Source organism: Hoyosella sp. YIM 151337, from assembly GCF_026041215.1.
Taxonomy (GTDB): domain Bacteria; phylum Actinomycetota; class Actinomycetes; order Mycobacteriales; family Mycobacteriaceae; genus Hoyosella.
Window position 1 is genome coordinate 113,016 of the sequence record NZ_JAPEIQ010000011.1, and the last position, 56,281, is coordinate 169,296.

The window sequence follows — 56,281 nt, forward strand, 5'->3', positions numbered from 1 at the left end:
GCGCCCAGGGCCCCGCACCGACAAGACCGATTCGCATCTCTTCAACCTACCGGCCGCGGAGACGCGGCCGTAGAGTGACACATGATGAGACTTGAGCACCCGGCTTACGGCGTCATTCGTGAAGTGACTCCCTTCGCGTCAGTAGTGCTGGCCGACAACCCCAGTCACATGACGCTCGATGGAACAAACACATGGGTTCTTCGCGACCCACGCTCGTCGCGGAGTGTCGTGGTCGACCCAGGGCCGGACGATGCCGAGCATGTGCGGCGAGTCGCTGCGGCAGGCTCGATCGAACTCATTCTCATCACGCACCGTCATATCGACCACACGGAAGCTATCGATTCGCTGGTGGGTCTAGTGCAGGCGCCCGTGCGCGCCCTGCGGCCCGACGATTGCCGCGATGCGGACCCATTGGCGCCGGGCGAACGCATCAATGTAGCAGGTCTCACCATCGAAGTTGTGAGTGCGCCAGGACACACTGCGGATTCGCTGATGTTCAGGGCGGGCGCAGCAGGGGAGGCGGCGCTGCTGACTGGCGACACAATTCTTGGCCGCGGAACGACGGTGCTCGATGCCCACGACGGCGACCTCGGCGACTACCTCAATACCCTGCGCACGATTATCGAGGCTGCCGACGGTATACCCGGACTCCCTGGTCACGGGCCGGAAATCGACAACGTCGCGCCTGTTGCCCGCGAATATCTTGCCCATCGCGAAGAACGCTTAGACCAGATCCGGGATGCGCTGCGTGTGCTCGGCGCCGGTGCGAGCGCACGGGAGATCGTGGAGCACGTCTATGCGGACGTCGACCGCCACTTGTGGCCAGCTGCTGAGGCATCGGTGCATGTGCAGTTAACGTACTTGCGCCAGCGCGCGTGAATCGGACAAGCGTATTAAGCTACCGGACAAAGGTAGTTCTGGGTGGGGAAATTGCCCAGATCGATGACCCTGGGGCAGAAATCCGCAGGCATCGCCCTCGCTGACAACGGAGTACAGCGCGCCACTGACTGTGGCGGACGTCGTGCCAGTCACGTCGCTGGTCGCTGCGCCGTTCGCGGGCGAGGCGGTGGCGGATCAGCCACCCAGGCCGTGCGACTACAGAGCGGGGGAATGATGAGTGAGCAGAGTGCGATTAGGGGGCGGGAGCCTGCCGAACTCAAGCCAGTGCGCGACGATCTCGACCTGGGAGATCGTGGACTTTTCGCCGAGCGGCTTGAAGAGCTGTTCCGCAGCGTGCCAGACCCGACCGGGCGGCGCTATACCGGGTCCGCGATAGCCCGGAAGTCCAGTGAACTCGGCTACAAGCTCGGTGAGTCCTATCTGAGTCAATTGCGGTCAGGCAAGGCTCGGACTCCGTCCTTCCGCACCGTAGAAGGCATCGCCGCCGCCTTCGGCGTGGACGTCCGCTACTTCCTTGAGGATGCTGGACAGCGCCGCAGCCGCGACGAAATCGATATGATGCGCCTGCAGGCTGACCGGACGATACGCGAGGCCGCCCATCGGCTCGCCGGTCTGCCTGAGTCGTCCATCGTGATTGTCAACGAGTTGATCAAAGTCCTGCGCGTGCAGCAGGGGCTGCCAGCCGACCCTGTCGTCCCTGCTCCCAATGGCCATAGCGCGGCAGGCATCGAAGAAGAGACAACACTTGGGTGAACCGCACGAAAAAGGGGGCCTGTGCCGCGTCATCGCGGCACAGGCCCCCTTTTTTCGATGTGTGACGCTTATTAGCGTGCGCGGCGTGCGAGGCGTTCCGAGTCAGAAATGAGCACGCTCTTACCTTCAAGCCGCAGCCAGCCGCGGTGTGCGAAGTCGGCGAGTGCCTTGTTCACCGTTTCCCTGGAGGCGCCGACGAGTTGGGCGATCTCTTCCTGCGTGAGGTCGTGCGTCACGCGCAATGCGCCATTTTCCTGCGTGCCGAAGCGCTGCGCCAGCTGAAGCAGAGCCTTAGCGACACGGCCGGGCACATCCGTGAAGATGAGGTCGGCAAGGTTGTTGTTGGTGCGGCGGAGGCGTCGCGCGAGCACGCGCAGCAGCTGCTCAGCAATTTCCGGGCGCTGGGCGATCCACTCCTTGAGAGCGTCGCGGTCCATGCTGACAGCGCGCACCTCGGTAACCGTTGTTGCGCTCGACGTGCGGGGCCCGGGATCGAAGATCGAAAGCTCGCCGAACATGTCGGACGGCCCCATGATTGCCAACAAATTTTCGCGGCCATCGGGGGAGCGGCGGCCGATCTTCACCTTCCCACTCACAATGATGTAAAGACGGTCGCCTGGCTCACCTTCATTGAAGATGACGTGCTGGCGTGGGAAGTCCACGGGCTGCAGCTGCTGTGCGAGTGCAGCAACGGCCGAGGGGTCTACTCCCTGAAAGATTCCGGCTCTGGCCAGGACCTCGTCCACATGGGCTCCTTCGGGAACTCGTTTCGGCGTCGACACAGGTGTTCGACGGCATCAAGCAGTTTGTGGACACGGCGCAGCGCCGGATCCACACCACACTGTAGTGGTATGCGTCACACCTTGTCTCTGTCTTCGGGCGGAATGTTGCTTATCCACCCGTTACAACACGGCGCAACGTGTGGCAATGACCACTCGTTACCTAATGATTCTGCACAATGTCACGGGCTAATTCCAAGTTTTCCGCCAGGATCAGGCTGCCGAGGACCGTAAACCGTCTGATCCCGGGGATGCGGCGCGGTTTTCTTGCGCACGAAGCGATCCCGCGACTGTGCGCTTATCTGCTGCGCCCTCATCGCCGGCCGGCGATTTCGCGGTTGGGCCAAAACACAGAACGCGTTCGATCCGGTCGAGCCCCATCGCGAGGAACATCAGCAGTACAGGGATAAAAAGTACCGCGAGTCCTTGCATGCGCTTAGTTAACCCTGAAAATGTCTCAGAACGGCAACGAACACGCTGCCGTTTGAATGACCCTTTGGACACCACTCCGTACTCTGGAGTGGTGTCCAAGCCCCTTGCGACCTCCTCAGCCAGTGCTTCTGCACCCTCCGAACCGGTAATCACCGAGGGAAAGCAGCGCCGTAAGCAGTCACGGCGTGGCACGGAAACCCGGCTAGGCCTTGTGCGCAGGGCCCGGCGGATGAACCGCACCCTCGCGCAAGCATTTCCCGAGGTCCGCTGCGAACTGGACTTCACGAATCCGCTTGAACTCGCTGTCGCGACGATCCTTTCTGCCCAATGCACAGATAAGCGCGTCAACGAAGTCACACCCGCGTTATTCGAGCGTTATCGCACCGCGCGCGACTACGCGGAAGCGAATCGCACAGAACTCGAGGAGTTCATCCGTCCCACCGGCTTCTACCGGAACAAAGCGACGTCTCTCATTGGGCTTGGGCAGGGGCTAGTCGAGCAATTCGACGGTGAGGTTCCCCACACCCTTGAGCAGCTGGTGAAACTGCCTGGGGTGGGCCGAAAGACAGCGAACGTCATCCTGGGTAATGCCTTCGATGTCCCGGGGCTCACCGTGGATACGCATTTCAGCCGACTCGTCCGGCGCTGGCGCTGGACTGCAGAAACAGATCCCGTCAAGATCGAGTTCGCCGTCGCGGAACTTGTCGAGAAACGAGAGTGGACGTTGCTGTCGCACCGGGTGATCTTTCACGGGCGCCGGGTGTGTCACTCGCGCCGCCCAGCCTGCGGTGTCTGCGTGCTCGCCCGTGACTGTCCGTCATATGGTGAGGGGCCCACAGATTTCAAGGAGGCGGCAGCACTCGTGCGCGGACCGGAAACCGAGCACCTTCTCGCGCTGGCACGAGAAGGTGCTTCGTGACGCCTGGCGGACGGTGGGCGATCGTTGCCCTCATCATCGTCGGTGCGCTTATCGTGGCGATTTGGCCGCGGACCGAGTCTGAGCCTGCTGAAACCGCGGCGAGCGCCACGCGAGGGCAGACGGCAATTGAACACCCCGAGCGTCGTCCAGCTGACACCCCCGAAGCGCTTCGGGGACCGCGCGCGGAAGCCCAGCTGCAGCCGTGCCCGCAGCCGCAGCCACAGGCCCCAGCACCGGCGGCCAGGAGTGCCCTCGCTGCTCTGAACGATCTCGATCTGGGCTGCCTCGCCGACGGCGAGCGAGTGGACGTCAGCCGGATGCTTGCCGGGAAACCGGCCGTGATCAACCTATGGGCCTACTGGTGCGGCCCATGCGCGAAAGAATTGCCCGCGCTTCAGGAATACGCCGCGAGCGCCGGGACGGCCGTTACCGTCATCACTGTGCACCGCGACCCCAATGAAGCGAACGCGCTGCGAAAACTTGCCGACTACGAGGTAACGCTGCCGGGCCTGCAGGACGGCAGCGGCCAGGTCGCAGGCCGCCTTGGCGCACCGAATGTTTTGCCAGTGACCATCGTGCTGAACGCTGACGGCTCGCTCGCCGAGATACTTGCGGTGCCCTTCACCAGCGCAGACGAGATCCGTGTGGCAGTCGAAAACGCGCTTGGGGGCGCGGCGTGAAACCCGCCAAACCCCGGTCAGGGCAACTGCTGAGTGAGCCACCCGAATGGCTGCACCGGATATGCGCCATGTCCGGTGAAGCCCATCCACGGCTGATGCTCAGAGCGCCCGCTGACATTGAGCCGCGGCCAGCTGCGGTGCTTATCCTCTTCAGTGGTCCGCGAGCGGCCGAGAAGGCCAGCCCGGGCGGACTGCCCGAACACGCTGACGTCCTGCTTACACAACGCGCCGCGACTATGCGGCAGCACCGCGGACAAGTGGCCTTCCCTGGCGGCGCTGCCGACATGGACGATGACGATGCGATCGCGACTGCACTGCGGGAAGCGGAGGAAGAAACCGGACTTCGGCCCGCGGGCGTTCGGCCGCTCGTTCTGTTGCCTGAGATCTTCGTCCCCGTATCTGGATTTGAGGTCACGCCGGTCGTCGCGTATTGGGAGAATCCCAGTCCCGTGTGGGTGGTGGACCCGAGCGAGGCCTCCCGGGTGGCCCGCGTGCCGGTGCACGACCTCATTGAACCGGCGAACCGGTTTGTCCTACGGCACAGTGAATTCGGCTACGAATCGCCGGCCTTTCTCACCGACGGAATGCTTATTTGGGGATTTACGGCAGGATTACTTGCCGGAATGCTTTCGGTGTCAGGGTGGGAGAAACCGTGGGACCAATCAGACGTGCGGGACATGGAATCGATACTCGCTGAATATGGCATGGAGGTGCGCCGCAGGTGACGGGCTCACAGTGGATTGACCTCATCCTGCTGATCGCTGTCCTGCTGGCCGCCCTGTCCGGCTGGCGGCACGGTGCTCTCGCATCTGGTCTGGCGTTTCTCGGGGTTGTCCTCGGCGCGATCTTCGGCATCATGCTTGCCCCGCATGTGATCGTTTATGTTGACGACCAGATAGGGCGTTTGCTGCTCGGTATCACGCTGATCGTGATTCTCGTCGTCATCGGCGAAGTGTGCGGCATGGTAGTTGGCCGTACCGCGCGTGGTCTGCTGCGTGCCCGGCTGCTGCATTTCATCGACAGCATCATTGGCGCGGTTTTCCAGGCTGTCGCAATTCTTGTCGCCGCGTACCTTGTCGCAATCCCGCTTTCGGCCTCAGGTCGTCCGGATGTGGCGGCGGCTGTGCGCGGGTCCGCTGTCCTGACGGAAGTCGACGCTGTCGCTCCGCCCTGGATGAAGGAGATTCCTAGGGAATTCGCGGCGCTGATCGATACGTCCGGACTGCCTGACGTGCTGGGCCCATTCACGCGCACACCAGTGTCACCGGTCGAACCCCCCGATGGAGACCTCGCCCACGCACCCATAGTGACTGAGGTGCAGCGCAGCGTCCCCCGCATTCGGGGTACCGCGCCGTCGTGCCTGAAAGCACTCGAAGGGAGTGGCATCGTCATCGCGCCTGAACTCGTGATGACTAATGCGCACGTGGTCGCGGGCACGGAGGGCGTCACAATCGAAACTCTCGACGGGGTTTTCGACGCGAGCGTCGTCATTTTTGATCCGAGCGTCGACATCGCTGTGCTGCGGGCTCCCGGACTGCCGGGTGCGCCATTGGGATTTGTGGACGAATTGGTGCCCCGCGGCACTGACGCAATTGTGGTGGGATATCCCGGCGGGGGACCGTACACCGCGAACTCGGTGCGCGTGCGCGAGGTACTCGAATTGACTGGCCCAGATATATACCAGCGCAGCACCGTCAATCGCGAGGTTTATACGGTCCGCGGTTCGATCCGGCAGGGCAATTCTGGCGGACCACTCATCTCATCTGATGGCACGGTACTCGGCGTTGTTTTCGGCGCTGCATCCGATGACCCTGAAACGGGGTTCGTCCTCACGAACCGCGAAGTCGCACCGCACCTGAACGCGGCACTCTCAGCCTTCACTCCGGTGGGAACCGGTGCCTGCGTGTGACAACGCGAATTGAATGAGGTGGTCGCTCACCGCACGCGGCGCTTCCTCATGCACGAAATGGCCTGCCCCGTAGACCATGTGCAGTTCCCGGTTCGGCGCCCACTGCTTGTCGCGGTACAGAGTTCCCGCGAGAATGAAGGGGTCCGCTGAGCCGTGAATCTGCAGCACCGGCAAAGTTACCTGTCGGTCCATGGCCTTAAAAAAGCGTCTGCCGTCCGGGCGTAACTGGCTGCGAAAAGCCCATCGGTAGTACTCCAGCGCGCAGTGTGCCGCACCAGGTATCTGGACTGCGATCCGCGCGTTGTGCGCGACCTCCGGGAACTCGTCTGATCGAACCCACGCCGCGCCGCCGCGCGCGCGTAGCAGTTCCTCTGCCCGCCGGCCGTTGTCGCGCACCAGCGCGCGTTCAGGCAGCAGCGGCACCTGGGAAGGAAGGAGAGTGCGCAGCAACGACGCCCGCTGGTAGGGGTCGCGCATCGCGGCCCGCCTCACCGACATGGGGTGCGGAGAACTCAGCACCGCGATCGCATGGGCCTGCCTTGGGTGCAGGTTCGCTGTCGCCCAGCAGACGAGTCCACCTTCAGCATGGCCAGCGATCACAGCGCGTTGCAGGCCGAGCGCGCGAACAACTCCCGCTGCATCGCCCGCGAGTGTCCACCCGTCGTATCCCCGGGGCGGTTTATCTGTGTCCCCGTAACCGCGCAGATCGATCGCGATGGCACGTATTCCCGACTCAGGAAGCGCACGAAGCTGATGTCGCCAGGTCCACCAGAATTCGCCGAAGCCATGCAGAAAGAGCACAGCCGGCGCGTCTGGGTCTGTCGGCCCAGCTTCGACGACATGGAACCGTATCCCGTTGGCATGGACGTCACGGTGAGTCCACGGTCCGTCGAATCGGACACGCGACGGATCGGGAGCAACCATCCGTGGCCCTCCAAAGTCACTTAACCCAGTGTGGTTTGGCTATTCGGTACGTTTTGCGGCTGTGAGCTGACGGTCAACGTTACCGCCCGAGCTTCCGGGAAGCACTTCAGAAAGCCTGTTGACCGACTCGATCGTGTGTTCGGGTTTCCGGATCGCGCGGACCCGCAGGTAGCCGAGCAAGCCGAATACCGCCGCGGCGAGAACCATGATGCCGAAGACGATCAGGAAAGCTGCCCAGCGCCACAACCAGGTATCGAGCAGCTCAGCGAGAAAGAAGAAAAAGAAGAAGAGGCTGAAAAGGAGAATAACGCCTGCGACGACGAAGAAGGCACTGCCTTTGACGCCCTTTTTGACCTCGTTGGTGACCTCGGATTTGGCGAGTTCGACCTCAGCGCGGAACAACGTCGAGACGTGCGTCGTGGCTTCCTTCACCAACTCGCCGATACTCGCCTGCTGCCCTGGGTGGCGCGCGTCGGCATCCGACAGCGGAATCGAGGCCACAGTTTGTGGTACTCCGTCGCCCGTCATGCGCCCATTGCTGCGGTCGTTGAAGGTCACGTCCACTCCTTCATTTTCGTCTCGGCGATCTTCTTCGTGGCGAGCCGACTCGATTTAGGCCAGACATCTCTCGCATCTCTCGGCCTATGTTGCCACGTTAACCGGATTATGTTGTGGATGGGCCGGATAGTCCGAGATCGAGCGGGCAATTCCAACCTGGCAATTGCCGTATTCCGCACCAATGCATGCTTTCTGGGGGGCGGCTTCGGGGCCTGCTGACCCTGAGATCTGCAGGCTTCATATTGTCATCGCGACGGCTGGATGATGAGTTCGTTGTCCACGCTGGCGGCGGGCACCAGCCCGCGTGCTGCCCGCTCTATTTCCTGGCGCCGCTTGATGCTGGATACGTGCCCGGTGAGGCGCAGCGTGTTGCCCCGGGCCGTCACAACCACGCCGGGTTCGTCATCAAAATGAATTCCGGTAACTCTGCTTCCCATAGAGAGGACGTTCCCACGGCGAGGCGCCCTAAAACTCCCACTGCGAGTGAGGCTTTAGGGCGCCCGGCCGTTCAGTTACTTTCCCCCACGCAGTGATTCCACGACACCCGGATCCACCAGCGTCGACGTGTCACCAAGCTGGCGGCCTTCGGCCACATCCCGCAGCAGGCGGCGCATGATCTTGCCACTTCGGGTTTTCGGGAGCTCGGGAACGATATAGATATCGCGGGGTTTCGCGATCGGGCCGATATCCCGAGAGACCGTTGCCCGGAGGTCCGCGACGAGTTCGTCGCCGGTGTTCACGACACCTTGCCGCAGGATCACGAATGCGACAATCGCCTGACCGGTTGTCGCATCGGTCGCGCCGATCACCGCTGACTCGGCGACCGCGTCATGACCAACCAGGGCCGACTCGACTTCGGCGGTCGAGATCCGGTGCCCGGAAATATTCATAACGTCGTCGACACGGCCGAGAACCCACACTGCTCCGTCTTCGTCGAACTTGGCTCCGTCACCCGCGAAGTAGTAGCCCTGCTCTGCGAAACGCGACCAGTACGTGTCTTTAAACCGCTGCATGTCACCCCAGATGCCACGCAACATGGCCGGCCACGGCTGATCGATAACGAGGTATCCGTTCGCTTCTGTAGCGCCGCGTGCGACGGGGTGTGCTTCATCGTCGACGATCTGCATCGAGATTCCAGGCAACGGCGCCATCGCGGAGCCCGGTTTGCACTCAGTGACGCCGGGGAGCGGGGAGATCATGATTGCACCCGTCTCGGTCTGCCACCACGTGTCGACGATGGGGCAGCGGCCACCGCCAAGGACGCTGTGGTACCAGCGCCACGCTTCGGGGTTGATCGGCTCGCCGACGGTGCCGAGCAGCCGCAGCGATGAGAGATTGTGGGCGTCGGGGATCTCGCGGCCCCACTTCATGAATGTCCGGATCAGCGTGGGCGCGGTGTAGTAGATCGTGACGCCGTGGTTCTCGATGATCTCGAAGTGCCTGTGCTCGTTCGGTGAGTTAGGCGTGCCCTCGTACACAACCTGAGTTGTCCGGTTCGACAGCGGCCCATACACGATGTAGCTGTGCCCGGTTACCCAGCCGATGTCGGCGGTGCACCAGTACACGTCTTCGCCGGGCTTGTGATCGAAGACGTAGTGGTGGGTGTAGGACGCCTGCGTGAGGTAACCACCGGAGGTGTGCAGAATGCCCTTCGGCTTACCTGTCGTACCCGAGGTATACAACAGGAACAGCGGGTGCTCCGAATCAAATGCCTCAGCCGTGTGTTCGCTGGACGCCTTCTCGACTGTCTCGTGCCACCACAGGTCGCGGCCGGCTTGCCAAGGAGTGTCCTCGCCTGTCCGGCGGACAACGAGCACATGCTCGACCGACGGCGCTGGAGTGTCACCGCCGATCGCCTCATCTACGGCTGCCTTAAGCGGAGCGGGCTTGCCCCGGCGGAATTGACCGTCGGTGGTGATGACGAGCTTCGCTTCGGCGTCGTCGATGCGCGAACGCAGCGCGCTCGACGAGAAGCCTGCAAACACGACGGAATGCGTGAGACCCAGGCGTGCGCAGGCGAGCATCGAAGCAATTGCCTCCGGGATCATCGGCATATAAATCGCGACGCGATCGCCTGCCTGAAGCCCGAGTTCACTCAGGTAGTTCGCGGTTTTGGACACAAGGCTGAGCAGGTCGCTGTAGGTGAGGGTGCGAGTGTCACCCGGCTCGCCGACCCAGTGGATCGCCACCTGGTCGCCGTAGCCAGCCTCTACGTGCCGGTCTACGCAGTTGTATGCGACGTTCAGCTTGCCGCCTACGAACCACTTCGCGACCGGGGCTTCGGACCAGTCGAGTACCTGATTGAACGGTTCGTGCCAGTGCAACCGCGCGGCCTGCTTCGCCCAGAACGCGTCACGATCCGAATCCGCTTCGCTGTACAGCTCAGCCCCACCGTTTGCTTGCGCGGCGAACTCGGCACTGGGCGGGTACGCCGCAAGCACAGGCTTTTCAGTTGCTTCAGTAGGCATCTAGCGCAACTCCCTCACGTCGGTAGTCATCGCCCCAGGTCTAGGAGCGTCGTCTGCGCCGACCGCCTCGAAATTCGAGGTGACCGCACGTACTGGACGGCTATGACAACACGGCACCAAACCTGCATCACATAGCCACCCCTGCTTGTGAGGGTAGTCACAACGGCCTGCAGTGCACAGAGCGCTTTCCTGTGTGCGGAGTCACATGCGCGCTGAGCGGTAGGCGTCGTGCGCTGGACGGCAGGTAACCGCCGTGGTCAGCAGCAGTGGAACGGAAGCCTCGGCGCTGCACGGCGAATTGGCTGCAACTCCCTGTAACGCCCGGGTCGCGGCCCCTGCGGCTGCGGCAGTAGCGCATCGGTATGTTTGCGTATGTGTCTGACATTCTGGCCCCGATTCTGGATCTGCCGGGCGTTACCGAAGCCGCTGACAAGGCCCGTGACGTGCTGGGGCAAGCGCACCGTCACCGGGCGAATCGCCGGGAATGGGCGAAAGCTGCCACCGAAGCCGCGATCCGGGCAGCCCGCGCATCGTCAGCGCTTGACGGCGGGAAGACCGAGCTGAGCGCCTCCGGGCAGATCGAGGATCCGATACTCGCAGGTGCCGTGCGCGTGGCGCAGGCGCTAGACGGTGAGGGGCTGGCGAATCTGGGCCGCGTGTGGCAGCGGGCGCCCCTGCAGGCGCTGGCCAAGCTGCACGTGCTTGCCGCGTCCGACCTCGCGGAAGACCGTGAAGGACTGGGCCGCCCTCGAGGCGGCGCTGGAGTCGGGGAGCGGCTCGACATGCTCGCGCAGCTAGTCACGGGCGGAACGCGCGCACCAGCGCCGGTTGTTGCTGCGGTTGTGCACGGTGAGGTCCTCGCGCTCCGCCCGTTCGGCACGGCCGATGGGATTGTCGCGCGCGCAGCGTCGCGCCTCGTGGCGGTGACCTCTGGACTGGATCCACATAACCTCGGCGTGCCGGAGGCTGCGTGGCTGAAACGGCTGTCGGCTTACCGGTCCGGTGCTGAGTTGTTCGCGCAAGGCACCCCGGAAGGTGTGGGCAATTGGGTGATCTTTTGCTGTGGTGCGCTGGAAGCGGGTGGACGAGAGGCCCTCGCTATTGCTGATGCCGTCGCGGCAAAGCCGGGTTAAAGCCCAAGAATTCAACGCAAACAATGAAAGCGGGCGGCGATTCTTCCGAATCTCCGCCCGCGTAGCACAGGCATCCTGGTTACCATGCGTGCTTTTAGGGTTGTGTGGGTTGGCCTCGGCGCAACCGTCACTGCCTTTGGCGGGTCTCTACCCACAAGAGACCGTATCGCCGCAGAATAAGCGACGGCTCGCAGGCCCACAACACTTCTGCCCTTTCGCGGCATGTGCTCCGCGTGGGTACCTGGTGTCCGTACTAGGGATTCGCGGCCGGGGAGGTCGAGATCTTCTCTTTCGATTCGGCCTTAGCCTGCCGTGCTCCCGTACCTTCTTTGTACTCCTGACCCCGCACTGCCTGCAAGGAGTTTAGGGAGATTGGAGATGATCCAATTGAATTATTTTCGTCTGCGAAAGTAAGCGAACGCGGCGGCACCAGCTGCCAGCACGGCGCTGGCGCCCAGCGCCGCAGTGGCCGCCACCGTCTTTGTTGACGGCGCTGGCAGCTGCGCGCGCAGCGATACCGGATTGGAGAACGTGAGGACTGGCCAGCCGCGCGCAGCCGCTTCACGCCGCAACTGGCGGTCGGGGTTCACGGCGGTGGGGTGGCCGACTGCCTCAAGCATCGGGATGTCCGCTGCTGAGTTCGAGTAAGCGTGAGAAACACGCAGGTCGTAGCCTTCGCGGTCGGCGAGCTCCTGGATCGCGTGAACTTTGGCTGCTCCGTGGCAGAAGAACTCGAGCTCTCCGGTGTAGCGGCCATCCCTTATCGCCATCCTGCTCGCAAGCGCGTGTTTCGCGCCGAGAGCCATCGCAATAGGCGTAACGATCTCTGCGCCGGAGGCGGAAACGACAATCACGTCATGGCCGCGCGCAATATGGTCGGAAATCAGTGCGGCTGCCTCGCCGAAAACGAATGGCGTCACGATGTCATGAAGCGTTTCCTGAACGATCGATTCCACTTGAGCAACATCCCAGCCTTCGCACATTGAGGTGATGTGTGAGCGCAAACGATCAGTCTGCTCATGATCGGCACCCGAAAGTAGGAATAAGAACTGCGCATAACTACTTTTCAGTACGGCGCGGCGGTTGATCAGGCCTTCTTCGAAGAAAGGCTTGCTGAAAGCGAGAGTCGACGACCGCGCGATGACGGTCTTGTCTAAATCGAAGAATGCAGCAGGACGCTGCGCAGAGCTTGTGCTGCCGGATCCCTCATTCACGGAACCCAGGATAGTTCCACCGCCACGAATCCGAAGCCAGGGGGCGCCTCAAGAACAGCTCAGACACTCAGATGCTGATGATGAACGAATCCAGAAAAGTCAGATGTTGAATGCGGAAACATTGCTGCAATCCCGTGTACTATGAAGGCACTCGGACATGATCCGGGTGAGTTCAGCCCGACCCCCCGGGGCTGAACTCCGACGACCCCCGCCCCCTCCCCCCTGGCGGGGGTCGTCCCATATCTGGCACGATCCGCCGATACCGCTATAGCGCGGACTATGGCGAAGCCTCCCAGCGGTGCAAAAGGGTACCGTCGCGCGACCGCCCACGAAAGTGAAGTGCCCCGGGGCCCCAGCGTTATCCACAGGATCGAGTTATCCACAAGCCCCGCCAAGATTTTCTGGCGTCGAATCGCGTTCCGCCGGAGGGTAGGGGCATGCGCACCACTGACCCCGCGATTGTCTGGCTGAAAGATCCCGACTGCCTCGCTGAAGTTCACCGTATTGCCGCGGCAGCGGCCTGCCCGGTTGAAGATGTGTTCGGCGCTGAGGGGGGCGCGCCGGGCCAAATCCCTCCCTTGCTACGGAGAAGGTGGGGCAGCGCGCCGTGCGTTCTTCTTGACCCTGAAACGGCGTCGGCCTGTAGCACCGCTGAGTTGCCCAAGCGGTCGGGCATCGTCATTGTGCAATCAGCTGACGCCGAGGAAGCGCCTGAAAATTGGCGCGAACTCGTCAAGCTCGGGGTCAGTGAGGTATGTCAGCTGCCTGGTTGTGAGCGCAAGTTGGTGGACGCGCTCAGTCGTAGCGGGGAGGCAGCGACCCGCAGTGGGCGAGTTATCGCTGTTACCGGGGCCCGTGGTGGGGCCGGTGTGTCGACATTCGCTGCGGCGCTGGCTCTCACCTCGGCATCGCGGACGCTGCTAGTCGACACCGATGACGACGGGCCGGGACTGGATCTCACGCTGGGCGCGGAACAGTCCGAAGGGTTGCGATGGCCTGATCTGCGAGGCCTTACCGGCCGGGTGTCCGCAGAGGCACTGTGGTCGGCGCTGCCCTCGGTCGATTCAGTCTCGGTTCTTTCGCACGCCCGCATGACCTCGCCGGGACTCGAGCGCGAGGGCGTCACGGCCTCAGCGCTGCGAGCGGTTGCGGACGCAGCGAAGGCTGATGGCGCGCTTTGTGTGGTCGATCTACCGAGGCTTCGGAGCGAAGCGGGGGACGCTTGTCGCGATATCGCGGACCTCATCGTGATGGTGACACCGGCGGAGATCCGCGCTTGTGCGGCGGCGCGAAGCCGTGGCGCGCTGCTGCGCGATTGTCCCTCCGGACTCGTTGTTCGTGGGCCCTCACCAGGTGGCCTTTCCGCGCATGACGTTGCCCGGGCAACTGGCTTGGAGCTGCTCGCATCGCTGCGCGCGGAGTCAGCGCTTGCCGCACGCCTCGAGCGCGGCGGCTTGCGGTTGTCCAAGCGCTCACCGATCCAGCAGGCCGCCCAGAAAGTTCTGCACAGAGCGGATGCGGCATGAGCGCAGTGACCCCACAGTTTCTCGACCGGGTTCGGAGCCGGCTAGCCGAATCTGCCGGGGCGCTTACCCCAGACGTCATTGCTACCGCGGTGCGTGCCGAATCCAGCGGTGTGCTCGGTGACTTCGAAGTGCTCGGTGCTTTACGCACCTTGCACACCGAGATGCAGGGCGCCGGCATCCTCGACCCGCTGCTCGCTGATCGGGCGGTCACAGACGTGCTTGTGCTTGGCGACGGCTCGGTATGGGTCGACGCTGGGCATGGAGTTCAGCGTGCAACACCGTCGTTTCCAGATGCCGCTTCAGTACGGCGTTTCGCTCAGAGGCTCGCGCTGCGTGCTGGCCGCAGGCTTGATGACGCGCAACCGTTCGCCGACGGCTGGCTTCCGGGGCTAGCGGGCAGCGATGCGGGGGTCCGTCTGCACGCGGTCCTCCCGCCCGTCGCAGTGGACGGTCCCTGCGTATCACTGCGGGTCTTGCGCCCTGCCGCGCACACCCTTGCTGACCTCGGGGCCCGCGGTGCTGTACCCGATGACGCGATGCCTCTGCTCCGCGGCATCGTCGAAGCGAGACTCTCATTCCTGGTCACTGGCGGCACTGGCAGCGGGAAAACCACACTGCTCGCCGCGCTTCTAGGATGCGTAAAGCCCACAGAGCGAATCGTGTGCGTCGAGGACGCGGCTGAACTTGCTCCGCGGCACCCACAGCTGGTCCGGCTCGCCGCCCGCGCGGCCAACGTCGAAGGCGCAGGCACGGTGAGCCTTCGTGACCTCGTGAGGCAAGCCCTCCGTATGCGGCCCGATCGCATCGTCGTGGGCGAGGTCCGCGGCGCAGAAGTGATCGACTTGCTTGCCGCGCTCAATACGGGACACGACGGCAGCGCAGGGACCGTTCACGCTAACTCGCCGCGCGAACTCCCCGCACGGCTGGAGGCGCTCGCTGCGTTAGGGGGCATCGAACCTTTCGCCCTTCATAGTCAGCTAGCAGCGGCACTGCGCGTCGTCCTGCACGTCGCGCGAGACCGCACCGGCCGGCGCAGTCTCACCGAGATCGCACTGCTCGATCCGCCGTGCTCTGGCCGCGTCGCCGCACGTACATGCTGGTCCACTGCCGAGGGCAATGTTCCGGGATTCGGCGAACTCCGCACGCTGATCCACAGCCGGGGAGCACCCACATGATCGCAGTAGCGTGTGTGCTGCTCAGTGCCGCACTATTAATCACACCCCCGCCGCGGCAGCGGCGCCGACTACGGTTACTCGCCGTTGGTGGCAGGCCGAAGCCAGTGCCACCACGTGCTCTGGCTGCTCTCTGCGCTGGTACTGCGGCAGCCGCCACCTGGGTCATCGTGACCCTGGCCGGAATCGCGCCTGTCATCGCGCTGCTGGTCGTCGGCTTGACGGCGGTACGGCGCCTCCACACGAACAGAACTGGTGCGGTGCGTCGTTCGGAGATGACGGTGATGTCCGAAGCGCTCGACGCGGTTGTGGCGGAACTGCGTGCAGGAGCGCATCCGGTGACAGCCTGTGGGACTGTGTGCGCAACCGCCCAGGGATCAGCGGCCTCGCTCTTCAGGCGGGCAGCCGGGCGCGCTCGGCTCGGAGCAGATGTCGCGGCTGGCTTCGCCAGTGCTCATGACCAGTCGGTCGCCCGTCAAATCGGCAGTGCGTGGCGCATTGCGGAGGCTCATGGTGCGCAGCTCGCCGAACTGCTCGCCGCAGTTCGCCAAGACGTACGAGAACGACTCGCATTCGAAAAGACGTTGCACGCGTCGCTCGGGGGAGCCAGGGCTACGGCGGCGATCCTCGCAGGACTGCCGCTGATTGGAATCGTGTTTGGTGAACTCATGGGGGCGTCGCCTGTGCACCTTCTTCTCTCCACACACAATGGCGGCATCCTGCTCGTGTGTGGAGTTCTCCTCGCTGCCACGGGACTGCTATGGAGCGATCGAATCCTCGAAGGTGCGCGCCGATGACGGAGTGGGCATTGTTCCTCCTTGCTGGGGCGACTGTTGTGTGGCCCGCACAGAAAACCGACCGCATCGCGTCAGACGAGCACGGTGAGGCCGCAGATGCTGTCACAACTATGGTCGCGGCTGACGGGTACGACGCGGCCGCAGTCTTCGACGTTTTCGCGGCTTGCTTACGTGCAGGACTGCCTCCGGCGGTTGCGGCGCGGGCTGTGTGCGACTCACACCGAGGGCCCGTCGCTCAGTTCTTCCGGCATACGACAGACCTCATGATGCTCGGCGCGGACCACGAAACAGCCTGGAAAGCGGCGGCGCGCAGTCCTGAAACGAAATCCCTGGTGACGGCAGCCCAGCGTTCTGCGCGGGCGGGGACGCCGCTCGCGGAAGCAGTAAGTGAACTTGCGGGTGATCTGCGCCAGGCGGCAACTGACGCTGCCAGTGAAAGAGCACAGAAAGCGGCTGTACTCATCGCTGCGCCGCTGGGTGTCTGCTTTCTGCCGGCCTTCATGTGCCTCGGCATCGCACCCGTCGTCATGGGATTGGCAAACCAGCTGATGTCGGGCAGCCCCGTATGACCCTTTTCCCCTGGGGAGCTAGCCACCGAAGACCCTCTCCCGGCAAAGGCACTGTCGCAAAGTGCGATACGAAGAAAGGACAGCGGAACCGTGGAATCAGATGCGGAACAGACTCCGATTGCAGTGAACAGGATGGCGGCTGTGCGCGCCGAAATTCTTTCTCGCCTGCACGGTCTGGGCGAGGAGGAAGGAATGAGCACTGTCGAGTATGCGATTGGGACGATCGCGGCTGCGGCGTTCGCCGCGATCTTGTACACCGTGGTGACGGGGAACTCGGTGGTCGGTGCGATGACCAGTCTCATCGAGCGTGCGCTGACTACGCCCGTGTAGGGCTCGGTGACGAGGCGGGCGCGGTCACGGTGGAGACCGCGGTCGCCACGCTGACACTGATGATCGTCCTGTGGATGTGCCTGGGCGGTATCACTGCGGGGCTCGCATACGTCAAGTGTGTCGATGCGGCGCGTGAAGCAGCTCTTGGGGTCGCGCGGGGGGACCCGAATGCTGTGGAACGCGCCCGTGGGCTGGCCCCTCAGGGTGCCGGGTTTGAGGTCGACACAACGCGGCGGGGAATCGTGAGCGTGCGGGTAGATTCCCGGTCGCGCGCGTTTCCTCTGCTTAAGATTAGCGCGGAGACCGTGGCTGCAGTCGAGGAGTGGGCCGGGTGAGTGATGACGAAGGAGGGGTCACGGTCGTGGGCGCTGTGATCGCGCTCGTCATGATGCTGGCTGCGCTTGCAGTGGTGATGTACGCGAGCGCGGTGGCCACCCGGTACAACGCGCGGGCCGCTGCGGACGCGGCCGCACTCGCGGGTGCTGTGGCCTTCGCACGTGCCGACACGGACGCGTGTCAGGCCGCCGAGGACATCGCCGGGCTCAATGGCGCGGCGTTACAGAGGTGCGTGGTGCGCGGAAGTGACCTCGTGGCGACCGTGTGGGTGCCGCTGCCGATCCGGATACCGGGGTACTCTGGTGTCACGGCATCGGCACGGGCTGGGCCGTTTGAGGTGGCTCACTGACGAACGCAGGGCCCTGCGGCAACTCACCGAGAACCGCTCGCAGCACCCGTATCGCACCGGCTTTGTCGAGGGGATCATTACCGTTGCCGCATTTCGGCGACTGTACGCACGACGGGCAGCCCTCGACGCAGCCGCACCGTTCGATCACGTCAGCTGTTGCCGTGAGCCACTCCCGGATCGCGCTATGCCCCCGCTCGGCGATGCCAGCACCGCCAGGATGCCCGTCGTAGATGAAGACAGTGGGGAGGCCAGTATCTGCGTGCAGAGCCGTCGACACACCGCCGATATCGCCGCGGTCTGCTGTCGCCACAAGCGGCAAAAGACCGATAGCGGCGTGCTCGGCTGCGTGCAAAGCACCAGGCAGCTCATCGTCGGCGATGCCGGCGCCCGTGAGATGGCCTGGCGTGATCGTCCACATGACGGCAACAGTGTGCAAAGTGCTCGTGGGCATCTCGAGTTCCACAGTGTCGAGAATCTCGCCCGTGGGCAGCCGCCTCAAATAGCTGACGACCTGGCTTGTGACTTCCACGTCAGCGAGGCCGAGTGACACAGCACCGTGCGAGGAATGGACGCGGATGTGTGTGATCCGGATATCGCTCACTGACCGCGATGTCGTTGACCAGCCAGGGTCCTCGTGCCGAACGAGCGCCAGGCCTTCCTCTAGATTGAGGTTTTCGACGAGGTATGTGTCGCCCTGGTGGAGGTGGACTGCGCCGGGGTGAACGGTGGCGGGTGCACGGCCCGCGTCAACGGTGCCGAGGAGCGCTCCCGTAGCACTTTCGACGATTGCGACCTGCCCGGCTGCGCCACCGCGAATCGAAACTTCCTCGTGGGGGTTAACGCCGGGTGCGATGAACCAGCCACTGGGGCGGTGTCTGATAAGGCCGTCAGCTTCTAGCAGGTGCAGCGTATCCACAACACCGAGTTGTGCGGCCTCGGCATCACTGAGGGGATGCTCTGCGGCGGCGCAGAGAAGGTGCGGGCCCTGCACATACGGATTGCCGGGGTCCGTGACGGTAGCTTCGACGGGTTTACCCAACAGAGCTGCTGGGTTGTGCACGAGAAACGAATCGAGGGGATCATCCCGCGCGACGAGTATAACGACCGCACCCTGACCCCGCCGCCCTGCGCGGCCGGATTGCTGCCAGAACGAGGCGCGCGTGCCGGGGAAGCCCGCAATCACTACCGCATCGAGCCCCGCGATATCGACACCGAGTTCGAGTGCATTGGTTGTCGTGACGCCGAGCAATTCGCCCTCGGCAAGGTCTGTTTCGATACGCCGGCGGTCTTCGGCGAGGTAGCCGGCCCGATACGCGGTCACGCGGTGCGCGAGACCAGTGCCCGACTCGTCGAGCAGTCGGCGTGCGGTCATGGAAGCGAACTCCGCGCCAGCTCGGGAACGGACGAACGTGAGGGTTCGGGCGCCTTCCCGAACAAGTGACGCGGTGAGTGCGGCCGCCTCCGTCGTCGCGGAACGCCTGGCTGGCGCTGGGCTGCCGTGGTCGGGGCCTGAGGTAAGGAATCCGGGCTCCCACATCGCGACGGTGCGGGCTCCGTGCGGTGAACAGTCCTCTGTCACTTCGGCGCAGTTGATGCCGACGAGCCGCGTTGCGGCCGCGGCCGGATTGGCGGTTGTCGCGCTGGCCAGTATGAACACCGGATCCGCGCCGTAGCGGCGCGCGATGCGGCGGAGGCGGCGAATCACCCACGAAACGCTCGAACCAAAGATGCCACGGTAGTGATGGCATTCGTCAACCACGACGTAGCGGAGCCCGCGGAAGAACCGCGCCCAGCGTTCGTGGCTGGGCAGGATCCCGATGTGCAGCATGTCTGGATTGGTGAAGACCCAGCGCGCGTGGTTCCGGATCCAGGGGCGGATATCGCTGGGAGTGTCTCCGTCATAAGGGTACGGGTGGGCGGTGTCGAGACCCGGAAGTGAATTCGTCAGCCGGGCAGCGTTCTTCAGCTGGTCTGCGCCAAGCGCTTTCGTGGGCGCGAGATACAGAGCGGTGTCCGACTGTGACTCGGCAAGTGCGGTCACGATCGGGAGTTGGTACACCAATGATTTGCCGGACGCGGTGCCCGTGGCGGTGACAACGCTGGTGCGCCGATGCGCGAGGTTCGCCGCCTCGGCCTGGTGGCCGTACAGACGCTTGATACCGCAATTTTCTAGCTCAGCCCGGAGCGGTGGGTGGACCCAATCGGGCCAGTCCGCGTAGGCGGCCTCGCGGGCGGGGATGACGGTCGTGAACGCAGGCGCCCCGCACGTGCCGAGTGCCTCCTCAGACACGAGCGCCGCGATGAGATCTTCGCCGAATTCACGTGGCGAAGGGCTAGGGAGGGTACCGCTCACGCGAGCCACGGTAGCGTCACAACTCGCTCCACGCTAACCATGTTTACCTGTTTACGCTGCATCGGAGTCCGGGATGTGCAACGGTGCGAGGATGAACGTTTCTGCGAATAACTCAGGCTGGAGGCGCTTTTCGCGCGCTGTATCCGTAATCGTGTCAGCGCTTGCGGTTGCTGCCGGAACGCTCGCCGCCGCGGGTACGGCCAGTGCTCAGCCAGCGGACGTACGGTACGTCTCGTTTGGGGATAGCTTCACCTCTGGCCCGAGCTACGACCCTTTCGGCGGCTGTCCGCAGTTGCCGTACACGTGGCCGAAGCGGTTCGCGGCCCAGTGGGGGCTCGGTGGTGACTGGTTCGACGCCTCATGTTCGGGGGCAGTCGTGGATGGGCGTGGCACAAACACATTCGGCGAACAGCTGGCCGCCGCCCGTGGCGCGCTGGGCCCGCGGACGGAACTTGTCACGATCCAGTTCGGAGGAAACGAAACGTACGGGGGCGCTGGTCGCAGCGCGGCATGGTCCGTGGGCCTCTGCATCATCGATTTCGTCAATGGGTGCAATGATCCGGCCGACCCGGCAGCCGTGCGTCCGCATGCGGTAACCGGTGCTGAGGTCGCGCGGCGCTTGACTGCCGGAGACAGCGGGAACCTGATCGGCGAGATTCGGCGAGCGGCGCCTAATGCGCGCATCGCTATTGTCGGTTATCCGACGATCCTTCCGGACGATACCTCGGTGTGTATGCCGGTGAACGGAGTGGAGGCTGCGGACTTCCAGCCACGGGCCAGGTATGCGCACGAGATGCTGCAGCGGATCGAGCAGGCACAGCGTGAAGCTGCCGGGATTCTTGGCGTTGAGTTCTGGTCTTTAAAGGCCGCTACAGCAGGCCGTGACATGTGCAAGCCCGTGGGGCAGCGCTGGATAACCCGGGCGGGCGATTTCCATGAGGAACTGTTGCCATTCCACCCGACGCGGGAAGGCTACGCGGCGCAAGCCGCCGCACTTACTGCTATGCGGACCAGGTGAGCCGCGGTGCGAGTGTCAGTCGCGAGTTGCGCTGCAGATCGTCGCATTGGGGTTACGGTGGCGTGAAGCAGGCAAGTCGGGTGTATGACGCTTTTTAGGCGAGGCAGGTCTTGTGAGATGAAGGTATCTGGACGCGTCGGGCGGTTGGTTGGCATCGTTTTCGCAGTGTCACTCGGTGTGTGCGGCGCGTTCAGCGCAGCGGCGTGCGCGACGGATGACGATGCGCGCGGCGAGGGTGGCGGCGACTCCGCCGATGTGGCCGGGACGCCAGAGCCTGATCCGATTACCACGGAGGAATGGCTAGCACGATTCTGTGCACCGTTCATCTCGCTCGACGACGCCTTTCAGCATTACGACGTACTCGTCGCTGAGCCGCCGGATGAACCGGGTGCGGCGCGCGAAGCGTATCTGGACCTGTTTTCGCACCTGCACGCGGTACTGGAAGGATCGTCCGAGAGTTTCGGGGGTCTCGGCGATCCGCCGGTCTCAGACATGCCGCCCGGTTTCAGCCAGGCGATGTCAGAAGCGACACAGCGGGCGGCCGACGACGTGGCAGGATTGCAGACCAGGCTCGAAGAGATCGAACCCGACGATGCTGTGGCTATGGCTGATTTCATGACGGAAATGGAAGAGACCCAGAACCCGATCGCTACGGCCTTCGAGGACCTCGACGAGTATGAATCCGCGGAGCTTGATGCTGCTATTGGTGGCATTCCTGAGTGCGCGGTGCTGACCACGGAGCAGTGATGCGCGGAGGTTGGCAGACCCGTGCAGCAGCTTGGCAGTGTGTAGGACATACTGGCAGCGGGAACCATGGGGCAGGGCACATCGTTGTGCGGACGGGGCGCATGGCATTGTTCGCATGTGTCAATGTGGTGGGAGTTAGCGCGTTAGCGTCGCTTCAAGACGACCGGATTTCGGCGTCGGCAGCGGATGCGGAACAAGGTATGAGGAAGGTGCGGTCTCCAGGTGGCAGCACGCGGTAGTGGCACGGCGAACGGATCAGCACGCGGGGGGGATTCGCGGGTGACCCGTCGTCTGGTCATCGTCGAATCTCCAACCAAGGCGAAGAAGATCGCTTCTTACCTCGGTGCCGGTTACGTTGTTGAATCCTCCCGCGGACATATCCGCGATCTGCCCAAAGGGGCAGCTGACGTCCCCGCGAAGTACAAAGGTGAATCCTGGGCCCGGTTGGGGGTGAATGTCGACGCCGATTTTGAGCCGCTGTATGTGGTCAGCGCCGATAAGAAAGCCACGGTCACAGAACTGAAGGGCCTGCTCAAGGACGTCGACGAGCTCTACCTCGCGACAGACGGTGACCGCGAGGGGGAAGCGATCGCGTGGCATCTGCTGGAGACGCTGAAACCGAAGATTCCAGTGCGGCGCATGGTCTTTCATGAGATCACCGAGCCGGCGATCCGGGCGGCCGCAGAGAACCCGCGGGACCTCGATCCAGACCTGGTCGATGCGCAGGAAACCCGGCGAATCGTCGACCGCCTGTACGGCTATGAAGTGAGCCCGGTGTTGTGGAAGAAGGTCATGCCGAAGCTTTCGGCAGGCCGGGTGCAATCCGTGGCTACGCGCATCATCGTGCAGCGTGAACGCGAGCGGATGGACTTTAGGGCAGCGAGCTATTGGGACATAGCTGCAACGCTCGATGCGGGCACAGGTGTTACGCCGCAAACTTTCGGCGCGAAACTGCAGACTGTTGGCGGCCAGCGCATTGCTACGGGCCGTGACTTCAGTGCCCAGGGGGCACTCAAAGCCAGTGGTGACGTCCGTGTCCTCGACGAGGCTCACGCTGGCAGGCTTGCAGAGGCACTGCATGGTGTCGAACTCGCCGTCACGTCCGCTGAAGAGAAGCCCTACACGCGCAGGCCATATGCGCCTTTCATGACGTCGACGCTGCAGCAAGAAGCGGGCCGCAAACTGCGGTTTTCCGCGGACCGGACCATGCGAGTCGCGCAGCGCCTGTACGAAAACGGCTACATCACGTACATGCGTACTGACTCGACAACTCTTTCTGATTCGGCGATCAAGGCGGCTCGCGATCAGGCCCGTGAGCTGTATGGCCCGGAGTATGTGTCACCGTCACCGCGGCAGTACACGCGCAAGGTGAAGAATGCGCAGGAAGCGCACGAGGCGATCCGTCCTGCTGGTGAGACGTTCCAGACTCCGGGGCAGTTGCACCGCGTGCTCGAAGCTGACGAATTTAGGCTGTACGAGCTGATTTGGCAGCGCACCGTGGCGTCGCAAATGGCCGATGCGAAGGGTACGACGCTAAGTCTCCGCATCACTGGTACCGCAGCGACGGGCGAAGAATGCGTGTTCAGTGCATCCGGCCGCACCATCACCTTCCCGGGCTTCCTGAGCGCTTATGTCGAAACTGTGGACGAGGAAGCCGGTGGTCAGGCCGACGACGAGGAAATGCGTCTGCCACGGCTGACCGAAGGGCATCAGGTAACCGCGTCGGAGTTGCGCCCCGACGGGCACACGACGACGCCGCCCTCGCGATACACCGAAGCGTCGCTGGTGAAGAAGCTGGAAGACGAGGGTATCGGCCGCCCGTCGACCTACGCCTCGATCATCAAGACGATCCAGGACCGGGGTTACGTCTACAAGAAGGGCAACGCGCTCGTACCGTCCTGGGTGGCTTTTGCAGTGGTCGGTCTGCTGGAGCGGCATTTCGGGCGGCTTGTCGACTATGACTTCACCGCGTCGATGGAGGATGATCTTGACGCTATCGCGGCGGGCCGGGAACGCCGTTCTGACTGGCTTACCGCGTTCTATTTCGGCAGTGAAGACCGCCAAGAAGGCACACTGGCGAAGCTTGGCGGCCTGAAGCGCCTGGTGGGCGTCAACCTTGAGGGTATTGACGCTCGCGAAATCAACTCGATCAAACTTTTCGATGATTCCGACGGCATACCTGTGTATGTCCGTGTCGGCAGATTCGGGCCGTACCTGGAACGCACGGTGGGACAAGGCGACGATGCTGAATCACAGCGCGCCAACCTTCCGGAAGATCTCCCACCCGACGAGTTGACGGCAGAGATTGCTGAGAAGCTCTTCGCGACACCGCAGGAAGGACGCCAGCTTGGCGTCGACCCTGGAACCGGCCACGAAATCGTCGCGAAAGAAGGCCGTTTCGGGCCGTATGTCACGGAGATCATTCCGGATAGCGAAAAAGATGGTGATTCGAAGAAGACGAAGCCACGCACGGGCTCGCTACTGAAATCGATGGACATTTCGACGGTGACGCTCGACGATGCGCTGAAGCTGCTGTCGTTGCCGCGGGTGGTGGGTAAGGATCCCGAGAGTGGTGATGAGATCACCGCCCAGAATGGCCGTTATGGACCGTATCTGAAAAAGGGCACCGACTCGCGATCGCTGGGGACGGAAGAGCAGATTTTCTCGGTGACGCTAGAAGAGGCTCTGAAGATCTACGCCGAGCCGAAGCGCCGGGGGCGGCAAGCCGCGGCAACCGAGCCGCTGCGCGAGGTCGGAAACGACCCCACATCTGGCAAGCCGATGGTGATCAAGGATGGCCGGTTTGGGCCTTACGTCACCGATGGGGAAACCAATGCGAGCCTGCGCAAAGGTGACGAGGTAGCCACTTTGACCGTGGAGCGGGCGGCCGAATTGCTTGCGGACCGGCGCGCGCGGGGCCCAGTCAAACGCGCCACGAAGAAGGCACCAGCGAAGAAGGCGACCGCGAGCAAATCCGCGGCCAAGAAGACAACCGCTAAGAAGACGACCGCCAAAAAGACCGCCGCCAAAAAGACGAGCAAAAAGTCGGCAGACTAGCTGCTGACAGCCAGATGCCCGCCCGATGAGATTCTCCCCGGCTCGTGGCCGGGGCAGCCTCTCACAGGCGGGCTTCTGTACAGCGGTTATGCGATCGACTGGCTCGAGTCTGACACGAGCTGACGCGCTTGGGCGGCACTCTCCGCGGTCAGCGCCAGCTTGGCGAGTTCGCTGCACTGGGCGAGTGAATGCGCCGCGAGACTCACACGTACCGCAGGGATGCTTGCGGGCGCCATCGAGAGGCTCGTCACGCCGAGGCCCACGAGAACGAGCGCGAGCAGCGGATCGCTTGCCGCTTCACCGCACACGCCGACCGGCTTTCCGGCATCCTTGCCTGCCTGAGCGGTTTGGTGGACTAGCTCGAGCAGTGCCGGCTGCCACGGATCGAGGAGTTCAGCGAGTTCACCTTGCATGCGGTCCGCTGCCATCGTGTACTGGCCGAGATCATTCGTCCCGATACTCGCGAAGTCACAGCCCGCAAGCACCTGGTGTGCGCGGAGCGCCGCAGCGGGGACCTCAACCATTGTTCCCGCAACCTGCAGCCCGTGTTCGTGGGCAAGTGCCGCGAACTCTGCGGCCTCACGCGGTGTGGCTACCATCGGCGCCATCACCCACACTTCGGCGCTGCTCTGCGCTGCGGCTGCGGCGATCGCGGTCAGCTGATCAGTGAGCATATCGGGGTGCCGTTTGGTGAGACGGATTCCCCGCACACCGAGAGCCGGGTTCTCCTCGACGCCGTGATCGACGAACTTCAGCGGTTTGTCAGCTCCGGCGTCGATGGTGCGCACGACGACCTTGCGGCCTTCGAACGCGGTGAATACCTTCGCGTAGCTGTCCGTCTGTTCCGCTACGGTCGGTGCAGTGACCTTGCTGAGGTAGAGGAATTCGGTGCGCAGCAACCCGACTCCTTCGCTGTCAGCGGCCGCGGCTGCCTCCAGCTCGTTGGGGGCACCGAGGTTGACGAGCAGCTTCACTGCCACGCCGTCGGCAGTTTTGCCCGGGCCAGAGCTTTTGGCGAGTGCACGGGCGAGCTGTTCGGCGTGTGCGGTGGCCCCGTCGATCTCTTCCTGCGACGGTGCGATACGGACCTTCCCGGATGCACCGTCGAGGAGCACAGTCGTGCCTTCTTCGAGGCTGGCGGCTTCCGTGCACGCAACGATGGCAGGAATCCCAAGCGACTTCGCCAAGATCGCGGTGTGGCTGGTGGGGCCACCCAATTCAGTGATGATGCCGCGTACCTGGTTGGTGTCGAGCATCGCGGTGTCAGCTGGTGCGAGGTCAGCCGCGACCAAAACGAAGGGGTGTCCCGGGTTGGGTATACCCGGCATGGGCAAGCCGAGTATCTCGGCGATGGTGCGGTTCGCGAGATCGTCGAGGTCCGCGGCACGTTCGGCGAGGTAGCCGCCGGCGGCTTCGAGAGCAGAGCGGAACACGCCGAACGCACCGACCACGGCGTGGGGGAGGGACTTCCCTGTCTCCAGCTGTGCTTTGATCTGGATCGCGAGGGCGGGGTCCCGGGGCATCATCGACTGTGCGAAAAGCACGTCTGACGCTGGACCGCTGGTCGCGGCGGCGCGAGCACCGAGTTCGTCTGCAACGGCGTTGAGGGCATGTTGGGCCTTGTCCACCGCCGCGCTGACGTCTGCCTCTGGCCCACTGTCCGCAGGAAGGCCCGGAGGGGGAGCGAGTCGTGCGATCGGGGCGACGGCTACTCCCGGGCTGACGGGGGTTCCTGCAATAGTGTTGCCCATGGGTATCTCCTGCTTATCGGATAGTGCGGTGGGCGGGCTTACTTGCCGGAATCGTGGTTCTCAGCGATAACAGCGGCAACGGCTTCCAGCGCACTGTCGGCGCCGTCCCCGTCCGCGCGGAGTACGATCTCATCGCCGCCACGGGCGTCGAGGCCAATCACCATGAGGATGCTGCGTGCGTCGACGAAGTCGCCGTCCTTCTTGGCGATGGAAACGGGGACTTGCTGGCTGGCCGCTGCTTGTACGAGGAGGGCGGCTGGGCGGGCATGCAGTCCGACGGAGGAGCCGACGATGACGGAGCGTTCAGGCATTGTTGTTCCTTCTGGAGTGTGTGTGGTGGGGTCAGGCTGCGACAGGGGTCGCTTGTGGTGCGGTGGGGACGGGGCGGCGGAGGCCTTTGAGACCGATGACCACAGCGCAGGTGACCAGCGTTCCTGCGATGATGGCGATGAGGTAGCCGAGTGGGTTGCCAATCAAGCCGATTACCCAGATGCCGCCGTGCGGGGCGCGGAGCGTGGATCCGAATGCCATCGAGAGAGCACCGGCTGTTGCGCCGCCCGCGATTGTCGAAGCGATGACGCGGAAGGGGTCAGCAGCAGCGAACGGGATTGCGCCTTCGGTGATGAACGACGCACCGAGGACCCACGCAGCCTTGCCAGCCTGACGCTCTGCGTCGCTGAACAGCTTCTTCCGAACGACGCTGGCGAGTGCGAGCCCGAGTGGCGGTACCATACCCGCAGCCATCACTGCGGCCATGACGGTGAGGTTGTCTGAGACCAGCGCACCGGTGCCGAACAGGTAGGCGACCTTGTTGACCGGGCCACCGAGGTCGAAGCCCATCATTGCGCCGAGGAGTGCACCCAGGGCGAGCGCGTTCGCGCCGGTGAGTCCCTCGAGCCAGTCGGTGAGGGCGGTCTGCACGGCCGCAATCGGGCCGCCGATGACGACGAGCATAAGGAACCCGATCGCGAAGACCGAGAGCAGCGGGATCACGAGGATCGGCATCAGGCTGTCCAGGCCGCGCGGGGCTTTGATCTTCTTCAGGCCCATCACGATGGCACCGGCAAGAAGACCGGCGACGAGGCCACCGAGGAAGCCTGCACCGATCGCGACGGCGAGGAGACCACCCACGATACCGGCGGCGAGACCAACGCGGTCTGCCATGGCGTACGCAATGTATCCGGCGAGGATCGCGACGAGCATGGAGAACGCCGTCGCGCCGATCTTGAACATTACGCCGGCAATGCCCGCCTCAGCGAGGATAGCGGAGAGGTCAGCGATGCCCGCGTATTCGACGCCTTCGTAAACACCGCCGTTGACGACTGCGGCGATTTGGGCGCCGCCGATCATGAACGCGAGGGCTATGAGAATACCGCCGGCGGCGACGAAAGGAATCATGTAGGACACACCGGTCATCAGCCACTGCCGAAGCTGTGTGCCGAAGCCGGGGGCCTTTTGAGGTGCCGATGATGCCACAGGAGCCGCCACCGCGGCACCACCGGCAGGCGCGTTCTCGGCGGCTGCGACGGCTTCGGCGACCATTCCGGTCGCGTCATTGATGCCGCGCTTTACCCCGCCGCGAATGATCGGTTTGCCGGCGAAGCGCTCTTTCTCGCGGACTTCAACATCCGCAGCGAAGATGACGGCGTCGGCAGCTGCGATTTCTTCATCGCTGAGACGTTCGGCGCCAGCGGCACCTTGTGTCTCGACCCGCATCTCGTGGCCAGCGGCCTCAGCCGCCTGCTCGAGGGATTCCGCCGCCATGTAGGTGTGCGCGATGCCCGTGGGGCACGACGTCACAGCGACGAGCTTGAATTTCTTCATCGTCCGAGTACTTCCTTGTTGATCAGGTCTACGACGTCTTGCGGGGTTGCTGCGTCACGCAGCGAGGTCCGGAATGATTCGCGCACGAGGCGGCGAGCGAGCGAGGCGAGGATCTTCATGTGCTCGCTGCCTCCGCCGTCTGGAGCGGCGATGAGGAAGATCAGGTCAGCGGGACCGTCAGCGGAACCGAAATCCACGCCCTGCACGCTGCGACCGAATGCGAGCGTCGGTTCGGTGACGTATTGCGAGCGTGCGTGGGGGATGCCGATGCCACCTTCGATGCCGGTGGGCATCTGCGCCTCGCGGTCCTTGATCGCGGTCATGAACCCGGCCTCATCGGTGACTCGGCCTTCTTTGACCAGGCGTTCGACGAGGTTCGCTGTGGCCTCGGTGCGGTCGTTGCCTGGCAGGTTGAGGTCGACGAGGGCTGTGGTGATGAGTTCAGACATGTGTTAGCTCCGCTCTGTGAGCACGGTGTCGTGCTTGGGTGGGGTGACAGTGACGGTGACTCGTTCGAGATCGTCAGGGGTGGGCATGCGGGTTCCGGGCAGTGTCACGGCCGTGGTGCCCCATGCGACTGCTTCCCGGAGCGCTTCTTCGCCGGCTGCGCCGCCGGCGAGGAATCCTGCGAGAGTCGCGTCGCCTGCCCCTACGGTGCTGAGAACTGGTCCGGGCAGTTCCGCAGCGGCGTGCAGTTCCCCGGTGTCGTCGACGAGCAGTACTCCTGCCGCGCCGAGCGTTGCGAGGACGATCCGGGCCCCGCGTGCCCGGAGAGTGTGGGCCGCGTCAATGGCGTCACCGATTGTGGTGATGTCGCGGCGGGCGCATTCAGCGAGTTCTTCGACGTTCGGTTTGATCACATCGGGCCCGGCAGCGAGACAGGCTTCGAGTGCTTTGCCGCTGGAGTCGATGGCTACCTGGGCGCCATGCTGATGCGCGTGCTCGATGAGCTGGGCGTAGAAGTCGGTGGGTGCGCCTGGGGGCAGGCTGCCGCAGCCAGCGATCCAGTCCGCCCCCGAGCTCACGGCGTTAGTCGTTGTTGCCACGAGGTTCTCGACGTCACTTGCCGAGAGCAAGGGCCCCGCAGCATTGAGTTTGGTGGTGGTGCCGTCTGATTCGGCGATGGTGATGTTGCTGCGGATGTCACTGCTGATTGCGACGGGCACGTGCGGCACATTCTCGCGACGCAGTAGAGTCGCGAGTTCGTCACCAGCGGTTCCGCCGACCACGAGTACCGCAACCGTGCTGGTCCCGTGGGTGACGAGAGCACGGGAAATGTTAACCCCTTTGCCGCCTGCGTGGACGTGAGTGTTGGTCACTCGCTGGACGGCACCACGGTGCAGCGTTGTCACCTCCACAGTGCGGTCGAGGCTGGGGTTGGCAGTAAGTGTGATTATCATGCGCGGATTACCTTGGGGCCGGCGGCTTCGATGTCAGCAGCGGTGCGGGCGTCGAGGCCGGTGTCGGTGATGATGAGGTCGACCGCGGAGAGGTCAGCGAAGCGTGACAGGCAGTCGTTGCCGAACTTGGTGTGGTCTGCGAGGACGATGACGCGGCGCGCTGCGGCGATCATTGCCCGCTTGGCGGCGGCCTCCCCGATGTCGGGCGTGGTTAGTCCGCGATCGGGCGAAATGCCGTTGGTGCCGATGAAGGCAACGTCAACGTAGGTGTTCGCCAGTGCGGTCAGTGCCCAGTCGTCGACCGTGGCGAGAGTTTTTCCGCGGACTTTGCCGCCCGTCATAAGGACGGTCGTGCGTGGCCGTAACGCGAGAATGCCTGCGATGGGAAGCGCGTTGGTGACGATCGTGAGATCGCGATCGCTTGGCCAGATCTCAGCGAGGCGAGCGGTGGTGGTTCCGGCGTCGATGAGGACGGAACCGTCGGTGGGGATTTCCGCAAACGCGGTTTTGACGATGCGTTCTTTCTCCGCGGTCATCACAGTGTCGCGGACGGCGACTGCTGGTTCGCCGCCGAGGTAGTCCAGGGGCATGGCGCCTCCGTGGACCTTCTTGATGAGTCCGCGGCGTTCAAGGGCGGTGAGATCCCGCCGGATCGTTTCGATCGAGACGCCGAAGCTGCTCGCAAGCTCGCTGGCGTCGACCCGCCCGTTGCTCCGGGTGAGTTCGACAATGTGTTGGTGTCGCTCTTCCGCAAACATGTGGTCGTCCTGCCGTTTGTGTGGTGTTACATCAGTTTTACGCCCGTTTGTGTGGTGTGTCAAGTGTCACAAGCATGCCAATTTAAAGACGCTGATCACAGCGTTTTCGAGAATGGGTTGCCCGGGGGTGTGGATACGTGGGCTTTTCCGTGCTTGATAGCGACTGGTTCTGACTGGCTATGCCGGATTATTACCGAATAGGCGGAGTCATGAGAGTTGTGGGGACGCCGCGCCCGCGCAGAACTTCATCGCGCACCGCGTGCCAGTTTTGTGCCTCAGCCGGATCGGCACTCGCAGTGGCCTCGTGGGAGGCAAGGACGCAGCACTCCTCATCCTTTGCCAGCTCGGTAATGCGCGACGCCTCGTTCACTGGATCGCCGATCACGGTGTATTCGAGCCGGTGTGCGGCCCCAATATTGCCCGCAACCGCGCGGCCGGCCGCGACGCCGATGCCGAACCCGATCTCGCTGCCTCCCTCGATGCGCAGTGTCGCTGGAAGCCGGCGCGCAAGCGCCCGAGCAGACGCCAAAGCGGCACCGGAGGGATCTGGGTGCTCCAAGGGTGCGCCGTACACGGCCATCACCGCGTCACCCATGAACTTGTTGACGAGGCCCCCGTGCGCATCGACGACGTCCACAGCTACATGGAAAAACTCGTTGAGCACAGTCACGATTTGGGTCGGCGTCTGTTTCATCGCGAGCGCAGTGGAACCTGCGAGGTCGACGAACAGAATTGCGACGAATCGTTCTTCTCCGCCCAGCTTGACGCCATCGCTCAGCGCGCGCCGCGCGACATCAATTCCGACGTATTTGCCGAAGACATCGCGTAACTCCTCTCGCTCCGCGATTGCCCGCAGCATATCGTTGAACCCCGCCTGCAGCTGGCCCAGCTCGGTCGCGTCGTATATCTCGACGGGCGTGCTGTAGTCGCCTTCTTGCACCCGTTTAAGCGCTATCCGCAACTGTCCGAGTGGGTCCGAAATCGCACCCACAGTCAGCCGTGTCACTGCCAGGCTTCCCAGGATCAGCCCGGCGCACAGCAGCAAGATCGACGTCAGAATGGATTCTGTCGACGAAAGCAGGGTTCCGGTGAGCGCGGCGTTAGTAACCACCAAGATGCCAGAAACCGGCACAAGTACAGTCACCGCCCATGCGACGCGCAATCGCGATGCCACACTTGGCGGCTTACGCAGCCTCGCGTCGCCGGAAGCGATCGCGGCAGCATGAACAGGCCGCAGTACGCGTTCGGTGTAGAGGTAAACGACTGCGCACGCCGTTGCGGCACCGATGAGAACAGTCAACGAGACGACCACGGCGAAATGCAGTGTGTTCGCCGTTAGCGCGACGAAAATCACCCCGCCAACGGCCCAAGACGCGGCGAAAACTCCCACGAGCAGCTGAGGCAGCCGCAATGCCCGATTGCGAGCAGCGTGACCACTCACTGCGGAATCTGGTGCGGTTTGCCATGTGATGACGGGCCGTGCGAGCAGCCATGCCGCGGCGCTGGAGAAAACCGCCGTCGCTGCGAGATACGCGAAAAATGGACGCAGCTGATCGAGGCGGACGTCATCGCCAATTCGTATCGCGTCCTCGCTAGGCAACAAGTACTGCAGGAATCCGAAAACGAATATCGCGCCAGCGACGTTCGCGATCTGAACCCCGAACTCGAAGGCAGGCCACGGCCTCCGGAAGGAACCAGCGAGCGAAGGCGGCACCGACGCCCGCGCCTTCTCGACGATTCCCATGTGTCGATCTTCGCTTATCGCCGGGCGAGCGATGCAGCGGACTCGCTACTCTCGAATCGTGGCGAATGTCTTCAGCCAATTGGTCGGCCAGGATGACGTTGTTTCTGAGCTCATCGCAGCGGCGTGCGCGGCACGCAGCCCGCGGACAGGATCAGGGATGACACACGCATGGCTGTTCACTGGGCCGCCCGGGTCGGGCCGCTCGGTGGCAGCACTCGCGTTTGCGGCAGCGCTGCAATGCATCCGAAATGTGGAGCCCGGCTGTGGCGAATGTGGTGCCTGCACGACCGTTTTGCATGGCACGCACGCTGATGTCCGGCGGGTAACCCCCGAAGGTTTGAGTATCGCGGTTGCGGAGATGCGCGGCATCGTGCAGATCGCTTCTCGCCGCCCCGGGGTGGGGCGCTGGCAAATCGTCATCATTGAGGACGCCGACCGGCTTACCGAGGGCGCGGCCAACGCGCTCCTCAAGGTCGTGGAAGAACCTCCGTCGCACACAGTTTTTCTCCTGTGCGCGCCCTCACCGGATCCGCAAGATATTGCGATCACGCTCCGTTCGCGGTGCCGGCTTGTCGTGCTTACAACGCCGGGTGCCGCTGCGATCGAGGAGGTGCTGCGTGAGCGGGACGGCTTCGAGCCAGATATCGCGCGGTGGGCAGCCTCGGTGTGTGGAGGACATGTGGGTCGTGCAAGGCGCTTGGCAGCGGATCCGCAGGCGCGGGAACGCAGAGAGAAGATTTTGGCTATAGCGGAGAACATTGATCGGCCCGCAGCCGCGATCAACGCGGCAGACGCGATTCTCGCTACCGCCGCTGACGATGCGAAAACCGTCAGCGCTGAACTCGATGACAAAGAAACGGAAGAGCTGAAGACGGCGCTAGGTGCAGGCGGTACCGGCCGCGGCACGGCTGGAGCGCTGCGCGGTGCGGCGGGTGCGCTGAAAGAGCTCGAGCGCCGACAGAAATCACGTGCAACACGGACGGCGCGGGACGCATACGATCGGGCGCTCATGGACCTTGCGGGCGTGTACCGGGACGCACTGGTGATTGCTTTCGGTGCTGAGGTGCCGGCCAGTCATCCCGACGCGGACACGGCGGCGCGCAAGATCGCTAGGAGCTGTGGCCCCGAGGCCCTCTTGCAGAGTATCGATGCGATTCTCGAGTGCCGGGATGCGCTCGACACGAACGTCAAGCCAGAGTTTGCCGTGACCGCCATGCTCGCGGAACTGAGTGGCTTGCTTCGCAGGTGAGCAATGGTTTTTGCCCGCATTGACCCCTTGCGGTCAGCGTCGGGCCAGGCGTAATATGGCTAGACCGACCGGAATGCGGTGGAAACTACTGCAGGAGGATTCCACATATTCCTAAAAGCCCGGCCGTTGGATCCGGAAACCAGCGACCCCGGGGGACTGAATACGCATAACGGTGCGGTTGAAAACACGGATGCGTGAAGACACCCGCAAAAAGTGAAGAGCCGTAGTAGACGACAGTACGAATGTGACGACGTCGGCCAGCGTGGTCACCAGGAGTATTGAAGCCTGACTCTCGAAGAAGGCACCCGATTCCCCGTTCGGGTGTTTTCTTTTGTGGGTAGGCACGAAGGTGCGCGAGTCTGTGCGGATTTTCCATCCAGCGACTGTGACGCTAGACTGCGTATCGCTCACGTGATGCCGTACGGCAGCGCGCGGGTGCAGGATGCCGCCTTAGCTCAGTCGGTAGAGCGCTTCACTCGTAATGAAAAGGTCGGGGGTTCGATTCCCCCAGGCGGCTCTCAAAAGGTCTCAAAACCGAACCCCCCGGGTTCGGTTTTGCCGTTCCTGGGCTGGTTGGGGTGGCAGGTGCCCGGTTGCTGGGAATGTGCCCCTGCCGTGGACAGGGCAGATTCCCAACGGCGGGGCAGATTCGGGTCCGGCTGGGAATGGCGCAGATCCGGGAGGATTTGGGCGGTTGGGGCGCCCTGATTCGTCACAATCAATGGCCTGTGGCGGGTTGGCGTCTTCCTGGGTGGCTGCGCCCTCGCCGATCCGCGAAGGCATCGCTGGTTCGGCACACCATAAAGACGTGTTCACCGTTCGTGTAGTGATCCGTGTAGCTGGTCAGTATGCCCTGGCTGAGCACATCCCCCTATGCTGACGGGCCGGTTCACCGGGGCGAAGGCACTAGGGGAAACTGAGCCACCTCAGTGGCGTGCACGTGTGCGTGACATCTGCCACTGCCTTGGAGGCTTGTGGCGGTGCTTTTTCCGGTTTGACGGTGGAAAGTCGCAGAGAATGCGCTTTTTTGCCCGATCTGTCCGAGCCTGGGTGTTTTCCCGGTGTTGGCTAGGGGGTCTTGCTGCTCGGCTCAAATTCTGGTTCACTAAGCCTTGCCTAAACGTAGTGGTTCATGAGAGCCTTACCTAAGCAGTACTCCAGTGGGAGGTTAGAGCTTTGTACGCGTGTATCTGTGCAGCAGTGCCGAAGACGCAGGTCGAGGCGATGATCCTGGCTGGCGTTCGTACCACCGACGAGATCGGTGAGCGCTGTGGTGCGGGTACTGGTTGTGGGACATGTGTACATCGGCTCTCGAAGATGCTCAAGCAGCATCATGCCCAGGCTGACGCCGTCGAAAGGATGCCGCGCACGGCTTGATCATTTTCGTTGTGTCACGCACAACAACAGAGGTAACCTCGGATCATCGATCGATCGGAGGGCAGCTAGATGCGTGGCGACGAAGAGATCATTTCGCTGTTGAATGAGCAGCTCACCAGTGAGCTCACGGCGATCAACCAATACTTTTTGCACGGGAAGATGCAAGCGAGCTGGGGTTTCACCAAGCTTGCAGCGCATACCCGTGAAGAATCAATCGAAGAGATGAACCACGCCGAGTGGCTCACCGACCGGATTCTCCTGTTGGGCGGTTTGCCCAACTATCAGCGAATCGGAACCCTGCGCATCGGACAATCGATCCGCGAGCAGTTCGACGCTGACTTAGCCATTGAGTTAGAGGTGCTTGAGCGGCTTCGGTCCGGCATCAAGCTCTTCCGGGAAAAGGGCGACGCCGTCAGCGCGAATCTGTTCGAGAAGATCCTTGACGACGAAGAAGAGCACATTGATTACCTCGAAACGCAGCTCGAGCTGATGGACAAACTCGGCGAGCAACTGTACCTTGCCCAGCTTGTCGACCAGCCGCCAACCGCTGGCTGAACGAACACCTGCAACGGCGATCGTTCGCCGATGCGCTGCTTGGCGTGCTAACGTGAGCCACGCCACAGTAGCTCGGCAAGGTCGCCGTACGCAGGGGGGATGGATATGGCCCGGTTCGCTGGCATCCTAACCAGGCGGTTCCCCGTTCCGCGCATGTTCACCGCAATCAGAGACGTCCGGGCTGATGTGAACACGATGGTCGCGGACGTCAACGACACGATCGGGGAAGTGCGTGACACCGTCAAAACGGTGGAGCGCACGATGTCCGACGTCAGTAAGACCCTCCAGCATCTCGACACGACACTCGTTGGCATCGGTGACACACTCGGCAAAGTCCTTCGCGACGCTGAGATTTCGCTCAAGGAATCGGCGACAACGTTGGCTGATGTCAAGCGGCTCCTCGCCGCGCAGGATTCGACGACCGCCGCTGTCCGGCAGATGCCTGACCTCGCCGCACAGCTCGCGGAGTATGTGAATGCCCTGAACTCGGGCGTAAAGGTGCCGGAAGAGCAAGGCATCCGCGCGGGCAACTCACGCTGACTTGCGCCTGCTGCGCGCCGATTGCAGACGACGCCCAGCAGGTGCAGTCGGTAGTCGGTGTGCTATCTCCCGCCGCGGATCTTTCCGACTGCCCACAACAGGATCACTGCGCCCAGTAGGCACGTCAGGAAGCTGAAGAAAAATCCTGCACTTTCTACGTCCACGCCTATCAGGGTGAGGAGAAAGCCGCCGATCAAACCGCCAACCACGCCGACGAGGATGTTGAGCGGGATTCCTTGCTTGTCATCGGTGCCCATGATCTTGCTGGCGATCCAGCCAGCGAGCCCGCCGATGATAATCCATCCGAGGATGCCTAGACCTAGCATGTGATGCTCCTTTGCGTGGGCAGTCGCAGCTCGTTGATCTTTGTGATTCGAGCCTAAACCCAAGATCACCACGAGACGGAAACTCAAACATTCTGATATAAATACTTCTTGTGTCTAAGAAGTATTCTTCCGCGGACCGCGTCTACGAGCGGGTAAAGGAGCAGATCCTCACTGGCGCGCTCGCTGGGGGTGAACTCCTCAGCGAGGGCGAGATCGCCGCTGAGCTCGGCGTCTCGCGGACGCCGGTGCGGGAGGGTTTCCTGCGCCTTGAGGCTGAGGGGTGGATGCGTCTGTACCCCAAGCGAGGCGCACTTGTCGTGCCCATCGCCGAGGGCGCCGCGGAGGAACTCGTGGAGGCGCGCTACCTCACCGAGGTGCATGCGATGCGCATGCTTGCCCGTGACAGTTCGGCGCGCACGCGGGTGGCTGCAGCACTGCGGGAATCACTTAAGCGACTGAAAGAACACCGCGCGTGCGGCGATGTGGGAGCGTTCGCTGCAGAGGATGCGGACTTCCACGCGACGATCGTTGAGGCGTGCCACAACCGGCTGCTGATCGACTTCTACAAACGGTTGCGCGATAGGCAGCGCCGCATGTCCGCACAGTCGGTCGCGCGTGACACGACGGTGACACCACAGATTCTCGACGACCACGAAGCGCTCATCGAGATCGTGGAACGGGGGGATGCCGACGCGTACGCGGACGGCATCTGGGCGCACATGCGGCGTGCTCATCACCTCGCCGATAGGCCCCGTCCAGATGTGATGTGGCTCGATGGCTGAGGGAGATCGGACGCGCCGGACCGTGCCGCCGTGGATCACAGTCGCTGCAGCCGTGTTCGCGATCGCGTGGGGAGGCAACGAGTTCACGCCGCTGCTCACGATGTACCGCGTAGAGCATGGCTTCTCCGACTTCATTGTCGACATCCTGTTATTCGCCTATGTGCTCGGTATCGTGCCGGGCTTACTCCTCGGCGGGCCACTGTCGGACCGGTTCGGGCGCCGCGCGCTCATGCTGCCCGCACCGGTCTTTGCGATCGCCGGGTCGGCTGTACTCGCGGTCGGTGCGAGCCAGGCTGCCGTGCTGTTTACCGGAAGAGTTCTGTCCGGCATCTCGATCGGTCTCGCTATGGCTGTCGGCGGAAGCTGGCTGACCGAGCTTTCCCGCGCGCCGTACGATCACCGGGCCCTGGCGAGCGCTGGGCCTCGGCGAATGGCGATGTCGCTCACCGCAGGGTTCGCACTTGGTGCAGCTGCGGCTGGCGCGCTCGCACAGTGGGGCCCCTGGCCGAGTATTGTTCCCTACGCTGTTCATATTGTGCTTACGGCTGTGGTGCTGGTGCCGCTCTTCTGGGTTCCGGAGACGCGGGTCAGCATTCCCGCACATGTACGCAGCGCGCCTTTGCTGGCCGATCTGAAGATTCCCTCAGCGGGCCATCGCCGATTCTGGCTCGTGATCGTCCCTGTGGCGCCGTGGGTTTTCGGGGCCGCTGCGGCAGCGTATGCGGTGCTGCCGAACCTCATGACTGAGCACAGTGCGGGTATGCCGATAGCGTTCGGCGCCCTTCTGTGTCTGCTGGCGTTAGGTTGCGGGTTCGGTATTCAAGCGCTGGGACGCAAGATCGACAAACCGGGTACTGCGCGAGGTGTGTTGACCGCTTTCGCACTGCTTGTCGCGGCGCTGCCGCTTGCCGCATTCGCCGCGGCAACCCTGAGCGTGCCGCTGGTGATAGCAGCAGCGTGTGTGCTCGGAGCGGGATACGGTATGGCACTCGTGGCTGGACTGCTTGAGGTGCAGCGGGTCGCGACACCAGATGATCTCGCGGGACTCAACGCGGTCTTCTATTCGCTGAGTTATCTAGGTTTCGCGGTGCCGGCTGCTATGGCGCTCGGTGCCCAGGTTGTCAGCTACCCCGCCATGTTCATGGGCGGAGCGGTTGTTGCCGCACTCAGTTTCGCTCTTGTCCTCGCTGGCAGCCGCATATCGCCGACGCAGGCGCTCAAGGCAAATCTGGCAAGGGTTTCGACCTGAGCCAATCAGTCCACAAATCGGCGAGGGACTGGCGGCTGTACAGCGCCGCGAGGCCGACGAAATCGTCCGTGGTTGCGATCGAGTGCCTGTACCGGTTTGTCCAGTCTTGCAGCAGCGCGAAGAATGCCTCATCGCCGATGCGCGTTCGCAGTGCGTGCAGGGTGAGGGCGCCACGCTTGTACACGCGGTCGTCGAACATTCGCTTCGAACCCGGATCTGCGAGGACAAGGTCTTGCGGTGACCTCTTCAGCTTGTCCCAGTAGTGGCGGGCCCATTCTTTCGCGGTGGGCCCGTCACTTCCTTCGGACCAGAGCCACTCCGCGTAACACGCAAACCCCTCGTGCAGCCAAATATCCGCCCACGTAGAGGCTGTCACGCTGTTGCCGAACCACTGGTGTGCGAGTTCGTGCGCGATCAGCCGTTCGGAATGCTGCTTTCCGTCGCAGTGATTCGCGCCGAATACGGACAGACACTGCGCTTCCAGTGGGATTTCAAGCGGATCCTCAGTGACGACCACCGAATAGCCGCTGCTGAAAGGGTATGGACCGAAGAGCTTAGTGAAAAGCTTGATCATTCGGCGCTGACGCGCGAAGTCGATCTCGAAATTCCCGCGCAGTGCAGGGGGTACCGCGGCTTTCATCCGCACCGGTGACGGCGCAATTTCCTGCACCACGTATGAGCCGATCTGTACTGTCGCGAGGTAGGTCGACATTGGTTCAGGCTGCTCATAAACCCACGTGGTCGTGCCGGCGTGGGTTTTGCGACTGTGCAAGGTGCCGTTGGACAGAGCGGCGTACGCCGACTCGGTGGTGATGCTGATTCGATAGCTGGCTTTCGCGCTCGGGTGATCGTTACACGGAAACCAGGTGGGTGCACCATTGGGCTGGTTCGCAGTGAGAACCCCGTCCGTGAGTTCTTCCCATCCGATCGTTCCGAACTGGTTGACGACGGGCCGCGGCCGCCCAGCGTACTTGACCTCAGTAACCAGCTGGCCACCTGCTGGTATCGGGACGCGCGGGGTGATGCGCAGCTTCCCGGCCTTGTGGCTGAATCGAGCCGGGGCGGCGCCATTGACACGCACCTTGGCCACCTTCAGCGCCGCTGAGAGGTCGAGCGCGTAACGGTCGAGCGTTTCGGTCGTCACCGCGGTGATCGTCGTATCCGCTTCAAGACGATTCGTGGATACCCGGTAATTCAGGTCGAGCTCATAGCGCGACACTCGGTACCCGTTGTTTCCGCTGGTCGGGACGTATGGGTCGACAGCGGAGCTGGTACGGGTAAGTGGCCGGGCCACGTCGGCGTCCTCCCTGGAGACGAGTGAACGATCAGTCACGTCGCTCGGTTTCCCACGGTGCGATGGGGTTACCCTGCCATCGCGTACCAGGCGGTACCATGTCACCGCGCATCAGCAGCGATGCCGGACCGAGTGTGGCCCCGGACCCGATCGCTGATGCAGGCAAGATCACGCTGTGTGAACCGAGCGTGGCGCCAGCACCGATCTCAACCGGCCCCACACTCATGACCCTGTCATGGAATAGGTGCGTTTGCACGACGGAGCCTCGGTTGACGGTGGCTCCGGAGCCGATGCTGACGAGATCAGCCTCAGGCAGCCAGTACGTTTCGCACCAGCATCCACGCCCAACTTGCGCTCCCATCCCGCGGAGCCACAGGTTCAGCGCCGGCGAGCCGCTGCAAATGCGTGCGTACCAGGGCGCCGCCAGCACTTCCGTGAACGTGTCGGCCAGCTCATTGCGCCAGACGAATCCGCTCCACAGAGGTGTTTCGTGGGCGCGGATTCGGCCGACGAGCAGCCATTTCGCACAAATGGTGACTATCGCGGCCAGCGCGGCCGCGATTGCGGCGAGTCCGGTGCTGGCTGCGAGGGCGGCCGTGAATCCGTAGCTCGCTGTGGTGGCGATGAGTCCGCCGACGAGGGCCGCGCCCAGACCAAATGTGACGGTGACAGGTATCACACGACCCAATTCGACCGTGGCCCGCAGTGCGCGCAGCCGCAATGGGGGCGCGAAAGTCCTGCGCTCCGTTTTGGCCTCAGCTTTGCGGCGGCGCAGCTTCACAGGTGGGCTGCCGAGCCAGGACGAACCGCGTTTCGCATTCTCCGGCGCAGCGGACAGGACCGCAACAAGACCGTTCTTCGGAACCTTCCGCCCCGGTCCCGCCATTCCTGAGTTGCCGAGGAATGCGCGCTTGCCGACTTTGGCGGTTCCGATGTTCACCCAGCCGTTGCCGAGTTCGTACCCCGCGACCAGAGTGTCATCAGCGAGGAAGGCGCCATCAGCGATTGTCGTGAACTTGGGGAGCAACAGCACGGTTGATGCTTCCACGTTGCGGCCCACCTTGGCGCCGAGTAACCGCAGCCAGGCTGGGGTGAGAGTACTCGCGTAGACCGGAAAGAGGAATGTTCGCGCGGCATCGGCGAGACGTTCGGAAGCCCACGCCTGCCAGCCGCTGCGGCTGCGCACCGGATAAGTGCCGGGCGCCAGACCGATCGCCAGCAGCCGCATACACGCCACCACAAGGGCCGCAAAGATCACCGCGCTGAGGATCGCGCCGAGTGGGATCCACAACAGGAACGGGATCAGCGCATCACTGGGTCCAGCGGTCGGGCTGAGCAGCGCCGCGAGAATCAAAAGAGCTGGCACCAGTGCGATAAAGGGCAGTGACGCTAGCCCGATCGCTGTCAACCCGTAAATAGGCACCCATCTGCGCGCAGCTGGGGGTGCGCTGCGCGGCCACCATTCGTCTGCCCGGCCGAGGCGCGCGGCGGGGGACCCGGCCCACCGCTCACCAGCGGGGATCCGTCCGGAAACAGCTGAACCCGGCTCCACGCGGGCGTCCTTGCCGACGCGTGCGCCAGGCAGCAGCACGGAGCGGGCGCCGACGGCCGAACGTGTCCCTACAAAGATCCGGCCCACATGCACTACATCACCGTCAACCCAATAACCGGACAAATCCGTTTCCGGTTCGATTGCCGCGCCGTTACCGACCTCGAGCATTCCCGTGACCGGCGGAATCGTGTGGAGGCTGACGCGTTTGCCCACCTGTGCGCCGAGTGCCCGCGCGTACCAGGTCATCCACGGTGCGCAGGATAACCCCGTGGCTCCGACTGCATCTGCGACTCGTTCAGCAAGCCAAATTCGGAGATGCGCGGCGCCGCCGCGCGGGTGGGTACCAGGCTGGATCCGGGACAGCAGCGCACGTGCGATCAGTGCTGTCAGTGCGATTCGTCCGGGCGGTGTCAGAAGCAGCACTGTCAGCACCGCGAGTAGTGGTGCGGGCACGGTCGGCAGCCAGCTGACGGGGGAAAGCAGGGCGCCCAGGGTGCTTAGCAGCGCTGCCCAGGTAGCCCATTGCGCGCCAGTCAGGGCAAGCGGCACGGCGAGCAACACGGTTTGCGCGGCCTGGCTTATCCGGCTTTGCGGCGTGACGGTCCGAGCCGCGGCTGATGGAGCGGGTTCGGCCTGTTCAAGGTGCGCAGCGAGGTCGCACAAGCGGTGGTGGTCGTAAAGCTGGGCAACTGTCATTCCCGGGTGCCGCGCCCGCAGGCGCGACACAAGCTGCGCCGCGGTCAGCGAACTCCCGCCCAATTCGAAGAAATCAGCGTCGCCATCGCTCACATCGGCGCCGAGCGTGTCATTCCACAGCGCGGCGAGCCAGGACTCCGTCTCGGTCAGCCCGGTCGGCGCCGTGTGCTCGACGGATGGCAGCGGCCATGGCAGTGCGTGGCGGTCAACCTTTCCGGAGGTCCGAATGGGCAGCTCCTCGAGCACGGCGAGTCGCGGAACCAGCGCCGCAGGCAGATTTTCGGCCAGCTGGGCACGCGCTGCCGAGGTATCGAAATCTGCCCCACCGGTGGCGAGGTAGCCCACGAGCACCGGTGACCCGGAGTTTGTGCGCTGGATCGTCGCCGCCGCCGCGATGACGCCCGGCAGGTCTTGCAGCAACGCGTCAATCTCACCAAGTTCGACCCGGCGTCCCCCGATTTTGACCTGGTCATCGGCGCGACCGAGGAACAGCAGACCTTCAGGTTCGTAACGAACAAGATCTCCGCTGCGGTAGGCGCGCGCCCAGCCGAGCTGTGGCAGGGGTGCGTATTTGGCACGGTCCTTATCCGCATCCAGGTACCGCGCGAGCCCCACGCCGCCGATGACGAGTTCACCGACCTCGCCCGAACGAACGGGTGCGCCGTCGGTCCCAATGACAGCCAGATCCCAGCCGTCGAGCGGCAGGCCGATCCGTATCGGCTCGCCAGGCGTCAGCGGGGCGGCGCAGGCCACGACTGTGGCCTCTGTGGGGCCGTAGGTGTTCCACATCTCCCGGCCTGGGCTATGCAGCCGGGTCACCAGTTCTGGCGGGCAGGCTTCGCCACCGAAGATCAGTAAGCGCACAGCATCGAGTGATTCCGGGGGCCATAACGCTGCGAGGGTCGGGACTGTCGACACCACCGTCAGTTGTCGTTCGACGAGCCACGGACCCAGCTCAGAGCCGCTTCGTACGAGTGACCGCGGCGCGGGAACGAGGCATGCGCCGCTGCGCCAGGCCAGCCACATTTCTTCACACGAGGCGTCGAATGCGACGGAAAGCCCGGCCAGCACGCGATCCCCAGGCCCGAGGGGCCGCTCCTGAAGAAAAAGCCGCGCCTCAGCGTCAGCGAAAGCGGCTGCGCTCCTGTGGGTTACTGCGACACCTTTTGGCACGCCCGTTGATCCGGAGGTGAAGATGATCCAGGCTTCGTCCGCTGGCTGTGGCGCGCGCCCGGAACCGCGCCGATCCGGCACTGCCCTGTGGGGTGCAGGTTCGAACCCTGAGTCGGTAATCACTCCGGCGACGCCGGCTTCACCGAAAACCAGCGTTGCCCGGTCCGGTGGATCGTCCGCATCGACAGGCACATACGCAGCACCGGCTGTGAGAATGCCAAGGATGCTGACGTAGAGGTCGGCGGTGCCGGATGTCATGCGAATACCAACTCGATCACCGGCTCCGATGCCGTGGCGCTGCAGCTCGGTGGAGATCTTGCTGGCCGCTGCGGTGAGTTCGCGGTAGGTGAGTACGTCAGTGCCTGCGTCTAGCGCAGGCGCGTCTGGGTGGGCGCATGCAACGGACTCGATGATATCCAAAAGTGTTCGTGCAGCGGGTGCGCGGTGTGCGGCCAGAAGCGGCTGCTGGCGCTGCCTTGGCCCGGCAATTGGGTGAGAGTCGGGGAGGAGTTCGAGATCGTCGCGTGAAGGTGAGTGCGCGGCAGTTGCCGTCGTGAAAGTCATTCTCCGGTACCTTTCAGTGCTGACTCGCCGGACAGCGTCAGCACCTTGAGTGCCAGGCGGCGAAAGGTGTGCCGTTCCTTCTTGGTGAGCGGGCGGAAAGCGCTATCAATCGCCGACTCGACGATCGTTGCGCTTTCCGCGCACGCCGCACGCCCCGCTTTGGTGAGATGCAGCGTGTGCTTGCGCCGGTCCTTCTTGTCGCGCGACCGGGTGAGTAATTCCCGCTCTTCAAGATCGTCGACGATGCGGACCATGTCACTCCGGTCGATCGCCAAGGCGTTGCAGACCTGCTGCTGGGACAGCGGCTGGTGTGCCAGCTGGTTGAGAATCCAGTGGGTACGCAAGGTGAAGCCTGCGTCCGCGAGCGGTCGTTCTACCTGTTCCCGCACGACCCGGTGAAGCTGTGCGATCACGAATTCTGTGCCGCTCGGCGCGGAATCCTGCAGCAAGTCTGTTTTTGGCACCACGACAACGTACAGGTTCGCGGGGCCAATAAACAATTGGACACACCCGCAATATCGGAAGTCGGGGGAAAGTGTCGCGGTTATTACGGCTACTCTTGTTGGGAAGAAACATTGGGCGCAATGTCGGAAATGGGTGATGTGTGCCCGGCCTGACGGAGCCAGGCCGGCTGTGAAGGGGGAGGCTGTGAGCGCTGGAGGTGCGTCGTGGCCGCGCCGCGTCCTGGTTGCTGTCATGGTCACCGTTGCCGCCGCCGCGCTGCTTGCTGGTTGTTCCCGCGGACCCAGCCCGACCGGCGCGTCCCAGCCAAGCGAGCTGTTCGTCGTGAACACCAGTCCCGATCAGCAGCGCATCCGTGCGGAATCTGTTCGCGAGATCGCTGACCGGGTGCCGGAGGAAATCCGTGAGGGCGGAAAACTCATCGTGGCAACGACGGGGAATGCGCCGCCGTCGTCGTTTCGTGCGGACGATGCGATGACGATGATCGGCGTGGAACCGGACCTCGCTCAGCTGGTTGCTGATGTCCTCGATCTCGAGCTCGAGCTCCGCACCACGGACTGGAGCGAAGTGTTCACGGGTGTCGATGAGGGCCGTTATCACGTCGGATTCGCCAACATCGCGGCCACGCCTGAACGCATGGCGCGTTTCGACATGGTCACCTATCAGCGCGAAGATCAGGCATTCGCAGTGTTAGCAGGGTCCGCGACCGAGTCGCTGAGTCGCCCGGATGACATCGCGGGGCTGCGCATCGGGGTAGGTGAGGGCACACGCAGCGAGCAGATCCTTCGCAGCTGGAATGAGGAACTGGCTCGACGCGGATTGGGCCAGGCTGAACTCAAACACTACGTCGACGGCCGGGAGTATTACGCGGCGCTCGAAAGCGGGGCAATCGACGCGAGCTTCGGGCCGATGTCGATCCTGAATTTCGAGGCCGTGACCATGGGGCGGACGAAGGTCGTCGGGCGCGTGCCGGGCCTCGGTACGGAACCCGCGCTAGTTTCGGCGATCGCCGATAAGGGCTCGGGGCTAGGCCGAACCCTTCAAGAGGCACTGAACGCCGTGATCGTCACGGGCAAGTATCAAGCGGTGTTCGAGCGGTGGGCGCTCGATCATGCCGTTGTCGCTCGTTCGCAGCTCAACCCGCCTGTGGATTAACCATCGGCGGGCATGGTGATCACGGTCACCATGCCCGCTATCTGCGCACTGGTCAGTGGCCGTTCTGGGTGAAACGTTCAATCGACCGATGAATCTCTGCTTCGGCTTCCTCGCGCCCAACCCAGTCAGCCGCGTGGACCTCTTTACCGGGTTCGAGATCCTTGTACCGCTCGAAGAAGTGTTTGATCTCATCGAGATGATGCTGGGGCACGTCCCCGATGTCCTTTATGTGGTCCCAGCGCGGGTCGACGGGCACACACAGGATCTTCTCGTCGTCACCGGCCTCATCGCGCATCTTGAACATCGCGACGGGGCGAGCCTCGACAATCACACCGGGAAACACCGGTTCAGGAAGCAGAACGAGCGCGTCCAGGGGATCGCCGTCGCCGCCGAGGGTGTCTTCGATGAAGCCGTAGTCGGCCGGGTACTGCATTGAAGTGAACAGGTAGCGGTCGAGGCGGACCCGGCCTGTCTCATGATCGACCTCGTATTTGTTGCGCTGTCCCCTGGGGATCTCGATCGTGACGTCGAATTCCACGCGTCCTCGCTTCGCTCGTGTCAGTCCGGTATGCCGTCTGCGTTGGTCCACAGTCGGCGCGTCAAGGATAGTCTTGGCCCCGACCACGCTGACAACCAGTCGCGGCGAATCAATACTGACCCCGGGGGGAAGGACACGATGACAGTCGACAAGGCACCGCTTCCCGGGGGAGAAGCGGAGCCCTCAGGCCCCCCGCTAGATTCTGCGCCTTCGGCAGCGGCCGGTGCCCGGCGAGCGCGGCCGTACCGGCGCGGCGCACTCATTGCAGTGTTTGCCGCCATTGTGCTCATCGTCGCCAGCACCGGCACGCTAGTGGCAGCGCGGTACGCGGAGTCGTTCCGCCAGAGCAGCGCTACGGTTGCCGAGCCGCCGCCTCTCGTCGAGGTGCAGCCGGCGATTCTTCCACTTCCCGACGCTGCGCCGATGCCGACGCAGGACGAGGTAGCGGCAGCCCTCGATCCCTGGCTGAGCGATCCCGCGCTCGGCTCGCTGGCTGGACGAGTTACCGACGCCAGCACGGGAACAGTGCTCTGGGCACAGGACCACACCGAACGCCGCATCCCCGCGTCAGCGGCGAAGGTGCTCACCGGGGCCGCGGCGCTACTTGTGCTGCCGCTCGATGGCCGCGTCGAAACCCGCGTCGTTGCGGGTTCTGAGCCCGGTGAAGTCGTGCTTGTGGGGGCTGGTGACGTCACCCTCAGCGCGCAGCCCGAAGGAGCGCCCACCTATTACGAAGGGGCACCGCGCATCGACGACCTCGCAGCGCAGGTACGTGACAGCGGTACCGAAGTGCGCCGCGTGGTCGTCGACACCACGGCGTTTACCGGCGCCCGCCTGGCACCTGGATGGAGCCCCGAGAGCGTGGGAGAGGGTTACGTCGCTCCCATGGAGCCGGTGATGCTCGATGGTGGTCGTATCGATCCGCTTGAGCCAGAGTCGCCGCGCTGGGATGAACCTGCGCTAGCTGCGGGCCGTACGCTGGCGGAGCGACTCGGGGCTGACCCGGATTCTGTCACCGCCGGCGTCGCGAGCACCGGCGCTCAAGTTCTCGCACAGGTTAGTTCCGCGCCGCTCCGCGTGCGGCTCGACCAGTTCATGCAGCAGTCGGACAACGTGCTTGCGGAAGCGATCGGCCGCGAAATCGCGGTCGCGGTGGGGGAGCCAGCCTCATTTCGTGGTGCCGTGCGTGCGATCCCCGCGGTACTCGCGGAGCACGGACTGCCGGCCGACGATATCGTTCTCGCTGACGCAAGCGGACTATCACGGGAGAACGTGCTGTCGGTTTCTGCCCTTGACACGCTGCTCGCGCGTGCTGCGGCCGAATCCGCCGCACCGGAGGAGCTGGCCGCCGACGATACGGCCGCAGCCCTGCGGCCGCTACTTGATCTGCTTCCGGTAGCGGCAGGTACAGGCACCCTCGAGGCACGCTTCACGGAGGCCGCCGCATCGGGAACAGGGTGGGTTCGGGCGAAGACTGGCACACTCGATGGAGTAAACGCATTGGCAGGGTATGCGGTCACCCGAACGGGCCGGGTGCTCACCTTTGCTTTCATTTCGACCGATAGCAGTGCGTTCGAGGCGCGGCCAGCCCTCGATGCGCTCGCCGCGCAGCTTCGGACGGTACCGAGAGCAGGAGAATGAGCGACCCAACTTCCGTGCAGGACAAATCCGCCGCCGCCAACGTCGACTGGAAACTTGCTGCCACGACCGCCGCACGGTTGGTGCGGCCGGGCCCGGATATGTCCGAGTACACGCGCACCCACGTGGCTGCTGAATTGCAGGAGCTCTCGGTGTTCGCGGACGGTCCCGTGCGTGAGGTCACGGGCCTGACCGATGACCGCCCAGTGCGGCCAGCGAGGATCGTTGACCGGCCAGGCTGGGCGCGCGCTGCCGCGCATTCGCTCGCGGAACTCACGGGCAGCTCACAGCCGCCCGGCGGCTTGCTGCGCGGCCGGCCTGCTGGTCTGCAGGCTGGTGCGATCCTCAGTTTTCTTTCCACCGCCATCATCGGCCAGTACGACCCGTTCAGCGGGCCCGATGGGACCCTGTTACTTGTGGCGCCCAACGTGGTGGCGGCGGAACGTGCCATGCGGGTGCGCACCCGGGACTTCCGAACGTGGGTGTGCTTACACGAGGTGACGCACCGGGTTCAATTCACTGCGACGCCATGGCTGGCCGATTACATGCGCGGCCTCGTCGACGCGCTCGGGGAGCACACCGAGGAAACCCTCGGCGATTTGACGCGGCGGTTGACGTCAGCCGTGCGGCGCAGCGACGACACTGGCCTCGACCGGGGTGTCGTCGGCGTGCTGTTGGCGACGCAGCCACCCCGCCAGCGCGACGCCATGGTTTCCCTGCTCATGCTCGGCACCCTGCTCGAAGGCCACGCGGAACATGTCATGGACGCCGCAGGGCCAGCGGTAGTGCCAACGGTCGCACACATTAGGGAACTGTTCGACCAGCGTCGCCGTCGCCGTACCAACCCGCTGCAATGGCTGATGCGGACTGCCTTGGGCGTAGATGCAAAGATCGCACAGTACGTGAAGGGCAAGAAGTTCGTGGACACAATCGTGGAGCGCGTCGGCATGCAGGAATTCAACGCGATCTGGACATCACCAGAGACATTGCCGAAACCGCAGGAGATCGGCGCACCGGAACGCTGGATCCAGCGGGTTCTGGGGTGACCGAGAGCGGCCTGCACGTTGTGCGGCGTGCGGTTCGGCAATGGCTCGAACGGTACTCTCCAGGCGCTGGAGACCTCGTCGTCGCGATGTCGGGGGGCGCGGATTCAGCTGCGCTATGCGCAGGCGCAGCCGCGGAAATGCCCGGATGCGTGCACGCGGTGACGATCGATCACGGGTTGCAAGAAGGCTCAGCTCGCGTCGCAGCAGACGCTGCGGCAGTTGCTCGCCGTGCTGGATGCGTAAATGCCCGTGTCATACGGGTTGAGGTGACCGGTGCGGGTGGGCTTGAGGCCGCAGCTCGGCGTGCCCGCTACGCGGCGCTCAATGCGGCACGCGGGGAGGCTCCAGTGCTCGTGGCGCACACACTTGACGATCAGGCTGAGACGGTGCTTCTTGGGCTGGCGCGCGGATCGGGACCGCGTTCGGTGGCCGGGATGCGTCCCTATAGCCCGCCGTGGGGGCGCCCGTTACTAGCGGTGCGCCGCACGATGACACGAGCGGCGTGTGCGGAGCTGGGCATCAGTCCACATGAGGATCCGCATAACTCAGATCCGCGATTTACGCGTGTGCGAATCCGGGACGAGGTGCTGCCGCTGATGGAGGAAGTCTGCCGCGGCGGCGTGGCGGAGTCCTTAGCCCGGACGGCCGCGCAGCTCCAGGAAGACGTCGAAGTTCTCGACGACCTGGCGAGTGCGCTGCTAGATAAAGCGCGCAATGGCGCTTGCCTTGACGTGCTGGTGCTGCGGGGAGAGCCAGCAGCTCTGCGCCGGCGTGCAGTGCGATCCTGGCTGTTGGAGAGCGGCGCGCGCGGGCTCACCGACCGCCAGCTGCGTGCGGTTGACGCCCTGGTCAGCGACTGGCGCGGGCAGGGGCCGGTGGCGGTGCCGGACGCGCTGAACCGGGCTGGGGAGGGGGCGAGGTTAGTCGTCGAGCGGCGGCATGGCACTCTTGGGATCGCAGTCCAACCGCGCCACTCTCACCCCGGCACGCGGCCTACCGAGAAGGGGAGCTGACCCGTGTACGACGGCGACATTGCGTCTGTGCTGATATCGGAAGAGCAAATCCGCGCACGCACCGCAGAGCTCGCGGCTGAGCTCGCCGAACGATACAAGCCCGCACCCGACGCCAAGCCTGAGGATGACCTGCTCCTCGTGGGTGTGCTCAAAGGCGCGATGATGTTCATGACTGATCTTGCCCGCGCCTTGCCTATCCCTACTCAGATGGAGTTCATGGCGGTGAGCTCGTACGGCTCATCGACGTCGTCGTCTGGGGTGGTCCGCATTCTGAAGGATCTGGATCGCGATATTGCCGATCGGGATGTGCTGATCGTGGAGGACATCATCGACTCCGGCCTCACCCTCTCCTGGCTGATGCGCAACCTGCAGACGCGCAATCCGAAATCGCTGCAGGTGTGTACATTGCTGCGGAAACCGGATGCGATCACGGTCGACGTTCCGGTGGCGCACGTGGGCTTCGATATCCCAAACGAGTTCGTGGTGGGCTACGGACTCGACTACGACGAGCGGTATCGCGATCTTCCTTACATCGGGCTGCTTGATCCGGCCGTCTACCGCTGAGCGTGACGCCCGGACGGCGCCGCTGCGAGGCGTGTCGTTTGCACTGGTAAATCGGCGGTTATGAGCGGATGGTGGGCAACTGTGTGGCATGCGGCGCATACTGGGGCTGAGGCACAGCGGAATGCGACGGTCCTGGCTGGGTCGCGCCGAATTACCCCCTGTCGTGACCTGACGGTAGCCTGGAACTCCCCGGCGTGATGTGCGGGGTTTTACCGGCCTATTCACGCGCCCGTGCACTGGAAGGATGAGCCACCCGGCTGAACCTCTATGAACCGCAAGACTGTTTTCAGGAACCTCGCGATCGTCGCGGCGATTCTGCTGGTGATATTTGCGTTCTCGTACTTTGGGGGCGATACGCGGGATTACCACGAGGTGGATACGTCGGTGGCGCTCACCCAGCTCGATGAGCGGAACGTCGTCGAGGCCCAGATCGACGACCGGGAACAGCAGCTCCGGCTAACGCTGCGTGAGGGCACCGACGCGACCGATGGGGAAACCCAGATCATCGCGAAGTATCCGACGGGCGCTGCGGAGCAAGTTTACGATCAGGTGCGGGCAGCGGAACTCGAGCGGTTCGACACCAGTGTCACCCAAGACAGCTGGCTCGGCAGCCTGCTGCTGTTCATGCTCCCAATGCTGATTTTGCTCGGTCTCTTCCTCTTCATCATGATCCGGATGCAGGGCGGTGGCCGCGGCGGCATGATGGGCTTCGGCAAGTCGAAGGCGAAACAGCTGACGAAGGACATGCCGAAAACCACGTTCGCTGATGTTGCGGGCGCCGACGAGGCTGTTGAAGAACTGCACGAAATCAAGGATTTCTTGCAGCATCCCGCCCGCTACCAGGCGCTTGGTGCGAAGATCCCGAAAGGCGTACTGCTTTTCGGCCCGCCTGGCACAGGTAAGACGCTGCTTGCTCGCGCGGTGGCCGGCGAGGCGGGTGTACCGTTCTTCACGATCTCCGGCTCCGATTTTGTCGAGATGTTCGTCGGTGTGGGTGCGTCGCGAGTCCGCGACATGTTCGAACAAGCCAAGCAAAATGCCCCGTGCATCATCTTCGTCGACGAGATCGACGCGGTCGGACGCCAGCGCGGCGCCGGTATGGGCGGCGGTCACGACGAACGCGAACAGACCCTGAATCAGCTGCTCGTAGAAATGGATGGCTTTGGTGCTCGGCAGGGGATCATTATGATCGCCGCGACTAACCGGCCGGACATTCTCGACCCCGCGCTGCTGCGGCCAGGCCGGTTCGACCGCCAGGTCCCGGTCGGGGCGCCGGATCTTGCGGGCCGCCGCGCGATCCTGCGAGTGCATTCGCAGGGCAAGCCGCTCGCATCCGATGTCGATCTTGACGCGCTCGCGAAGCGCACCGTTGGAATGTCGGGTGCGGACCTTGCAAATGTGATCAACGAGGCCGCGCTGCTGACGGCGCGCGAGGCTGGCACCGTGATCACCAACGAGGCGCTAGAAGAAGCGGTGGACCGGGTAATCGGCGGTCCGCGCCGCAAGAGCCGGATCATCAGTGAGCTGGAAAAGAAGATCACCGCCTATCACGAAGGCGGTCATACACTCGCCGGCTGGGCGATGCCTGACCTCACACCGGTATATAAGGTCACGATCCTTGCCCGTGGACGTACAGGCGGGCATGCGCTGGCCGTGCCCGAAGACGACAAGTCGATGATGACCCGCTCGGAAATGATCTCGCGACTGGTCTTCGCCATGGGTGGCCGTGCGGCAGAGGAACTGGTCTTCCAGGAGCCCACCACCGGTGCGTCATCCGACATTGAGCAGGCAACAAAAATTGCGCGTGCGATGGTCACCGAGTACGGGATGAGCCCGCGCCTCGGTGCAGTACGTTACGGCCAGGAACACGGGGATCCCTTCGTGGGCCGGACGATGGGCATGGCTCCTGATTACTCCCACGAAATCGCCCGTGAGATCGATGAAGAAGTCCGCCGGCTCATCGAGGCATCGCATACTGAAGCGTGGGAGATTCTGCACGACTATCGCGATGAGCTCGATCAGCTAGCGCGCGAACTGCTCGACAAGGAAACTCTGGTGCGCAAAGACCTGGAGCGGATTCTCGCGCGGGTCGAGAAGCGGCCGCGTATTACCGAATTCAATGACTTCGGGGCGCGCACCCCAGTCGAACTGCGTCCCCCAATTAAAACACCCGCCGAAATCGCGAAGGAGCGGGGCGAGCCGTGGCCTCCCGTGCCGGAGGTGACACCCGCGCCTGAACCGGCACAGTCCGGCGGGCGAAACGGTGCGCCCGCCGAGCACGACGACGCGGAGTCATGGCGCGAACCCTCAGATGAGCGGGTGGGAGGCAGCGTCAACGGCGGAAGTCAGCGCGACTCGCGGGCCCACCCACCGCAGTCGGACGCTCATCCGGGACAGTCGGGATACCCGATTCCTAGCGGCCACGGCGCACAAAGCGCACGGGGCGGGCGCAGGACCGGAGAATCGCGGTACGGCGAACCGCCCGGGTGGTCGGCCCCCGGCTGGCCGCCGCGCAGCGCGGACACCACAACGCCTGTCCGGGAAAGGGCTGCGAAGCGTGAGGAAGACCGCGAAGAAGACGCAGTGACCCGCGGGTCTTCCGGCGGTTTCACTGAAGCCGCCGGAACGCCGGATCGATACGACCACGAGGACTGGCGGCCCGAACCCCCCGACGGGCACGAGGATGGCACACGATCGTGACAAGTAACCGCACCAGCAGCCAAACCGGCGGTGACGGCCTTACAGCCGCAATTGACGCCGTCGACCCTGTCTCCCGCGTATTCGATCAGGCCAGAGCTGAAGCGGCCGTGCGTGAATTGCTGATAGCGGTGGGTGAGGATCCGTCGCGGTCGGGCCTTGCCGACACTCCCGCGCGGGTCGCGCGTGCGTACGCAGAACTGTTCGCCGGGCTGCACACGGACCCGGATCACGTGCTCGACACGACGTTCGACGAGGGCCATGACGAACTCGTGCTGGTGAAGGACATTCCGATGTACTCCACATGCGAGCATCATCTCGTGCCGTTCCACGGTGTGGCGCACGTCGGTTACATTCCCAATGACTCTGGGCGCGTGACCGGCTTGTCGAAGCTCGCGCGGCTGGTGGATCTCTATGCGAAGCGGCCGCAGGTGCAGGAGCGGCTCACCAGTCAGATCGCTGACGCGATGATGCGGAAATTAGAGCCGCGCGGCGCGATCGTCGTCGTGGAAGCGGAACATTTGTGTATGGCGATGCGTGGCATCCGGAAACCGGGTGCGACGACGACCACATCGGCCGTTCGCGGACTCTTCAAGAGTAGTGCCGCCTCACGTTCGGAGGCTCTCGACCTGATACTGCGGAAGTGACCAGCGAGGTGCGGACCGTCGGTAGTTCTGACCCGGGCGGCAGCAGCAAAAGCGCTGGTGCCGCCCGGGCACACACCGGGCTTCCCGCCCCCGGCAGGTGCGTGGTCATGGGAATCCTGAACGTCACAGTGGACTCATTTTCAGATGGCGGACAGTTCCTCAGCGCCGAGCGCGCCATTTCTCGGGGTCTGGAGTTGCACCGTCTCGGCGTTGATGTGGTGGACGTGGGTGGTGAATCGACGCGCCCAGGCGCGGCGCGCGTGGATCCAGAGGTGGAAGCGCGACGCGTTACGCCCGTGATCAGGACACTCAGTGAGGCCGGCGTCACCGTAAGCGTCGACACGATGCGCGCAAGCGTGGCAGAGCAGGCAATCAGTGCTGGCGCGGCGATCGTGAACGATGTGTCTGGCGGACAGTCGGACCCGCACATGGCCAAGGTCGTGGCGGACGCTGGCGTGCCGTGGGTGCTCATGCACTGGCGTTCCAATGGTGAATTCCTGCACCACACTGATGTGAGCAGCGGTCGCGACGGCTACCGCGACATCGTGAAGGAAGTGAGCGCGGAACTCCTCGCGCAAGTTGATGCCGCAGTCCGCGCGGGCGTTGATCCAGCTGTGCTTGTGCTGGATCCGGGGCTGGGGTTCGCGAAGACAGCGGCGGACAACTGGGCGTTGCTGCACGCTCTCCCGCACTTGGCAGGACTTGGATTCCCAGTACTGGTTGGCGCGTCCCGGAAACGTTTCCTCGGTGCTCTGCTAGCGGACGAAGAAGGTAACGACCGGCCCGTTGCTGATCGAGATACCGCGACTGCTGCGATCTCCGCCCTTGCTGCGGCCGGCGGTGCCTGGGGCGTGCGGGTACACGACGCGCGCGCCACTCTCGACGCGATCGCGGTCGCGCACGCATGGATGGCGGGCCGACCATGACGGCGGAAGCTGTGCCGGACCGGATTGAGTTGCGCGGCCTCACCGTGCGCGGACACCACGGTGTTTTCGAGCACGAGAAACGAGAGGGCCAGGATTTTGTCATCGATATCGTGGTGCGCACCGACCTCAGGAAAGCCGGAGACTCGGACGACCTCGCAGACACCCTCGACTATGGTGCCCTGGCTCAGCAGGCCGCCGACATCGTCAGTGGCCCGCCGTTCAACCTTATTGAGACTGTCGCGGCGCGGATAGCTGACGACGTCATGCGTGATGAGCGAGTCCACTCGGTCGAAGTTACGGTGCACAAGCCCGCCGCGCCGATACCCCTGAACTTTCGGGACGTCGCAGTCGTAGTCGCGCGAGAAAGAGGTGCCGGCGCGTGACTCTTGCGGTCCTCTCGATCGGCTCCAACGTTGGGGACCGGCTCGCGAATTTGCGAACAGTGACTGACGCTCTGGGCAGTCGACTGAGAGCGCGCTCACCTGTGTACGTCACGGCACCGTGGGGGGTCACCGACCAGGCAGATTTCTACAACGCGGTGTTGCTCGCGGAAGACGGCAGCTGGGATGAATGGAAGTGGCTGGAATTCGCCCAGCGGTGCGAACGAGCTGCCCAGCGGACGCGCGAGCGCCACTGGGGCCCGCGCACTCTCGATGTCGACATCATCAACTGCGCCAAGGACGGAGAGCCTGTCGTCCAGCGAGACCCGCGATTGACTTTGCCGCACCCGCACGCCCACGAACGGGCTTTCGTGCTGGTTCCCTGGCTTGATGTTGATCCGCATGCGGCGCTGCACGGCACACCCATCGCGGAACTGCTGACGGTGCTTTCTGCAACTGAACGTGAGGGAGTGCAGCGCCGGCCGGACCAAACGGAGTGGCTTCGGTGAAGGCGACGCGTTTGCGCGACCTCGCGGTCCTCGCGCTAGTCGCGTTCGTCGCCGCATGGCTCCTTGCGGGCGCGTTCTACGGCGCCTTACCGCCGATCAGACTCCTCGTGGGAGCTTCGCTTTACCCAATCGCGCTGGGCGAACTGATCTTCGGCTTCGTCATCCGGAACCGCATTGCGACTCGCCGGATAGGGATGGCCCGTGGCTACCTCAACCCCATCATTGTGGCGCGGGCAGTCGCTTTGGCCAAAGCGTCGGCGCTGGTGGGGGCCGCTGCGACGGGGGTGTGGGCAGGGCTGCTCGCGGCGATCGCACCGGATCGCGCAATCGTCCGCGCAGCCATGGAAGACCTGCCAGGTGTCGCGGTAGGTCTTGTTGGTGCGCTTGCGCTTACAGCCGCTGCACTCTGGCTTGAGCGATCCTGTCGTACCCCCGATGACGAGGATGAGGACCGCCCAGAAAATGGGGATGATCCGGACTGGGATACTGGCTGGGACAGAGACTTTCGCTGATTTCCGGAATCGCCGGGTCGGTTCCGCTGGTTTGTTGTCAGCCCGCGGTATTTTCGGGCGCATGACTGTTCCAAGTCAGCCGCGGGTTCGGCGGCGCCGCAGGCACAAATCGCACAGTGCGCTGATCGCTGGGCTGTTCGTGCTCGCGATAGCTGCGAGTGTGTTCCTCGTCGCGAGCAACAGCGTCGAAGCGCTGCGCATCGGTGTCGTGGCGGCACTATGGGCGGCTTTCCTCGGAGCGCTAGCCGTAACGAAATACCGTAAGGAAGCCGAAGCCGACCGCGCCAAGATGCGGGATCTGCGGATGGTGTACGAGATGCAGCTTTCCCGCGAGGTCGCGGCGCGCCGGCGCCACGAGCTGACTGTGGAATCAAAACTCCGTCGTGAACTTGAAGCTGAGGTCCGCGACGACACGTCGCAGCAGCTTGCGGCGGTAC

General features: G+C 63.7%; 56 protein-coding genes and 1 tRNA gene (2 of these 57 only partly in view). 36 read left to right on the top strand and 21 right to left on the bottom strand.

What is annotated here, in order from left to right; all coding sequences use genetic code 11:
• Positions 1-37: the 5' portion of a Gfo/Idh/MocA family protein gene (locus ONR57_RS05275; protein WP_265121959.1), read on the bottom strand. Its footprint begins 872 nt before the window's first position; the window shows 37 of its 909 coding nt (coding positions 1-37); its start codon is at positions 35-37; its stop codon lies off the left edge, out of view.
• Between the two features lie 47 nt (positions 38-84).
• Between ONR57_RS05275 and ONR57_RS05280 the strand changes: the two genes are divergently transcribed.
• Complete coding sequence (locus tag ONR57_RS05280; RefSeq protein WP_265122156.1) at positions 85-879, top strand: MBL fold metallo-hydrolase; 795 nt, start codon at positions 85-87, stop codon at positions 877-879.
• 234 nt (positions 880-1,113) lie between these two features.
• Entirely contained in the window at positions 1,114-1,653 is a 540-nt protein-coding gene (locus ONR57_RS05285) for a helix-turn-helix domain-containing protein (RefSeq protein ID WP_374116399.1), read from the top strand.
• A 71-nt stretch (positions 1,654-1,724) separates the two neighbouring features.
• Here ONR57_RS05285 and ONR57_RS05290 read toward each other — a convergent pair whose 3' ends face one another.
• Both ONR57_RS05290 and ONR57_RS05295 read right to left on the bottom strand, forming a co-directional pair.
• A complete protein-coding gene (locus ONR57_RS05290) occupies positions 1,725-2,399 on the bottom strand; it encodes a Crp/Fnr family transcriptional regulator (protein WP_265121961.1) in 675 nt (224 codons plus the stop codon).
• A gap of 246 nt (positions 2,400-2,645) precedes the next feature.
• Complete coding sequence (locus ONR57_RS05295; RefSeq protein ID WP_265121963.1) at positions 2,646-2,864, bottom strand: hypothetical protein; 219 nt, start codon at positions 2,862-2,864, stop codon at positions 2,646-2,648.
• 229 nt (positions 2,865-3,093) lie between these two features.
• On the opposite strand from ONR57_RS05295, the gene nth reads away from it, so the two are divergent.
• From nth to ONR57_RS05315, 4 genes are all read left to right on the top strand, one after another.
• Entirely contained in the window at positions 3,094-3,783 is a 690-nt protein-coding gene (gene nth / locus ONR57_RS05300) for an endonuclease III (protein ID WP_265122157.1), read from the top strand.
• On the top strand, positions 3,780-4,463 hold the full coding sequence (locus ONR57_RS05305; protein ID WP_265121965.1) for a TlpA disulfide reductase family protein: 684 nt from the start codon (positions 3,780-3,782) through the stop codon (positions 4,461-4,463). The genes nth and ONR57_RS05305 overlap by 4 nt, the downstream gene beginning before the upstream one ends.
• Positions 4,464-4,531: 68 nt before the next feature.
• A complete protein-coding gene (locus ONR57_RS05310) occupies positions 4,532-5,188 on the top strand; it encodes a CoA pyrophosphatase (protein WP_265121967.1) in 657 nt (218 codons plus the stop codon).
• Positions 5,185-6,372, top strand: coding sequence for a MarP family serine protease (locus tag ONR57_RS05315; RefSeq protein WP_265121968.1), 1,188 nt, complete (start codon positions 5,185-5,187; stop codon positions 6,370-6,372). The genes ONR57_RS05310 and ONR57_RS05315 overlap by 4 nt, the downstream gene beginning before the upstream one ends.
• Here the strand turns inward: ONR57_RS05315 and ONR57_RS05320 are convergent.
• From ONR57_RS05320 to acs, 4 genes are all read right to left on the bottom strand, one after another.
• A complete protein-coding gene (locus ONR57_RS05320) occupies positions 6,334-7,296 on the bottom strand; it encodes an alpha/beta fold hydrolase (protein ID WP_265121969.1) in 963 nt (320 codons plus the stop codon). The two genes, ONR57_RS05315 and ONR57_RS05320, sit on opposite strands and share 39 nt — an antisense overlap.
• A 39-nt stretch (positions 7,297-7,335) precedes the next feature.
• The gene (locus ONR57_RS05325) at positions 7,336-7,854 is read right to left on the bottom strand and encodes a phage holin family protein (protein WP_374116400.1); all 519 of its coding nucleotides are present in this window, start codon (positions 7,852-7,854) and stop codon (positions 7,336-7,338) included.
• Between the two features lie 245 nt (positions 7,855-8,099).
• Entirely contained in the window at positions 8,100-8,291 is a 192-nt protein-coding gene (locus ONR57_RS05330) for a hypothetical protein (RefSeq protein WP_265121971.1), read from the bottom strand.
• 75 nt (positions 8,292-8,366) lie between these two features.
• Complete coding sequence (acs, locus tag ONR57_RS05335) at positions 8,367-10,322, bottom strand: acetate--CoA ligase (RefSeq protein ID WP_265121972.1); 1,956 nt, start codon at positions 10,320-10,322, stop codon at positions 8,367-8,369.
• Between the two features lie 374 nt (positions 10,323-10,696).
• Between acs and ONR57_RS05340 the strand changes: the two genes are divergently transcribed.
• Positions 10,697-11,455: an oxidoreductase gene (locus tag ONR57_RS05340; protein WP_265121973.1), complete on the top strand. Its 759-nt coding sequence runs from the start codon at positions 10,697-10,699 to the stop codon at positions 11,453-11,455.
• Between the two features lie 392 nt (positions 11,456-11,847).
• Here ONR57_RS05340 and ONR57_RS05345 read toward each other — a convergent pair whose 3' ends face one another.
• A complete protein-coding gene (locus tag ONR57_RS05345) occupies positions 11,848-12,678 on the bottom strand; it encodes an HAD-IB family hydrolase (protein ID WP_265122159.1) in 831 nt (276 codons plus the stop codon).
• Between the two features lie 428 nt (positions 12,679-13,106).
• Here ONR57_RS05345 and ssd point away from each other — a divergent pair, with 428 nt between their 5' ends.
• From ssd to ONR57_RS05380, 7 genes are all read left to right on the top strand, one after another.
• Positions 13,107-14,195: a septum site-determining protein Ssd gene (gene ssd, locus ONR57_RS05350; protein WP_265121974.1), complete on the top strand. Its 1,089-nt coding sequence runs from the start codon at positions 13,107-13,109 to the stop codon at positions 14,193-14,195.
• Positions 14,196-14,200: 5 nt separating this feature from the next.
• Entirely contained in the window at positions 14,201-15,370 is a 1,170-nt protein-coding gene (locus ONR57_RS05355) for a TadA family conjugal transfer-associated ATPase (RefSeq protein WP_265122161.1), read from the top strand.
• On the top strand, positions 15,367-16,164 hold the full coding sequence (locus ONR57_RS05360; protein WP_265121976.1) for a type II secretion system F family protein: 798 nt from the start codon (positions 15,367-15,369) through the stop codon (positions 16,162-16,164). Before ONR57_RS05355 ends, ONR57_RS05360 begins: the two co-directional genes overlap by 4 nt.
• Complete coding sequence (locus ONR57_RS05365; RefSeq protein WP_265121977.1) at positions 16,161-16,733, top strand: type II secretion system F family protein; 573 nt, start codon at positions 16,161-16,163, stop codon at positions 16,731-16,733. Before ONR57_RS05360 ends, ONR57_RS05365 begins: the two co-directional genes overlap by 4 nt.
• 132 nt (positions 16,734-16,865) lie before the next feature.
• A complete protein-coding gene (locus tag ONR57_RS05370; RefSeq protein WP_279347516.1) occupies positions 16,866-17,063 on the top strand; it encodes a DUF4244 domain-containing protein in 198 nt (65 codons plus the stop codon).
• A gap of 29 nt (positions 17,064-17,092) precedes the next feature.
• Positions 17,093-17,398: a TadE family type IV pilus minor pilin gene (locus tag ONR57_RS05375; protein ID WP_265121978.1), complete on the top strand. Its 306-nt coding sequence runs from the start codon at positions 17,093-17,095 to the stop codon at positions 17,396-17,398.
• A complete protein-coding gene (locus ONR57_RS05380) occupies positions 17,395-17,748 on the top strand; it encodes an Rv3654c family TadE-like protein (RefSeq protein ID WP_265121979.1) in 354 nt (117 codons plus the stop codon). The genes ONR57_RS05375 and ONR57_RS05380 overlap by 4 nt, the downstream gene beginning before the upstream one ends.
• Here ONR57_RS05380 and ONR57_RS05385 read toward each other — a convergent pair.
• Entirely contained in the window at positions 17,705-20,101 is a 2,397-nt protein-coding gene (locus tag ONR57_RS05385) for a DEAD/DEAH box helicase (protein ID WP_374116401.1), read from the bottom strand. The genes ONR57_RS05380 and ONR57_RS05385 overlap by 44 nt on opposite strands.
• Before the next feature lie 91 nt (positions 20,102-20,192).
• On the opposite strand from ONR57_RS05385, the gene ONR57_RS05390 reads away from it, so the two are divergent.
• The 3 genes from ONR57_RS05390 to topA all read left to right on the top strand — a co-directional run bounded on the left by ONR57_RS05390 (position 20,193) and on the right by topA (position 24,923).
• A complete protein-coding gene (locus tag ONR57_RS05390; protein ID WP_265121981.1) occupies positions 20,193-21,119 on the top strand; it encodes an SGNH/GDSL hydrolase family protein in 927 nt (308 codons plus the stop codon).
• Between the two features lie 117 nt (positions 21,120-21,236).
• Positions 21,237-21,866 carry a hypothetical protein gene (locus tag ONR57_RS05395; protein WP_265121983.1) on the top strand — a complete coding sequence of 210 codons (630 nt, stop codon included), beginning with the start codon at positions 21,237-21,239 and terminating at the stop codon, positions 21,864-21,866.
• Between the two features lie 222 nt (positions 21,867-22,088).
• Positions 22,089-24,923 (top strand): type I DNA topoisomerase, encoded by a 2,835-nt coding sequence (gene topA / locus ONR57_RS05400; RefSeq protein WP_265121984.1) that lies wholly within the window; start codon positions 22,089-22,091, stop codon positions 24,921-24,923.
• Positions 24,924-25,009: 86 nt separating this feature from the next.
• Here topA and ptsP read toward each other — a convergent pair whose 3' ends face one another.
• The 7 genes from ptsP to ONR57_RS05435 all read right to left on the bottom strand — a co-directional run bounded on the left by ptsP (position 25,010) and on the right by ONR57_RS05435 (position 32,400).
• A complete protein-coding gene (gene ptsP, locus ONR57_RS05405) occupies positions 25,010-26,674 on the bottom strand; it encodes a phosphoenolpyruvate--protein phosphotransferase (RefSeq protein ID WP_265121985.1) in 1,665 nt (554 codons plus the stop codon).
• A gap of 38 nt (positions 26,675-26,712) precedes the next feature.
• Positions 26,713-26,985, bottom strand: coding sequence for an HPr family phosphocarrier protein (locus ONR57_RS05410; RefSeq protein WP_265121986.1), 273 nt, complete (start codon positions 26,983-26,985; stop codon positions 26,713-26,715).
• 31 nt (positions 26,986-27,016) lie between these two features.
• The gene (locus ONR57_RS05415; RefSeq protein ID WP_265121988.1) at positions 27,017-28,498 is read right to left on the bottom strand and encodes a PTS fructose transporter subunit IIC; all 1,482 of its coding nucleotides are present in this window, start codon (positions 28,496-28,498) and stop codon (positions 27,017-27,019) included.
• A complete protein-coding gene (locus tag ONR57_RS05420; protein ID WP_265121990.1) occupies positions 28,495-28,947 on the bottom strand; it encodes a PTS sugar transporter subunit IIA in 453 nt (150 codons plus the stop codon). The genes ONR57_RS05415 and ONR57_RS05420 overlap by 4 nt, the downstream gene beginning before the upstream one ends.
• 3 nt (positions 28,948-28,950) lie before the next feature.
• Positions 28,951-29,898 (bottom strand): 1-phosphofructokinase, encoded by a 948-nt coding sequence (gene pfkB, locus ONR57_RS05425; RefSeq protein ID WP_265121992.1) that lies wholly within the window; start codon positions 29,896-29,898, stop codon positions 28,951-28,953.
• Positions 29,895-30,656, bottom strand: coding sequence for a DeoR/GlpR family DNA-binding transcription regulator (locus ONR57_RS05430; RefSeq protein WP_265121994.1), 762 nt, complete (start codon positions 30,654-30,656; stop codon positions 29,895-29,897). Before ONR57_RS05430 ends, pfkB begins: the two co-directional genes overlap by 4 nt.
• Before the next feature lie 190 nt (positions 30,657-30,846).
• Complete coding sequence (locus tag ONR57_RS05435; protein ID WP_265121996.1) at positions 30,847-32,400, bottom strand: adenylate/guanylate cyclase domain-containing protein; 1,554 nt, start codon at positions 32,398-32,400, stop codon at positions 30,847-30,849.
• Positions 32,401-32,458: 58 nt separating this feature from the next.
• Here ONR57_RS05435 and ONR57_RS05440 point away from each other — a divergent pair, with 58 nt between their 5' ends.
• The 5 genes from ONR57_RS05440 to ONR57_RS05460 all read left to right on the top strand — a co-directional run bounded on the left by ONR57_RS05440 (position 32,459) and on the right by ONR57_RS05460 (position 36,121).
• On the top strand, positions 32,459-33,649 hold the full coding sequence (locus ONR57_RS05440) for a DNA polymerase III subunit delta' (protein ID WP_265121998.1): 1,191 nt from the start codon (positions 32,459-32,461) through the stop codon (positions 33,647-33,649).
• Between the two features lie 444 nt (positions 33,650-34,093).
• Positions 34,094-34,166: transfer RNA gene (locus tag ONR57_RS05445), tRNA-Thr, on the top strand.
• 659 nt (positions 34,167-34,825) lie between these two features.
• Positions 34,826-35,026 carry a bacterioferritin-associated ferredoxin gene (locus tag ONR57_RS05450; RefSeq protein ID WP_265122000.1) on the top strand — a complete coding sequence of 67 codons (201 nt, stop codon included), beginning with the start codon at positions 34,826-34,828 and terminating at the stop codon, positions 35,024-35,026.
• Between the two features lie 69 nt (positions 35,027-35,095).
• Complete coding sequence (gene bfr / locus ONR57_RS05455) at positions 35,096-35,581, top strand: bacterioferritin (RefSeq protein ID WP_265122002.1); 486 nt, start codon at positions 35,096-35,098, stop codon at positions 35,579-35,581.
• A gap of 99 nt (positions 35,582-35,680) precedes the next feature.
• On the top strand, positions 35,681-36,121 hold the full coding sequence (locus tag ONR57_RS05460) for a hypothetical protein (RefSeq protein ID WP_265122004.1): 441 nt from the start codon (positions 35,681-35,683) through the stop codon (positions 36,119-36,121).
• Positions 36,122-36,183: 62 nt separating this feature from the next.
• Here the strand turns inward: ONR57_RS05460 and ONR57_RS05465 are convergent, their stop codons facing one another.
• Positions 36,184-36,447 carry a GlsB/YeaQ/YmgE family stress response membrane protein gene (locus ONR57_RS05465; protein WP_265122005.1) on the bottom strand — a complete coding sequence of 88 codons (264 nt, stop codon included), beginning with the start codon at positions 36,445-36,447 and terminating at the stop codon, positions 36,184-36,186.
• A 110-nt stretch (positions 36,448-36,557) separates the two neighbouring features.
• Between ONR57_RS05465 and ONR57_RS05470 the strand changes: the two genes are divergently transcribed.
• Complete coding sequence (locus tag ONR57_RS05470) at positions 36,558-37,229, top strand: GntR family transcriptional regulator (RefSeq protein ID WP_265122006.1); 672 nt, start codon at positions 36,558-36,560, stop codon at positions 37,227-37,229.
• A complete protein-coding gene (locus tag ONR57_RS05475; RefSeq protein ID WP_265122007.1) occupies positions 37,222-38,478 on the top strand; it encodes an MFS transporter in 1,257 nt (418 codons plus the stop codon). Before ONR57_RS05470 ends, ONR57_RS05475 begins: the two co-directional genes overlap by 8 nt.
• On the opposite strand, the gene ONR57_RS05480 is transcribed toward ONR57_RS05475, so the two are convergent.
• The 3 genes from ONR57_RS05480 to ONR57_RS05490 are packed head-to-tail and all read right to left on the bottom strand — an operon-like array spanning position 38,447 to position 44,221.
• Positions 38,447-39,772, bottom strand: a complete 1,326-nt coding sequence (locus tag ONR57_RS05480) for a M1 family metallopeptidase (RefSeq protein WP_265122166.1) — start codon at positions 39,770-39,772, stop codon at positions 38,447-38,449. The two genes, ONR57_RS05475 and ONR57_RS05480, sit on opposite strands and share 32 nt — an antisense overlap.
• Positions 39,773-39,803: 31 nt before the next feature.
• On the bottom strand, positions 39,804-43,757 hold the full coding sequence (locus ONR57_RS05485; RefSeq protein ID WP_265122008.1) for a Pls/PosA family non-ribosomal peptide synthetase: 3,954 nt from the start codon (positions 43,755-43,757) through the stop codon (positions 39,804-39,806).
• Positions 43,754-44,221 carry a MarR family winged helix-turn-helix transcriptional regulator gene (locus tag ONR57_RS05490; RefSeq protein ID WP_265122009.1) on the bottom strand — a complete coding sequence of 156 codons (468 nt, stop codon included), beginning with the start codon at positions 44,219-44,221 and terminating at the stop codon, positions 43,754-43,756. Before ONR57_RS05490 ends, ONR57_RS05485 begins: the two co-directional genes overlap by 4 nt.
• A 184-nt stretch (positions 44,222-44,405) precedes the next feature.
• Here ONR57_RS05490 and ONR57_RS05495 point away from each other — a divergent pair, with 184 nt between their 5' ends.
• Entirely contained in the window at positions 44,406-45,374 is a 969-nt protein-coding gene (locus ONR57_RS05495) for a transporter substrate-binding domain-containing protein (protein WP_265122010.1), read from the top strand.
• A gap of 52 nt (positions 45,375-45,426) precedes the next feature.
• On the opposite strand, the gene ONR57_RS05500 is transcribed toward ONR57_RS05495, so the two are convergent.
• Positions 45,427-45,912 (bottom strand): inorganic diphosphatase, encoded by a 486-nt coding sequence (locus tag ONR57_RS05500; protein ID WP_265122011.1) that lies wholly within the window; start codon positions 45,910-45,912, stop codon positions 45,427-45,429.
• A gap of 138 nt (positions 45,913-46,050) precedes the next feature.
• Between ONR57_RS05500 and dacB the strand changes: the two genes are divergently transcribed.
• The 11 genes from dacB to ONR57_RS05555 all read left to right on the top strand — a co-directional run.
• A complete protein-coding gene (dacB, locus tag ONR57_RS05505; protein ID WP_265122012.1) occupies positions 46,051-47,553 on the top strand; it encodes a D-alanyl-D-alanine carboxypeptidase/D-alanyl-D-alanine-endopeptidase in 1,503 nt (500 codons plus the stop codon).
• Complete coding sequence (locus tag ONR57_RS05510) at positions 47,550-48,596, top strand: zinc-dependent metalloprotease (protein ID WP_265122014.1); 1,047 nt, start codon at positions 47,550-47,552, stop codon at positions 48,594-48,596. Before dacB ends, ONR57_RS05510 begins: the two co-directional genes overlap by 4 nt.
• Entirely contained in the window at positions 48,593-49,609 is a 1,017-nt protein-coding gene (gene tilS / locus ONR57_RS05515; protein WP_265122015.1) for a tRNA lysidine(34) synthetase TilS, read from the top strand. The genes ONR57_RS05510 and tilS overlap by 4 nt, the downstream gene beginning before the upstream one ends.
• A 3-nt stretch (positions 49,610-49,612) precedes the next feature.
• Positions 49,613-50,173, top strand: a complete 561-nt coding sequence (gene hpt / locus ONR57_RS05520) for a hypoxanthine phosphoribosyltransferase (RefSeq protein ID WP_265122016.1) — start codon at positions 49,613-49,615, stop codon at positions 50,171-50,173.
• Positions 50,174-50,440: 267 nt separating this feature from the next.
• Complete coding sequence (gene ftsH / locus ONR57_RS05525; protein ID WP_265122017.1) at positions 50,441-52,873, top strand: ATP-dependent zinc metalloprotease FtsH; 2,433 nt, start codon at positions 50,441-50,443, stop codon at positions 52,871-52,873.
• A gap of 50 nt (positions 52,874-52,923) precedes the next feature.
• A complete protein-coding gene (gene folE, locus ONR57_RS05530) occupies positions 52,924-53,517 on the top strand; it encodes a GTP cyclohydrolase I FolE (RefSeq protein WP_265122167.1) in 594 nt (197 codons plus the stop codon).
• Positions 53,518-53,624: 107 nt separating this feature from the next.
• On the top strand, positions 53,625-54,443 hold the full coding sequence (folP, locus tag ONR57_RS05535) for a dihydropteroate synthase (RefSeq protein ID WP_265122168.1): 819 nt from the start codon (positions 53,625-53,627) through the stop codon (positions 54,441-54,443).
• An 11-nt stretch (positions 54,444-54,454) separates the two neighbouring features.
• Complete coding sequence (gene folB / locus ONR57_RS05540; RefSeq protein ID WP_265122169.1) at positions 54,455-54,826, top strand: dihydroneopterin aldolase; 372 nt, start codon at positions 54,455-54,457, stop codon at positions 54,824-54,826.
• A complete protein-coding gene (gene folK, locus ONR57_RS05545) occupies positions 54,823-55,332 on the top strand; it encodes a 2-amino-4-hydroxy-6-hydroxymethyldihydropteridine diphosphokinase (RefSeq protein WP_265122018.1) in 510 nt (169 codons plus the stop codon). The genes folB and folK overlap by 4 nt, the downstream gene beginning before the upstream one ends.
• Positions 55,329-55,844, top strand: a complete 516-nt coding sequence (locus ONR57_RS05550; RefSeq protein WP_265122019.1) for a DUF3180 domain-containing protein — start codon at positions 55,329-55,331, stop codon at positions 55,842-55,844. Before folK ends, ONR57_RS05550 begins: the two co-directional genes overlap by 4 nt.
• 61 nt (positions 55,845-55,905) lie before the next feature.
• A protein-coding gene (locus tag ONR57_RS05555) for a DUF6779 domain-containing protein (protein WP_265122020.1) crosses the window boundary here: on the top strand, positions 55,906-56,281 show its 5' portion. The gene runs 284 nt beyond the window's last position; the window shows 376 of its 660 coding nt (coding positions 1-376); the start codon lies at positions 55,906-55,908; its stop codon lies beyond the right edge, outside the window.

What these genes read in the sequence shown, in the direction of transcription:
- ONR57_RS05280 (WP_265122156.1), top strand. Translation starts at nt 85, where the DNA reads ATGAGACTTGAGCACCCGGCTTACGGCGTCATTCGTGAAGTGACTCCC.
- ONR57_RS05285 (WP_374116399.1), top strand. Translation starts at nt 1,114, where the DNA reads ATGAGTGAGCAGAGTGCGATTAGGGGGCGGGAGCCTGCCGAACTCAAG.
- ONR57_RS05295 (WP_265121963.1), bottom strand. Translation starts at nt 2,864, where the DNA reads ATGCAAGGACTCGCGGTACTTTTTATCCCTGTACTGCTGATGTTCCTC.
- nth (WP_265122157.1), top strand. Translation starts at nt 3,094, where the DNA reads ATGAACCGCACCCTCGCGCAAGCATTTCCCGAGGTCCGCTGCGAACTG.
- ONR57_RS05310 (WP_265121967.1), top strand. Translation starts at nt 4,532, where the DNA reads ATGTCCGGTGAAGCCCATCCACGGCTGATGCTCAGAGCGCCCGCTGAC.
- ONR57_RS05320 (WP_265121969.1), bottom strand. Translation starts at nt 7,296, where the DNA reads ATGGTTGCTCCCGATCCGTCGCGTGTCCGATTCGACGGACCGTGGACT.
- ONR57_RS05330 (WP_265121971.1), bottom strand. Translation starts at nt 8,291, where the DNA reads ATGGGAAGCAGAGTTACCGGAATTCATTTTGATGACGAACCCGGCGTG.
- acs (WP_265121972.1), bottom strand. Translation starts at nt 10,322, where the DNA reads ATGCCTACTGAAGCAACTGAAAAGCCTGTGCTTGCGGCGTACCCGCCC.
- ssd (WP_265121974.1), top strand. Translation starts at nt 13,107, where the DNA reads ATGCGCACCACTGACCCCGCGATTGTCTGGCTGAAAGATCCCGACTGC.
- ONR57_RS05360 (WP_265121976.1), top strand. Translation starts at nt 15,367, where the DNA reads ATGATCGCAGTAGCGTGTGTGCTGCTCAGTGCCGCACTATTAATCACA.
- ONR57_RS05365 (WP_265121977.1), top strand. Translation starts at nt 16,161, where the DNA reads ATGACGGAGTGGGCATTGTTCCTCCTTGCTGGGGCGACTGTTGTGTGG.
- ONR57_RS05370 (WP_279347516.1), top strand. Translation starts at nt 16,866, where the DNA reads ATGGCGGCTGTGCGCGCCGAAATTCTTTCTCGCCTGCACGGTCTGGGC.
- ONR57_RS05390 (WP_265121981.1), top strand. Translation starts at nt 20,193, where the DNA reads ATGAACGTTTCTGCGAATAACTCAGGCTGGAGGCGCTTTTCGCGCGCT.
- ONR57_RS05395 (WP_265121983.1), top strand. Translation starts at nt 21,237, where the DNA reads ATGAAGGTATCTGGACGCGTCGGGCGGTTGGTTGGCATCGTTTTCGCA.
- ptsP (WP_265121985.1), bottom strand. Translation starts at nt 26,674, where the DNA reads ATGGGCAACACTATTGCAGGAACCCCCGTCAGCCCGGGAGTAGCCGTC.
- ONR57_RS05410 (WP_265121986.1), bottom strand. Translation starts at nt 26,985, where the DNA reads ATGCCTGAACGCTCCGTCATCGTCGGCTCCTCCGTCGGACTGCATGCC.
- ONR57_RS05415 (WP_265121988.1), bottom strand. Translation starts at nt 28,498, where the DNA reads ATGAAGAAATTCAAGCTCGTCGCTGTGACGTCGTGCCCCACGGGCATC.
- ONR57_RS05420 (WP_265121990.1), bottom strand. Translation starts at nt 28,947, where the DNA reads ATGTCTGAACTCATCACCACAGCCCTCGTCGACCTCAACCTGCCAGGC.
- pfkB (WP_265121992.1), bottom strand. Translation starts at nt 29,898, where the DNA reads ATGATAATCACACTTACTGCCAACCCCAGCCTCGACCGCACTGTGGAG.
- ONR57_RS05430 (WP_265121994.1), bottom strand. Translation starts at nt 30,656, where the DNA reads ATGTTTGCGGAAGAGCGACACCAACACATTGTCGAACTCACCCGGAGC.
- ONR57_RS05435 (WP_265121996.1), bottom strand. Translation starts at nt 32,400, where the DNA reads ATGGGAATCGTCGAGAAGGCGCGGGCGTCGGTGCCGCCTTCGCTCGCT.
- bfr (WP_265122002.1), top strand. Translation starts at nt 35,096, where the DNA reads ATGCGTGGCGACGAAGAGATCATTTCGCTGTTGAATGAGCAGCTCACC.
- ONR57_RS05460 (WP_265122004.1), top strand. Translation starts at nt 35,681, where the DNA reads ATGGATATGGCCCGGTTCGCTGGCATCCTAACCAGGCGGTTCCCCGTT.
- ONR57_RS05465 (WP_265122005.1), bottom strand. Translation starts at nt 36,447, where the DNA reads ATGCTAGGTCTAGGCATCCTCGGATGGATTATCATCGGCGGGCTCGCT.
- ONR57_RS05475 (WP_265122007.1), top strand. Translation starts at nt 37,222, where the DNA reads ATGGCTGAGGGAGATCGGACGCGCCGGACCGTGCCGCCGTGGATCACA.
- ONR57_RS05485 (WP_265122008.1), bottom strand. Translation starts at nt 43,757, where the DNA reads ATGACTTTCACGACGGCAACTGCCGCGCACTCACCTTCACGCGACGAT.
- dacB (WP_265122012.1), top strand. Translation starts at nt 46,051, where the DNA reads ATGACAGTCGACAAGGCACCGCTTCCCGGGGGAGAAGCGGAGCCCTCA.
- ONR57_RS05510 (WP_265122014.1), top strand. Translation starts at nt 47,550, where the DNA reads ATGAGCGACCCAACTTCCGTGCAGGACAAATCCGCCGCCGCCAACGTC.
- ftsH (WP_265122017.1), top strand. Translation starts at nt 50,441, where the DNA reads ATGAACCGCAAGACTGTTTTCAGGAACCTCGCGATCGTCGCGGCGATT.
- folP (WP_265122168.1), top strand. Translation starts at nt 53,625, where the DNA reads ATGGGAATCCTGAACGTCACAGTGGACTCATTTTCAGATGGCGGACAG.